This is a genomic window from Mycolicibacterium brisbanense, assembly GCF_001570425.1.
Classification (GTDB): Bacteria; Actinomycetota; Actinomycetes; order Mycobacteriales; family Mycobacteriaceae; genus Mycobacterium; species Mycobacterium brisbanense.
Window position 1 is genome coordinate 1 of record NZ_BCSX01000017.1, and the last position, 47,249, is coordinate 47,249.

The 47,249-nt window shown below is 67.9% G+C and carries 44 protein-coding genes and 1 riboswitch; of the genes, 24 read left to right on the forward strand and 20 right to left on the reverse strand.

Annotated elements, in window-relative coordinates:
- Positions 1-206: 206 nt before the first annotated feature.
- From RMCB_RS06360 to lysA, 3 genes are all read right to left on the reverse strand, one after another.
- Positions 207-638 (reverse strand): hypothetical protein, encoded by a 432-nt coding sequence (locus RMCB_RS06360; protein ID WP_029366193.1) that lies wholly within the window; start codon positions 636-638, stop codon positions 207-209.
- Between the two features lie 81 nt (positions 639-719).
- Entirely contained in the window at positions 720-2,849 is a 2,130-nt protein-coding gene (malQ, locus tag RMCB_RS06365; protein WP_062828116.1) for a 4-alpha-glucanotransferase, read from the reverse strand.
- A 33-nt stretch (positions 2,850-2,882) separates the two neighbouring features.
- Positions 2,883-4,166 (reverse strand): diaminopimelate decarboxylase, encoded by a 1,284-nt coding sequence (lysA, locus tag RMCB_RS06370; RefSeq protein ID WP_062828117.1) that lies wholly within the window; start codon positions 4,164-4,166, stop codon positions 2,883-2,885.
- Between the two features lie 124 nt (positions 4,167-4,290).
- Between lysA and RMCB_RS06375 the strand changes: the two genes are divergently transcribed.
- From RMCB_RS06375 to RMCB_RS06385, 3 genes are read left to right on the forward strand one after another with little or no spacing between them, the layout of a single operon-like run.
- Positions 4,291-4,899 carry a TetR/AcrR family transcriptional regulator gene (locus RMCB_RS06375; protein WP_062828118.1) on the forward strand — a complete coding sequence of 203 codons (609 nt, stop codon included), beginning with the start codon at positions 4,291-4,293 and terminating at the stop codon, positions 4,897-4,899.
- Positions 4,896-5,807 carry an SDR family NAD(P)-dependent oxidoreductase gene (locus RMCB_RS06380; protein ID WP_062828119.1) on the forward strand — a complete coding sequence of 304 codons (912 nt, stop codon included), beginning with the start codon at positions 4,896-4,898 and terminating at the stop codon, positions 5,805-5,807. Before RMCB_RS06375 ends, RMCB_RS06380 begins: the two co-directional genes overlap by 4 nt.
- 28 nt (positions 5,808-5,835) lie before the next feature.
- Positions 5,836-7,050: an MFS transporter gene (locus RMCB_RS06385; RefSeq protein ID WP_234792020.1), complete on the forward strand. Its 1,215-nt coding sequence runs from the start codon at positions 5,836-5,838 to the stop codon at positions 7,048-7,050.
- Here the strand turns inward: RMCB_RS06385 and RMCB_RS06390 are convergent.
- From RMCB_RS06390 to RMCB_RS06400, 3 genes are read right to left on the reverse strand one after another with little or no spacing between them, the layout of a single operon-like run.
- Positions 7,019-7,342 (reverse strand): DMT family transporter, encoded by a 324-nt coding sequence (locus RMCB_RS06390; protein ID WP_036422118.1) that lies wholly within the window; start codon positions 7,340-7,342, stop codon positions 7,019-7,021. The genes RMCB_RS06385 and RMCB_RS06390 overlap by 32 nt on opposite strands.
- Positions 7,342-7,677: a DMT family transporter gene (locus RMCB_RS06395; RefSeq protein WP_029366188.1), complete on the reverse strand. Its 336-nt coding sequence runs from the start codon at positions 7,675-7,677 to the stop codon at positions 7,342-7,344. Before RMCB_RS06395 ends, RMCB_RS06390 begins: the two co-directional genes overlap by 1 nt.
- 28 nt (positions 7,678-7,705) lie before the next feature.
- Positions 7,706-8,986: an acyl-CoA dehydrogenase family protein gene (locus tag RMCB_RS06400; protein ID WP_062828121.1), complete on the reverse strand. Its 1,281-nt coding sequence runs from the start codon at positions 8,984-8,986 to the stop codon at positions 7,706-7,708.
- Between the two features lie 148 nt (positions 8,987-9,134).
- On the opposite strand from RMCB_RS06400, the gene RMCB_RS06405 reads away from it, so the two are divergent.
- From RMCB_RS06405 to RMCB_RS06420, 4 genes are all read left to right on the forward strand, one after another.
- Positions 9,135-10,697 (forward strand): carboxylesterase/lipase family protein, encoded by a 1,563-nt coding sequence (locus RMCB_RS06405; protein WP_062828122.1) that lies wholly within the window; start codon positions 9,135-9,137, stop codon positions 10,695-10,697.
- Positions 10,698-10,709: 12 nt separating this feature from the next.
- Entirely contained in the window at positions 10,710-11,729 is a 1,020-nt protein-coding gene (locus RMCB_RS06410; protein ID WP_084388385.1) for a sterol desaturase family protein, read from the forward strand.
- Complete coding sequence (locus RMCB_RS06415; RefSeq protein ID WP_062828123.1) at positions 11,730-12,347, forward strand: LysM peptidoglycan-binding domain-containing protein; 618 nt, start codon at positions 11,730-11,732, stop codon at positions 12,345-12,347.
- Positions 12,348-12,494: 147 nt separating this feature from the next.
- A complete protein-coding gene (locus RMCB_RS06420; RefSeq protein WP_407662111.1) occupies positions 12,495-13,133 on the forward strand; it encodes an Rv1815 family serine proteinase in 639 nt (212 codons plus the stop codon).
- Positions 13,134-13,148: 15 nt separating this feature from the next.
- Here RMCB_RS06420 and RMCB_RS06425 read toward each other — a convergent pair whose 3' ends face one another.
- Positions 13,149-13,589: a nitroreductase/quinone reductase family protein gene (locus RMCB_RS06425; RefSeq protein ID WP_062828124.1), complete on the reverse strand. Its 441-nt coding sequence runs from the start codon at positions 13,587-13,589 to the stop codon at positions 13,149-13,151.
- A 109-nt stretch (positions 13,590-13,698) separates the two neighbouring features.
- On the opposite strand from RMCB_RS06425, the gene RMCB_RS06430 reads away from it, so the two are divergent.
- The 5 genes from RMCB_RS06430 to RMCB_RS06450 are packed head-to-tail and all read left to right on the forward strand — an operon-like array spanning position 13,699 to position 17,454.
- The gene (locus RMCB_RS06430; RefSeq protein ID WP_062828125.1) at positions 13,699-14,385 is read left to right on the forward strand and encodes a TetR/AcrR family transcriptional regulator; all 687 of its coding nucleotides are present in this window, start codon (positions 13,699-13,701) and stop codon (positions 14,383-14,385) included.
- Between the two features lie 47 nt (positions 14,386-14,432).
- The gene (locus tag RMCB_RS06435; protein ID WP_062828126.1) at positions 14,433-14,780 is read left to right on the forward strand and encodes an ArsR/SmtB family transcription factor; all 348 of its coding nucleotides are present in this window, start codon (positions 14,433-14,435) and stop codon (positions 14,778-14,780) included.
- Complete coding sequence (locus RMCB_RS06440; protein ID WP_062828127.1) at positions 14,773-15,411, forward strand: SRPBCC family protein; 639 nt, start codon at positions 14,773-14,775, stop codon at positions 15,409-15,411. Before RMCB_RS06435 ends, RMCB_RS06440 begins: the two co-directional genes overlap by 8 nt.
- Positions 15,412-15,458: 47 nt before the next feature.
- Positions 15,459-15,947 (forward strand): VOC family protein, encoded by a 489-nt coding sequence (locus RMCB_RS06445; RefSeq protein WP_062828145.1) that lies wholly within the window; start codon positions 15,459-15,461, stop codon positions 15,945-15,947.
- A gap of 28 nt (positions 15,948-15,975) precedes the next feature.
- Positions 15,976-17,454, forward strand: a complete 1,479-nt coding sequence (locus RMCB_RS06450; protein ID WP_062828128.1) for an FAD-binding protein — start codon at positions 15,976-15,978, stop codon at positions 17,452-17,454.
- Here RMCB_RS06450 and RMCB_RS06455 read toward each other — a convergent pair whose 3' ends face one another.
- Together RMCB_RS06455 and RMCB_RS06460 are read right to left on the reverse strand one after the other, a co-directional pair.
- On the reverse strand, positions 17,455-19,368 hold the full coding sequence (locus RMCB_RS06455) for an ABC transporter ATP-binding protein/permease (protein WP_062828129.1): 1,914 nt from the start codon (positions 19,366-19,368) through the stop codon (positions 17,455-17,457).
- 25 nt (positions 19,369-19,393) lie between these two features.
- Positions 19,394-21,328 (reverse strand): ABC transporter ATP-binding protein/permease, encoded by a 1,935-nt coding sequence (locus tag RMCB_RS06460; RefSeq protein WP_029366171.1) that lies wholly within the window; start codon positions 21,326-21,328, stop codon positions 19,394-19,396.
- 71 nt (positions 21,329-21,399) lie between these two features.
- Here RMCB_RS06460 and secA2 point away from each other — a divergent pair, with 71 nt between their 5' ends.
- The 11 genes from secA2 to gcvP all read left to right on the forward strand — a co-directional run bounded on the left by secA2 (position 21,400) and on the right by gcvP (position 33,240).
- A complete protein-coding gene (gene secA2 / locus RMCB_RS06465) occupies positions 21,400-23,745 on the forward strand; it encodes an accessory Sec system translocase SecA2 (protein ID WP_062828130.1) in 2,346 nt (781 codons plus the stop codon).
- Positions 23,746-23,754: 9 nt separating this feature from the next.
- The gene (locus RMCB_RS06470; protein WP_029366169.1) at positions 23,755-24,384 is read left to right on the forward strand and encodes a CDP-alcohol phosphatidyltransferase family protein; all 630 of its coding nucleotides are present in this window, start codon (positions 23,755-23,757) and stop codon (positions 24,382-24,384) included.
- On the forward strand, positions 24,381-25,304 hold the full coding sequence (locus tag RMCB_RS06475; RefSeq protein ID WP_062828131.1) for a DUF881 domain-containing protein: 924 nt from the start codon (positions 24,381-24,383) through the stop codon (positions 25,302-25,304). Before RMCB_RS06470 ends, RMCB_RS06475 begins: the two co-directional genes overlap by 4 nt.
- Before the next feature lie 23 nt (positions 25,305-25,327).
- A complete protein-coding gene (locus RMCB_RS06480) occupies positions 25,328-25,660 on the forward strand; it encodes a small basic family protein (RefSeq protein ID WP_029366167.1) in 333 nt (110 codons plus the stop codon).
- Between the two features lie 73 nt (positions 25,661-25,733).
- Positions 25,734-26,621, forward strand: a complete 888-nt coding sequence (locus RMCB_RS06485) for a DUF881 domain-containing protein (protein ID WP_234792021.1) — start codon at positions 25,734-25,736, stop codon at positions 26,619-26,621.
- Between the two features lie 35 nt (positions 26,622-26,656).
- Entirely contained in the window at positions 26,657-27,052 is a 396-nt protein-coding gene (gcvH, locus tag RMCB_RS06490) for a glycine cleavage system protein GcvH (RefSeq protein WP_062828132.1), read from the forward strand.
- 177 nt (positions 27,053-27,229) lie between these two features.
- Positions 27,230-27,712 (forward strand): glycogen accumulation regulator GarA, encoded by a 483-nt coding sequence (garA, locus tag RMCB_RS06495; protein WP_029366163.1) that lies wholly within the window; start codon positions 27,230-27,232, stop codon positions 27,710-27,712.
- Between the two features lie 89 nt (positions 27,713-27,801).
- Entirely contained in the window at positions 27,802-28,536 is a 735-nt protein-coding gene (ftsR, locus tag RMCB_RS06500) for a transcriptional regulator FtsR (RefSeq protein ID WP_029366162.1), read from the forward strand.
- A gap of 115 nt (positions 28,537-28,651) precedes the next feature.
- Entirely contained in the window at positions 28,652-29,146 is a 495-nt protein-coding gene (locus tag RMCB_RS06505) for a bifunctional nuclease family protein (protein WP_019972830.1), read from the forward strand.
- Positions 29,147-29,373: 227 nt separating this feature from the next.
- On the forward strand, positions 29,374-29,994 hold the full coding sequence (locus tag RMCB_RS06510) for a MerR family transcriptional regulator (protein WP_029366161.1): 621 nt from the start codon (positions 29,374-29,376) through the stop codon (positions 29,992-29,994).
- An 81-nt stretch (positions 29,995-30,075) separates the two neighbouring features.
- A riboswitch (glycine riboswitch) is annotated at positions 30,076-30,174 on the forward strand.
- A gap of 168 nt (positions 30,175-30,342) precedes the next feature.
- Entirely contained in the window at positions 30,343-33,240 is a 2,898-nt protein-coding gene (gcvP, locus tag RMCB_RS06515; protein ID WP_062828133.1) for an aminomethyl-transferring glycine dehydrogenase, read from the forward strand.
- A gap of 21 nt (positions 33,241-33,261) precedes the next feature.
- Here the strand turns inward: gcvP and RMCB_RS06520 are convergent, their stop codons facing one another.
- Together RMCB_RS06520 and RMCB_RS06525 are read right to left on the reverse strand one after the other, a co-directional pair.
- Positions 33,262-33,825 (reverse strand): hypothetical protein, encoded by a 564-nt coding sequence (locus tag RMCB_RS06520; RefSeq protein WP_062828134.1) that lies wholly within the window; start codon positions 33,823-33,825, stop codon positions 33,262-33,264.
- On the reverse strand, positions 33,822-34,703 hold the full coding sequence (locus RMCB_RS06525) for a glycoside hydrolase family 19 protein (protein WP_029366157.1): 882 nt from the start codon (positions 34,701-34,703) through the stop codon (positions 33,822-33,824). Before RMCB_RS06525 ends, RMCB_RS06520 begins: the two co-directional genes overlap by 4 nt.
- Positions 34,704-34,882: 179 nt before the next feature.
- Between RMCB_RS06525 and RMCB_RS06530 the strand changes: the two genes are divergently transcribed.
- Positions 34,883-35,197, forward strand: coding sequence for a hypothetical protein (locus tag RMCB_RS06530; RefSeq protein WP_131805498.1), 315 nt, complete (start codon positions 34,883-34,885; stop codon positions 35,195-35,197).
- A 15-nt stretch (positions 35,198-35,212) separates the two neighbouring features.
- Here RMCB_RS06530 and RMCB_RS06535 read toward each other — a convergent pair whose 3' ends face one another.
- From RMCB_RS06535 to gndA, 9 genes are all read right to left on the reverse strand, one after another.
- Complete coding sequence (locus tag RMCB_RS06535; RefSeq protein ID WP_062828136.1) at positions 35,213-36,211, reverse strand: WXG100 family type VII secretion target; 999 nt, start codon at positions 36,209-36,211, stop codon at positions 35,213-35,215.
- Between the two features lie 73 nt (positions 36,212-36,284).
- Positions 36,285-38,369, reverse strand: coding sequence for a substrate-binding domain-containing protein (locus tag RMCB_RS06540; RefSeq protein WP_062828137.1), 2,085 nt, complete (start codon positions 38,367-38,369; stop codon positions 36,285-36,287).
- A gap of 58 nt (positions 38,370-38,427) precedes the next feature.
- Entirely contained in the window at positions 38,428-40,626 is a 2,199-nt protein-coding gene (locus RMCB_RS06545) for a malate synthase G (RefSeq protein WP_062828138.1), read from the reverse strand.
- 126 nt (positions 40,627-40,752) lie between these two features.
- The gene (locus RMCB_RS06550; RefSeq protein ID WP_062828139.1) at positions 40,753-41,211 is read right to left on the reverse strand and encodes a hypothetical protein; all 459 of its coding nucleotides are present in this window, start codon (positions 41,209-41,211) and stop codon (positions 40,753-40,755) included.
- A 46-nt stretch (positions 41,212-41,257) separates the two neighbouring features.
- Complete coding sequence (locus tag RMCB_RS06555) at positions 41,258-42,154, reverse strand: hypothetical protein (protein WP_062828140.1); 897 nt, start codon at positions 42,152-42,154, stop codon at positions 41,258-41,260.
- Positions 42,147-43,205 carry a hemolysin family protein gene (locus tag RMCB_RS06560; RefSeq protein ID WP_029366151.1) on the reverse strand — a complete coding sequence of 353 codons (1,059 nt, stop codon included), beginning with the start codon at positions 43,203-43,205 and terminating at the stop codon, positions 42,147-42,149. The genes RMCB_RS06555 and RMCB_RS06560 overlap by 8 nt, the downstream gene beginning before the upstream one ends.
- The gene (locus tag RMCB_RS06565; protein ID WP_062828141.1) at positions 43,198-44,571 is read right to left on the reverse strand and encodes a hemolysin family protein; all 1,374 of its coding nucleotides are present in this window, start codon (positions 44,569-44,571) and stop codon (positions 43,198-43,200) included. The genes RMCB_RS06560 and RMCB_RS06565 overlap by 8 nt, the downstream gene beginning before the upstream one ends.
- A gap of 233 nt (positions 44,572-44,804) precedes the next feature.
- The gene (locus RMCB_RS06570; RefSeq protein ID WP_062828142.1) at positions 44,805-46,241 is read right to left on the reverse strand and encodes a GuaB1 family IMP dehydrogenase-related protein; all 1,437 of its coding nucleotides are present in this window, start codon (positions 46,239-46,241) and stop codon (positions 44,805-44,807) included.
- A gap of 14 nt (positions 46,242-46,255) precedes the next feature.
- Positions 46,256-47,249, reverse strand: a 994-nt coding sequence (gndA, locus tag RMCB_RS06575) for an NADP-dependent phosphogluconate dehydrogenase (protein WP_062828143.1), incomplete at its 5' end; no start/stop codon positions are given.

Genomic DNA, 47,249 nt, shown 5'->3' on the forward strand with positions numbered 1-47,249 from the left:
CCCGGTCAAACAACTCCCGCCGCGTCGCCTTCGAATGCCGATAACCAGTTGGCACGACAACCTCCCAAATCACCGATGTTGTCGTAACCGTATGAATCTGCCGGCCCATTTTTCGCAGACGATTCACGCTCGCGAGGGCAGGGCCGATTGCCAGTCAACCGCACAGCATCGGTGACCGTCCGGGGGTGAGCCGAGTGGCATCTCGCTTAGCCCGGCGCAGGGGTGCCCGCGCCCGGCGCACCCGGCACCGGAACGACCGGTGTGGGCGTCACCGTCGTCACGCCGTTGGAGCCCACGTGCGGACCGCCGGGAGCACCGCCGCCACCGGCGCTCTGGGTCTGCTGCTCCTGCTCCAGCGCGGCCTGGCTGCAGTCCAGCATCAGCAGCATGCGGCCCTGCGAAGTCACCTTCTGGGAGTCGACGAGGCACTGGGCCTGGGGCAGCGCACTGCCGAACGAGCCGCCGAAGTAGGCCTTGACGCCCTGGCTCTTGAGAATCTGCAGGGCCTTCATGTAGGGCTCGCCGACGACATTGATCGCCGACGCATTGGGCTGCGAGGTCGCGATGCCCGCGCCGAACAGGGCGATCGAGCCGGCAGCGACCACACCACCGCCGAGCACTACAAGCTGCTTCTTCACGTCAAGTCTCCGAACGTCCGGGTGAGCTGCGAACATATCGCAGCTGTGACGATTGTGAAACCGTTGCACAGCCACCGCGTGTTACATCACCGGTCTCACCAGGGCTGCCATCGCGTCGCACAGCGCATTCGCCCGGGCATCGTCGAACACATTTTCCACCAGTAGGCGATGCCCGTCTGGACCGCCGAGCGGCACCCGCCAGTTCGGGTATTCGTCGGTGGTGCCCGGCTGGTTCTGGGTCCGCAACTCACCGACCGCATCGGCCAGGGACAACGTGAGCAACTTCGATGGGGTCCGCCCGAGGTAGCGGTACAGCGCCGTCACGATCTCCTCTGGACCGTCGTCAGGCTCGAGCAGGCCGACGCGGCGCAGCTCAGCCAGCCACGCGTCCTGAGCGGCCCGGTCCTCGGCCAGCTCGACCTCGACGGGGCGGGTGAGCAGGCCCAGTTCCTGCCGCAGCCGGACGTGCTCGCCGGCCAGATACCCGGCCGTGGGCGGCAGATCGTGCGTGGTGACGGACGACAGGCAGTACTCGCGCCAGCGTTCGGCGGGCAGCGGCGCGCCGCTGCCGTCGGCCTCGAACCACAGAATGGAGGTGCCGAAGAGGCCGCGGTCGCGCAGATAGTCGCGGACCCACGGCTCGACTGTGCCGAGATCCTCGCCCACGATGACCGCCCCGGCGCGGTGCGCCTCCAGCGCGATGATTCCGATCATCGCGTCGTGGTGATAACGCACGTACGTGCCCTCGGTGGGGGCCGCACCCTTGGGGATCCACCACAGCCGGAACATGCCGATGATGTGGTCGATGCGCAGGCCGCCCGCATGCCGCAGCGCCATCGAGACCAGTGCCCGGAACGGTTCATAGGCCTGCTCGGCGAGCCGGTCCGGGCGCCACGGCGGTTGCGACCAGTCCTGGCCCAGCTGATTGAACTCGTCGGGCGGGGCGCCCGCGGTCACGCCGAGCGCCAGCACGTCCTGCAGCGCCCACGCGTCGGCGCCGTCCGGGTCGACGCCGACCGCCAGGTCTCCCAGGATGCCCAGCGCCATCCCGGCCTGCACAGCCGTGGCCTGCGCGGCGGTCAGCTGGTCATCGAGCTGCCACTGCAGCCAGCGGTGGAAATCGACGGCCTCGGGATTGGCGGCCGCGAACGCGGCGACCTCCGGACTGTGCGGATGCTGCAGTTCCAGCGGCCAGTTGTGCCAATCGGCGCCGTGGATCTCGGTCAGCGCGCACCAGATCGCGAAATCCTCAAGGGCGGCGCCCTCACGGGCCCGGTAGGCGGTGTAGGCGAGCTCCCGGCCGGCGGATCGAGGCACGCGGTACACCTGTTTGAGTGCGGCGGATTTGGCCGCCCACACGTTGTCGCGATCGATCAGTTCGCTGCGCTGGGCCCGCTCGTGGACGGTCGTCCGCAATTTGCGGATCCGGCCGCGGTGGCGCGCGGCGGCGTATTCGGGGATCGCCTCGACGCGCAGGTACAGCGGGTTGACGAAGCGCCGCGAGGTGGGCAGGTATGGCGACGGTTCCATCGGCGCGATGGGGGCAGCCGCGTGCAACGGGTTGACCAGGATGAAGTCGGCGTGATGAGCCGCGGCCGACCACACCGCGAGATCGGTGAGATCGGTGAGATCGCCGACGCCCCAGGAGTTTTGCGATGCGATGCTGTACAGCTGCACCGACAGCCCCCAGCCCCGCCGGTCGCCGAGCCGCGCCGGCAGGGTCAGGCTTGCCGGCGACACCACGACGGGCGTCTCGGTGTGGAACTCACCGACGCGCAGCATCAGCCGGTGGTAACCCAGCGGCAGCTCGGCGGGCAGCTCGAAGGTGGCCTCGCCGACGAGGCGGTCGCCGACGTCGAACGGTGGCCGGTTGTTCTCCAGCTGGCGCAGCCCGGTTCGTACGCTGCCGTCCTCGAATCGCAGCGTGACGTCGACAGGGTCACCGTGGGTGACGTGCACCCAGAACGCCGTCGGTTGCCCCGCCCGGCCGATCACGATGGGCGGCAGCGAACGCTGCCAGTACTCGCGCTCGTGCGCAGTCAGCGCAGCGGCCCGGTCAGCTTCGGTGCCTGCCGCCACGCCGAGTGCTTCCAGCACCGCCACCAAGGTCGTTTCGGGCACCGTCGTGCGGTGACCCGTCCAGTCGTCGTACTCGGTGGCGACGCCGTAGCGCTGAGCCAGCTCCACGAGGGTCTGGGGTAATCCCGTCATGGTCCCAATCTTGGTGCCCAAACCCCGATCGCGTCAGTCGACGTCGCGGATCAGCAGGTCGTCCCAGGTGTCGCGGCGCACGACGAGACGGGCTTCACCGTTGCGCGTGAACACCACGGGTACGCGGCGGGCGCCGTTGTACTGATTCGACATCGTGTAGGTGTAGGCGCCCGTGACCGGAACCGCCACCAGATCGCCCACCTTGGGGTCCTGAAGTTCGACGCGGTCGATGAGCTGGTCGCCGGACTCGCAATGCCTGCCGACGAGACTGACCACCTCGCCGCCGCCGACCCGGTTGACGATCGTCGCCTCGAACCGTTGCCCGGTCAGCGATACGTCGAGGTTGTCGCCCATTCCGCCGTCGACCGCGACATGGGTGACCACCGGGCCGCGTTTGAGCGTGGTGACCCGGTACACCGTGCATGCGTTGCTGCCCACCATGCTGCGGCCGGGTTCGACGATGATGCGGCTGCCTTCGGGCAGCAGGGCACGGGCCTGGGTCACCATCGCCTCGGCGTAGTCGTCGAGATTGGGTGCGTGATCCTCGTAGGTGTAGCGCACCCCGAGCCCGCCGCCCAGGTCGTACACCTCGAAGGTGCCGAGTTTGGCGATGGGTGCGACGGCCTCGGCCAGTTGCTCGACGTTGAGCAACTGGGAGCCGACGTGGGTGTGCACGCCGTCGAGCCGCAGCCGCGGGCTGGCCTCGATGCGGGCAATGGCGTCGCGGGCCGCGTCGGGCATCAACCCGAACTTCGAGCCGGCGTGCCCGGTGGCCTGCGAGGCGTGGGTCTCGGCCTGCACGCCCGGGATGACCCGCACCAGGCACCCCTGGACGCGCCCTGCCGGCACCAGGCGCTCGAGGCGATCGATGTCGTCGAAGTTGTCGACGACCACCAGCCCGACGCCGTGTTCGACGGCCAGGGTCAGCTCTTCGTCGGTCTTGGCGTTGCCGTGCATGACGAGCCGGGCCGGGTCGGCGCCGGCCTTGACCGCGGTGACGATCTCCCCGCCGCCCGCGACGTCGAGGTGCAGGCCCTCTTCGGCCATCACCCGCTGAACTGCCGTGCACGGGAACGACTTCGACGCGAAGGCGACATCCGCGCGCGGCCACCGGCTGCGGAACGCCGTGAGGTAGTCGCGCGCCCGCCTGCGCAGCGCCTCTTCGTCCACCACGATGGCGGGCGTGCCGAACTGCTCTGCGAGGTCGTCGAGCCGGCAGCCGCCGACCATCAGGGTGCCATCGGTATCTGGACGGGTCCCGGGTGGGAACAGGCCGATGAGGTCTTCAGCGGTATGGGTGATCACGTCGGTTGACACCGCATCAGCGTGCCACTCGCGCGGCGCCGCGTGAGCGGGTTGACCAAACGCGACGAAATCCGTGGTGGCATCGCGGACACCGCTCGTCTAGTCTGTCTGTAACGATCCTTACAGACGGGTGAGCATGGACGCTCCGGCCACGAGAAGGCAACAGCAGGGCGCGAATTCGCGCGAACAGATCCTCGACGCCACCGAGCGCCTGATGGCCACGCGTGGCTACGCCGCGACCGCGATCAGCGACATCCGCAAGGCGTCCGGGCTTCCGGCCAGTTCGATCTACTGGCACTTCGGCTCCAAGGACGGTGTGCTCGCCGCGGTCATGGAACGGGGCATCGACCGCTTCTTCGCCGCGATCCCGCGCGACGGCACCATCGACGAACAACTGACCGTCACCTCCGGGCTGCAGGAGCAGCATCCGGACTTCCTGCGGCTCTTCTACCTGCTGTCCATGGAGCGCACCGACGATCCCGCGGTCGCGGCGGTAGTCCGCCGGGCGCGGGACACCGCGATCGCGAGGTTCGGCGCCGCGGTGCGACAGCAACTGCCCGCCGACGTCGACCCCGACCGGGCTGAGCGGGTGGTGGCCGAACTCACGGCGTTCGCCGTCGCGCAGTCCGACGGCATCTTCTACGCCAGACACCTCGAACCCGACACCACCGATGTGGCCCTCATGTACCGCAGGCTGTGGCAGGCCGTGACGGCGCTCATCCCGATCCTGCTGGAGGAACCGTGACGACCACCAGGACCGCCGTCATCACCGGGGCCAACACCGGCCTCGGCTTCGAATGCGCCCGCGCGCTGTTGCATTCCGATCCCAGCTGGCATGTGCTGCTGGCGGTTCGTGACACAGGCCGGGGCATGGCCGCCGCCGCGGCGCTCGGGCATCCGGAACGGACGGCCGTTGCCGAGCTCGATCTCGCGTCGCTCTGCTCCGTCGACCAATTCGCTTGCACCATAACCCAACTCGACGTACCGCCGGTGCACGCCCTGGTGTGCAATGCCGGCGTGCAACTGGTCTCGGGTTCGCACACCACGCGCGACGGGTACGAGATGACCTTCGGCGTCAACCATCTCGGGCATTTCGCGCTCGTTCGGCGGCTGCTCGGCCAACTGGTCGCCCCGGCGCGAATCGTCGTGGTCAGCAGCGGCACCCACGATCCGGACAAGTACACCGGGATGCCCGCGCCGCGATACACCTCGGCAGAAGAACTCAGTACCCCCGAGGTGAGCGAGTACTCGGCGGAGGAAGGTCGCAGGCGCTACACCACGTCGAAACTGTGCAACGTGCTGTTCAGCTACGAGCTGGACCGCCGGCTGGGCCACGGCGCCGAAGGCATCACGGTGAACGCGTTCGATCCCGGCATGATGCCCGGCTCGGGCCTGGCGCGCGACTACCCGCCCGCGCAACGGCTGGCGTGGCGCTTCGTGCTGCCCCTGCTGCGGGTGCTGCCCGGCGTCCGTAGCACCAGGCGGTCGGGCGCCGACCTCGCCGCGCTGGTCGCCGATCCGCGGTACGACGGCGTCACCGGCGCCTACTTCGCCGGGGCGCGCCAGATCCGCTCATCACGCGATTCCTACGACGAATCCATGGCCGCCGACCTGTGGCGCGTCAGCGATCGGCTGGTGTCCACCTCCGGTTGACGCCGGTATCGTCGCCGAAGTGGTTTCGGTGCAGCTTGATTCGACCGTGGTCCAGCGGGCCCGGCTGGCTGTGGCGGCGCTGTTCCTGACCAACGGCGCGATCTTCGCCAATCTGGTGCCGCACTATCCGCAGATCAAGTCCGACCTGCAGCTGAGCAACGCCGCCTACGGCGCCGCGGTCGCCGCATTCTCGGCCGGTGCGCTGGTCGCCGGTCTGACCGCGGGCCTGCTGATCCGGCGCTACCGGTCGGCCAGGGTTGCGGTGGTCGCGACGATCGGGCTGGCCGGGCTCGTCGTGGTCGCGGCGATCACCGGCAGCGCCGTCGTACTGACCGCGGCACTGTTCTTGGCCGGCGCCTGCGATGCGATCACCGATGTGGCCCAGAACGCGCACGGCCTGCGCGTGCAGCGCACCTACGGCCGGTCCATCATCAACTCGTTCCACGCGGTGTGGGCCGTCGGCGCCATCCTCGGCGGGTTGACCGGCGCGGCCGTGATCGCCGCCGGGGTGCCGCGCGGCGCGCATCTCGGGGTGGTTGCGGCGCTGGTCTGCGCGGCGGTGCTGGTCGCGGACCGCTTCCTGCTCGCCGGGCCCGATCACGAGGATCATCCGGCCTCGCGCACCCGGGCCGTGGCCCAGCCGCGCCGCGCCGTCTACTTCACGCTGGCCGCGCTGGTGGTGATCGCCATCGCCGGGGCCACTGTCGAGGATTCCGGAAGCTCCTGGGCCACGCTGTACCTGCGGGACACCCTGCACGCGCCCCCGGCCATCGCGACGTTCGGCTACATCGCGGTCGTCGGATTCATGTTCGTGGGCAGACTGTTCGGTGACCGGCTGGTGGACCGGTTCGGCCAGCGTTGGGTGGTGCGCGTCGGCGGGCTGATCACCGCCGCGGGTATGGGCGCCGCACTGGCGTACCCGAGCGTGCTCGGAACGGTCGGCGGCTTCGCGGCCGCGGGGCTCGGCGTGGCCACCCTGATCCCGGCGGCCATGCACGGCGCCGACCAATTGCCAGGGCTGCGGCCCGGGACGGGGCTGACGGTCGTGACGTGGCTGATGCGGGTGGGATTCTTCGGCGCGCCGCTGCTGGTCGGATTCGTCGCCGACGCCGCCGGGCTACGCGTCGGGCTGATGATCGTGCCCGTGGCCGGAGTGCTGGTGATGGCCCTGGCCGGGGCGCTGGAGCGCACCCACGGACCGAGCGATGCGGTCAGTGCGCCATCCCGGCCAGCTCGATCGTGAACACGCCCGACACGATCAACGCGATCCCGATCATCATCACCGGCGTCAGCACCTCCTGGAACAGGAACCGGGCCGCGATTGCGACCAGCGCCACGCCGCACGCGGTCCAGATGCCGTAGGCGATGCCGACCGGTATGCCCAACGACAATGCGAACCACAGCAGCGTGAAGGACACCACATAGCCGAGCGTCACCGGCACGATCCAGGCCTTACGCCGGAATCCGTCCGAGGCCCGCAGCGCCAGGGTCGCCAACACTTCGCACAGGATCGCGCAGGTCAGCACGATCCACATCATCGCGGCGCATCCTCTGCCGGAGAACCCAGCTCGACCAGCAGCACCCCGGCGATGATCAGGCCGATACCCGCCGCGATCGGCCAGGTGAACGCGTCACCGAACAGCACTGCCGCGAGCACCGCAGTCGAGGCCGTGCCCATGGCTCCCCAGATGCCGTAGGCCACGCCCACCGCCATGCCCGCCCGCAGCACCAGGGTCAACAGCACGAACGCACCGAGGTAGCCGACGACCACCACAACCAGCCACGCCGAATGCTCCTGGGAGGCGCGCAATGACAGGGTGGCCGCAACTTCGGTGGCGATCGCCGCGATCAGCAACGCCCACTTCCGCACCGCACCAACCTAGCGAAAAGGCAGCGAGCTACAGGACGAGCCCCAGCCGCGGGGGCCGGGTACCGCGCAAGGTGTGGTTGCCCAGATGCACGTACTTCCATCGCGCCGGATCGTGCAGCGAGTGGGTGCGCACGTTGCGCCAGTGCCGGTCGAGGTTGACTGCCGAATCGGTGCCAGACGTGCCGGTCAATTCGAAGATGCCGCCGGCGATCTCGACGGCGAATTCCTGGGCCAGCGCCTTGGCGGCGGCCACCTGCAGTGATGCGCGGGCGGCGGTGTCGCGGGACAGTTCCGGCTCGGCCAGCCCGGCGTCGATCACCGCGCTGCCGTGGGCCAGCAGAGCCTCCAGCGCATACAGCCGGGCGGTGAGCTCGCCGAACCGGCGCACCACATGGGGCTCCTCGTCAGCGCGGCGAACCCCGGCCAGCACCGCCTCCTTCCACGGCCGGGACCGGGTGCGGACGAATTCGGCACCGTCTTCCAGTGCGGCCCGCGCGATGCCGATGTCGATCGCGGCGTGCAGCGCCTGGTCGTAGGCGCCGAGCAAACTGGGCGGCGCGTCAGCCGGGTCGGGTGCCACGCCCTCCTCGATGACCAGATCGTCGTCGACCACGACGTCGACCAGGCGGACCTCTCCGCTGGCCGTACCGCGCTGCCCGAATGCGGACCACTGATCGAGGTCGAGGGTCACACCGTCCTGATCGGGCCGGACGAACACGGTCGCGGTTCGGACGCCGGCCGTGCCCGACGGTCGCTCGGCGAGCCCCGCATCGTCAGCCACGACGGCGGCCACGGCGATCCAGGTGGCGCCCAGGGCGCCGGTGGCGTAGTACTTGGTGCCGTTGAGCAACCAGGTTCCGTCGGCGCGGCGGGTCACCGTGGTGTGCCGGTCCAGTGCGGTGGCCGTCCCACGTTCGGCGGAGGCGTTGCCGAGTTGGGCGCCTGCCAGGATGTCGGCGTAGATGCGCGGCGCAGGAGCTTGGTCGCCGAGGCCTGAGATTGCTTGTGCGACAACGAAATGTGCGAGCAGCAGCTGTGCTACGGCGCTGTCGCCGCGGGACAGCCGGCGCAGCACCTCCACCTTGGTCGACGCGGACAGCCCTGGGCCGCCGTGTTCGGCGGGGACGACGATGCCGAGCAGTCCCGATTCGGCGACCCGGCGCAACTGCGGTACCAGCGAGGCACCCGACCGTTCGCGTTCGGCGCTGTCGACGGCCAGTTCGGTGGCCAGTGCGTCGGCGGAGGCGAGTGCGGCCTGTGCCGAAGCCGGTGGCGGGGTGGTGATCACGGGGGCGGTGTCGACGCTCATGGGCGGCGACGCTACGGCCGGGACCCGGCCCTGCCGAGGTTTGTGACCACGGAGAATGTTTGTCCGAAACCCGCGCACCGACGATGTGACCGGACGGTCTGCGTAACGTGGGGGAGTTCGTGAAAGTTGCGTCACCGAGGAGTCAGTCATGTCCGAACCCACCGTTGTCGCCGACGGCCCGGTGGTCGACACCGCCTACGGGCCGGTCCGCGGAACCGACGACGGAACGGTCAAGGCGTGGCGGGGAATTCGCTACGCCGCCGCGCCGGTGGCCGAGTTGCGTTGGCGTGCACCGCAACCCCCGCGGCCGTGGCAGGACATCGCGGATGCCACGGTGGTCGGGCCGGTGTGCCCGCAGCCCGTCGACCCGCGGATCCCGATCGACCTCGGTGCCCGGCAGTCCGAGGACAGCCTGCGGCTCAACGTATGGGCGCCCACCGGCACCGAACCGGGTGCCGCCAAACCCGTGATGGTGTGGGTTCACGGCGGCGCCTACGTGCTCGGATCGGCCAGCCAGCCGCTGTACCGGGGACGAGTGCTCGCCGCCGAGGGCGATGTCGTCGTCGTCACCGTCAACTACCGGCTGGGCGCGTTCGGGTTCCTCGACTTGTCCGAATTGAGCACGCCCGCAATGCGTTTCGATACCAATCTGGGTTTGCGCGATGTGCTGTGCGCGCTGCGCTGGGTGCGGGACAACATCGCCGCGTTCGGTGGGGACCCGCAGCGCGTCACCTTGTTCGGGGAATCGGCGGGCGGTGGCATCGTCACCACGCTGCTGGCCAGCCCCGAGGCCGAGGGCCTGTTCGGCGCGGCCATCGCACAGAGTTCGCCCGGCACCTCGATCTACGACGCCGAACGGTCCCGGCGCGTCGCGCGCCAGGTGCTCGACGAGCTGGGGGTGGCAGCGGGCGATGCCGAGCAGCTCGCGCGGCTGCCGGTGTCGGCAGTGCTGTCGGCGTCCCAGCGGGTGTTCAACGCGGTGCCCCAGCAGACGCCGGGCACCCTGGCATTCGCCCCCATCGTCGACGGGGACGTGGTGCCGGACTATCCGGTGAACTGTTCCCGCGCCGGCCGCACCCACCCGGTTCCGTTGATCATCGGGACCAACAAGCACGAGGCCGCGTTGTTCCGGTGGATGAAGTCGCCGCTGATGCCGATCACACCGGAGGCCATCCGCGCGATGTTCGAGGGCATCGCTGCCGAACAGCCCGAACTGCTGCTGCCGTCAGAAGCCCAGATCGCCGCCGCGTACCCGGGGCTGCGGACCAAGGCCCGCGGGATGGGTGTGGCCCGCGACATCGGGTTCCGGATGCCGTCACTGTGGTTCGCCGACGGGCACAGCGCCGCGGCGCCCGTCTACTTCTACCGGTTCGACTTCGCCACCCCGATGCTGCGGTTGCTGCGCCTGGGAGCGGCCCATGCCACCGAGCTGCCGTTCATGTGGGGCAACCTGGTCGCCGGTCCCAAGGACCCGACGTTCAAGCTGGGTGGGCTCAAGCACGGCAAGGCGGTGTCGCAGCGCATGCGCCGCCGCTGGACCAACTTCGCGACCACCGGGACGCCCGCCGGTGCGCCAGGGGAGCCGGTGTGGCGCCCGTATCGCCGCGATGACCGTGCTGTGCTGTTGATCGACAAGCAGGACAAGACCGTGACCGATCTGGACCGCGAGCTGCGCACGGCCTGGGGCGACGAGGTGCTCAACTTCCGCTAGGAGTGGTGTGCGATGGAGCCGATTCGGGCGTTGCTGGAAGCGCTGCCACCGGCTATGCGGGACCCGGTACTGTTCGCGGTGCCGTTCTTCTTGCTGTTGTTGGTCCTGGAATGGGCCGCGGCAAAAAAGCTCGAAGCCGTCGAAGGCGCCGCCCGCGCGCCGCACGGCGCCTACCAGGCGCGCGATGCGTGGGCGAGCATCTCGATGGGCCTGGTATCCGTCGCAACCACAGCAGGCTGGAAGTTGTTGGCGCTGTTGGGCTATGCCGCGTTGTACAGCTACGTCGCACCGTGGCACCTGCCCGCCGACCGCTGGTACACCTGGGTGATAGCCATCGTCGGCGTGGACCTGCTGTTCTACTCGTATCACCGTGTGGCGCACCGGGTCCGGGTGATCTGGGCGACACACCAGTCCCACCATTCGAGCGAGTACTTCAATTTTGCGACAGCTCTGCGACAGAAGTGGAACAACAGCGGCGAGATCGTGGCGTGGATTCCGCTACCCCTGCTGGGTATCCCGCCCTGGCTGGTGTTCGCGAGCTTCTCGATCAACCTGGTGTACCAGTTCTGGGTGCACACCGAGCGGATCGAGAGGCTTTGGCGGCCAATCGAATACATCTTCAACACGCCGTCGCATCACCGGGTGCACCACGGCCGCGACCCGCAGTATCTCGACCGCAACTACGGCGGCATCCTGATCATCTGGGACCGGCTGTTCGGCACCTTCGAGCCCGAACTGTTCCGGCCGCACTACGGGCTGACCAAACCGGTGGACACCTTCAACATCTGGACGCTGCAGACGCACGAATACCGCGCGATCGTGCGCGACGTACGGCGGGCGGCCCGCTGGAGAGACCGGTTCGGTTACGTGTTCGGACCGCCCGGCTGGGAGCCTGCCGATGATGTCACTGGGAGTTTGCCTGCCGTTTCGAATTGCGCCGAGCATAACGCCCCACAATCGAGACCAAGATCAGTAGGCTCGACCGGAGCCGGGCTCGATCCGGCAGGCCGTCCAGAGAGTAAGGGGATCTGAGTGGGAGACACACTGACCGAAGGACAGAAGCTCGAGAAGGGGGGGTCGCTCACTTCCAACAACGGCGCCTACACGCTGACGCTGCAGGATGACGGCAACCTGGTGCTGTACGCACGCGACCAAGCGGTGTGGTCGACCGAGACCAACGGGCAGGACGTTCAGCGCGCCGAGGTGCAAACCGACGGCAATTTCGTGCTGTACACATCGGAGAAGCCGGTGTGGCATACCGACACCAAGGGCAAGAAGGACGTGAAGCTCGTTCTTCAGGACGACCGCAACTTGGTGCTCTACGCCGCCGACGGGCCGGCCTGGTCGTCGAAGACCGACACCACCGAGCCGCCGCCACCGGCCCCCGAGGCTGCCGCGCCCGAGCCCGTGGTCGAGCCGGCCGCTGTCGAAGAGCCGGCACCCGCCCCCGAACCTGAGGCCGAGCCCGCGCCGCCGCCACCGCCGCCCGCCCCCGAGCCGCGCACCTACACCGTGGAGCCGGGCGACACGCTGTGGGCGATCGCCGAGCGCTTCTACGGCGACGGCAACCGCTACCAGGAGATCGCAAACGCCAGCGGTATCCCGAACCCGGACCTCATCAATCCCGGCCAGGTTCTGACGATTCCCTGACCTGCGGATAAGGACGGCCCGGGCCATTCGGTCCGGGCCGTCTTCGTTCGCCGCTAAACTCGGCGCATACCAGACCAGATCGGAGGCACCGCCGTGCTCCAGCCGTGGTTGCTCATGTCGCGGGTTCTGCTCGCGGCGGCGACGCCGATGGCGGCCCTGGCCGTGACATCGGCCCCTGCCTCTGCCACCCCGGGAGTGCTCGTCTACCCCGGCATGGAGATCCGCCAGGACACCAACGTGTGCACGTTGGGGTTTGTCGACCCGGTGGCCCGCGTGGCCTACACCGCGGGGCATTGTCGGGGCAGCGGCGCCGTCGGTGACCGCGACGGCAACTTCATCGGCCAGCAGATGTCGTTCCAGGACAACACGCCCGACGGTGCGACCATCGACACCGATCACGTGATCGCGGACTGGGAGACCATCCAGCTGGCCGGCGATGTCGCGGTCAACAACATCCTGCCGGGCGGCCGGATGCTCGTCGACGATCCGGGCGCGGTGGCCACCCCGGGCCTGCCCGTATGCCATTTCGGCGTGATCACCGGTGAGACGTGCGGAACCGTCGAGGCGGTCAACAACGGGTGGTTCACCATGGCCCACGGTGTGGTCAGCCAGAAGGGTGACTCGGGCGGTCCGGTGTACGTCATCACGCCCGACGGACGAGCTGCCATCGTGGGCGTGTTCAACAGCACGTGGGGGCAGTTCCCCGCCGCGGTGTCATGGCAGAACGCCAGCGGCCAGGCCCGCGGCATGGTGCAGGCCTCCAGCCAGATCGACGGTCACCAATAGGCCTGCGGCACAGCCTCAGTCGAGCAGTTCGAAAACCGGGATGGACGGGGCCGCGGCCCTCAGTTCGGCGTCCGACGACTGCGGCGTCAAACCGGCGATGTGCCCCTTGACCTCCCAGTACCAGCGCGCGAGATAGCGCTGCAGCAGCGCGGGTTTGGCGTCGTCGGGCAGCTCCGCCAGCCGTCGGGTCGAACGCCGCCAGCGTGGGCCGGTCTCGACCACTCCGGCGGCTCGGGCGTTGCGCACCCACTGGGTCTCGCCGCGAGGGGACACCAGATAGTCCTTGCCGTCCAACGTCATCAGGTTCACCACCACCGATCGGATCTGCCCGGTGCGCCGGCCCCGGATGCGCAGTGCGGTGGTGCCGGCGATGCTCACACCGGCTTCGGCGAGCCGCCGGATCAGATCGTTGCCTGCACGGGCCAACGGGCCGGGAGCGTCGTATCGCGTGGTCATGGTGAACCTCCTGAGGTCTCGAAACGAGAGCGGCGCTCTCGATTCATAGCGTGACACGGCTGCGGTGAAAATTCAAGAGCACTGATCTCGGTTGTGTCAGACTGCTGTCGTGGGTAAGCGTCAAGAAGGCCGCGAGCGGATCGAGGCCGCGATCATAGAAATCGGGCGCAGGCATCTGCTCACCGAGGGTGCCGCCGGGCTGTCGCTGCGCGCGATCGCCCGCGAACTCGGCATGGTGTCCTCGGCGGTCTATCGATACGTCGCCAACCGCGATGACCTGCTCACCTTGCTGGTGGTCGACGCGTACAGCGAACTGGCCGATGCCGTGGACCGGGCCGCCGCCGATGTGCCCGCCGAATCGGACTGGCGGGCCCGGATTGCCGCGATGGCGCGGGCCGTGCGCCGGTGGGCGATCGATCAGCCTGCGCGCTGGGCGCTGCTGTACGGCAGCCCGGTGCCCGGCTATCACGCGCCGGCCGAACGTACCGTCGGGCCGGGTACTCGCGTCGTCGGTGCGCTCTTCTCGGCGGTGGCTGCCGCGATGGTCACGGGCGAGTTGACGGACTCGGGTGTCGTTGTGGGACAACCGCTCTCGGCGGACTTCGAGCGCCTGCGCGCCGAGTTCGACTTCCCCGGAAGCGACGGCATTCTGGCGAAGTGTTTCCTGCTGTGGGCCGCGCTGGTCGGCGCCGTGAGCCTGGAGGTGTTCGGCCAATACGGTCCCGACACGCTGACGGACCCGGGCCTGGCGTTCGACGTCCAGATCGGATTGCTGGTCGAGATGTTGGCGGCCTGATATAACAGCGTTGACTTATATAAGTTGAGCCTTTTATATTGGCGGGTGTGCACGCCTTCGACGTCCTGGGGGACCCGGTACGGCGGCGGATACTCGAACTGCTCGCCGACGGCGAGCTGACGGCCGGTGCGATCGGCGCCACCATTCAGGCCGAGTTCGCGATCAGCCAGCCGGCCGTGTCGCAACACCTGAAGGTGTTGCGCGACAACGGTTTCACCTCGGTGCGCCCAGACGGTCAACGTCGGCTGTACTCGGTCGACACCGCCCCGCTGCGCGATATCGACCAGTGGCTGGGCACCTTCCGGCGGTTCTGGACCCCGCACCTGGACGCCTTGGCGACCGAACTTGCGCGCGGCAAACGACAGCGGAGAACGGGAGAGGTACAACATGATTGACGTCAGCCATCAGATGAACAGGACGCGCCGCAACGTGGGTGGGCGCGTGCTGGAGGCGGGCGAGGCGCACGTCGTCACGATCGGTCAGACGTATCCGACGGACGCCGAGGACCTCTGGGATGCGTTGACCAACCCCGAACGCATCCCGCGCTGGTTCCTGCCGATCAGCGGCGACCTGGAGGTGGGTGGCCGCTATCAGCTGGAGGGCAACGCCGGTGGCACGGTGCTGAGCTGCGACCCGCCGCGGGAATTCACCGCAACCTGGGAGTTCAACGGCGCCATCAGCTGGATCGAGGTCCGGGTGTTCGACGACGGCGCGGAGCGGTCCCGTTTCGAACTCGCCCATATCGCGCGCGCCGACGACCCGATCTGGCAGCAATACGGCCCGGGAGCGGTCGGCATCGGCTGGGAGCTCGGCATGTGCGGCTTGACCATTCACCTGAGCACCGGCGAGCGCGTGGACCCCGCGGCGTTCGAGCAGTGGTCCATGGGCGAGGATGGCCGCACGTTCGTGACCGAGGCTGCCGAGGGCTGGCACCGCGCCGCTGTGGACGGTGGGCTGGATCCGCAGTGGGCGCGTGCGGCGGCCGACCGCTGCCGCGGCTTCTACCTGGGCGAGTCGCAAAACTAGAACACGTTCTCGCCATGCCGTCCGTGCGGCGCTATCCTCTGAGCAACATGCTCAATCAGACACCTGTCCAGATCGCGTGGGTCGCCGCGGACCTGGACGCCACGGAGGCGGCTCTGACCACGATGCTGGGTGCGCGCCGGTGGATTCGCCTGCCCGCCGTGCACTTTGCGCCCGACACCTGCACCTATCGCGGCCGGCCTGCCGATTTCGTCGCCGACATCTCGCTGAGCTACGCGGGTGATACGCAACTGGAGCTCATCGCCCCGATCCGCGGCGACAGCATCTACACCGAGTTCCTCGACGCCCACGGGCCGGGGCTGCATCACGTGTGCGTCGAGGAACCCGACGCCGAATCGTTCGACGCCAGGCTGCGTGCCGCCGAGCGCGACGACACCCCCGCCGTCTGCGAAGGCACCATGCCCGGCGGCATGCGCTTCGCCTACCTCGCCGCGCCCGGCGTGCCCTACCTGGAAATCGCCTACATCCCGCCCGAGATCCGGGCGTTCTTCGATTATGTGAAGGAGGAGCAGCTATGACCGACGAGCGCTTGCGCGAGGAGCCGAAATGACGCAGATTCCCGACGTCCTCGACGCCGCGGAGGTCACGTCAGCCGCCGACGAGGTCGATGTCGTGGTGATCGGCTTCGGCATTGCGGGAGGTTGTGCCGCGGTCAGCGCCGCCGCCGCGGGGGCGCGGGTGTTGGTGCTGGAGAAGGCCGGCGGCGCCGGTGGCACCACCTCGATGGCCGGTGGGCACTTCTACCTCGGTGGTGGTACGGCCGTGCAGGAAGCCACCGGGCATTCCGACAGCGCCGAGGAGATGTACAAGTATCTCGTCGCGGTGTCCGAGCACCCGGATCTGGAGAAGATCCGCGCGTATTGCGAAGGCAGCGTCGAGCACTTCAATTGGCTTGAGGGGCTGGGCTTTCAGTTCGAACGCAGCTTCTATCCCGGCAAGATCGTGGTGCCGCCCGGTACCGAGGGCCTTTCCTACACCGGCAACGAGAAGGTGTGGCCGTTCATCGAGCAGGCCAAGCCGGCCCCGCGCGGTCACTCGGTGCCCGTTCCCGGCGAGGTCGGCGGCGCCGCGATGGTCATCGAGTTGCTGCTCAAGCGTGCCGAGCAACTCGGGGTCGAGATCCGCTACGAGACCGGCGCCACCAACCTCGTCGTGGCCAAGGACGGCACCGTCGTCGGCGTCAAGTGGAAGCACTTCGCCGAAACCGGTGTGGTCAAGGCGAAGTCGGTGATCATCGCCGCCGGTGGATTTGCGATGAATCCCGAGATGGTCGCCGAACACACGCCCGCCCTGGGTCAGCCGCGCCGGACCAAGCATCACGGGCTGGTCGCGCCGTACATTCTCGGCAACCCCAACGACGACGGGCTGGGCATCCGGATGGGCGTGTCTGCAGGCGGTGTCGCGCTCAACATGGACCAGCTGTTCATCACTGCCGCGGCGTACCCGCCCGAGATTCTGCTCACCGGCATCATCGTCAACAACCAGGGCGAGCGGTTCGTCGCCGAAGACTCCTACCACTCCCGGACTTCGGCGTTCGTGCTCGAACAACCCGATCAGGTGGCGTATCTCATCGTCGACGAGGCGCACATGGAGATGCCCGGACTACCGCTGATCAAGTTCATCGACGGCTACGAGACCATTTCGGAGATGGCGAGTGCACTCGGCCTGCCCGAGGACAAGCTCACCGCCACGCTGCAGCGCTACAACGCCAACGCCGCCAATGGCGAAGACCCGGACTTCCACAAGCAGCCCGAATATGTTGCGGTGCAGGACAAAGCGCCGTGGGCGGTATTCGATCTGTCGTTGGGCCGCGCGATGTACTCGGGCTTCACGATGGGTGGACTCTCGGTCTCCATCGACGGCGAGGTGCTGCGGGCGGACGGCAGTCCCATCCCCGGGCTGTACGCCGCGGGCGCGTGCGCGTGCAACATCGCCCACGACGGCAAGGGCTACGCCAGCGGCACGCAGTTGGGGGAGGGCTCGTTCTTCGGTCGCCGGGCCGGGGCACACGCGGCGGCCCGCTGATCAGGCAGGGGTGCGCAGCTCGGTGAGCTGCCAACGGCCGGCGCCCAGCAATTCGAGGCGCCGGTCGTGATGCTGTTCGACGGTGTCGCGGTGGCTGACGCTCACCACGATCGTGTCGGGCAGCCGGGTGCGCAGCGCGGTGTACATCGCGAACTCCTGCCCGGCGTCGAGCGCCGAGGTCGATTCGTCGAGGAACACAGCGTGCGGCTCGGCCAGCAAGACCCGGGCGAATGCGATGCGCTGCTGTTCGCCGGGGGAGAGCACCTTCGACCAGTCCGACTCCTCGTCGAGTCGGGATGTCAAGTGCCCCAACGAGACCGTCGCCAGCACATCGGTGATGGCGTCGTCGCCGAAGGTGCCGGCCGCCGACGGATAGCTGACCACCGCACGCAGGTCACCGAGCGGGGCGTACGGCAACTGGGCCACGAACATCACGTCGCGCTCGTCGGGAAACCGGACAGTGCCGGAGCCGAACGGCCACAGCTGTGCGAGGCTGCGCAATAGCGTGGTCTTACCCGTCCCCGACGGGCCGGTGATCAGCAACGCCTCACCGCTGCCCAGGCGCAGATCGAGGTGCTCCAGCAGCAGCTGGCCGCTCGGTGAACGCACCTCGACGGCGTCGACGGCAAGGCCGTCGTCAACGGTCGGCCCGCTCGCCAATCTCGGTAGCGCCCTTGCCTGTTCGTTCGCGGTGACGAGCCCGTCGAGCCGGATGATCGCGGCGCGATATCCGGCGAACGCGTCGTACACCGCGCGGAAGAAACTCAGCGAGTTCTGCACCGATCCGAACGCACCCGCCGACTGCATGACATCGCCCAGTTTCAGCTCACCGGCGAACAACCGCGGCGCCTGCACCATCAGCGGCAGCGGCGAGATGATCTGGCTGATCGACCGGTTCCAGCCGAGGAACGCCACCCCGCGGCGCACCAGCCTGCGGTAGTTGGCGATGATCCGGGCGAAACGCAGTGCCAGAGTGCCGCGTTCGGTGTGCTCGCCGCGGTAGAAGCTCACCGATTCGGCGGCGTCGCGGATGCGCACCAGCGCGTAGCGGAACGCGGCGTTGGTGAGCTCGTTGCGGAAGGTGAGCCTGATGATGGGACGACCGATCCAGAACGCGACCACGGTCGTCACCGCCACCCACAACAGCGCGATCCAGAACAACGCCTTGGGCACGGTGACACCGAAAAGCGTCAGCGGCCCAGCGAGATTCCACAGGATCGGGGTGAATGCCACGACCGAGACGATCGAGTTCACCGAACCGAACACCAGGGTCTGCGCGGTGCCCACGGTAGGGGTGTTGGTCTCGGGGCCGGTACCGGTGGTGAACACGTCGATGTCCTGCTGGATGCGCTGATCCGGGTTGTCGACGGGCTCGCCGCCGAACGACGGCAGAAACCGGGCGCGGTAGTAGGCCCGGTCGCCGAACCAGTCGCCGGTGAGGTGGTCGGTGAGCCACACCCGCCACCGAATGATGAAGTACTGCATGAGATACACGTCGAGCAATGTGCGGGTGATGTCGGCGGCCACCAGCAGCGCGAAGATGAGGATCGAGCGCCAGAAGCCCGCGATACCGGAATTGCGGACCGCCTCGTTACCCGCCCCCGCCCCTTCGAAGGCGACCTGCAGAGCCGAGGACTGATCGTTGGCGTAATAGCTGAACAGTACGTCCATCCGCACCGAGACCAGCACCGACAGCAGCAGCACCGCCAGCAGGACCCACGCCGTGATGCTCTGGCGCCCGGTGAAATACCCGCCGGTGATCCGCCAGAACTGGCGGCCCCACGTGGTGATGCGCGCCAACGCGGCCAGTATTGCCAGCATCACCACCGCGCTGATGGCCCACGCCTTGGCCACCCACAGCAACGACGCGAGGATCTCGTTGCCCCAGTCCAGCGCCGGGGTGAACATCTCCATGCCGGGAACCTACCCGGCACCGCGGCTACTGCTGGTCCACCAACGCGGGGTCGGTCTTGCACTCCGGGTCGATCTCGCCGAGCCGCCAACGCCCTTCGCCGAGCAGCTCCAGGTGCTGTTCGTGATGCTGGCCGACGGTTCTGCGGTGCGTGACGCTGACCAGGATGGTGTCGGGCAGGTGTTTGCGCACCAGGGCGTACAGCATGTATTCGAGGCCCTCGTCGAGCGCCGAGGTGGACTCGTCCATGAAGACGGCCTTGGGTTTGGTCAGCAGCACCCGGGCGAAGGCGATGCGCTGCTGCTCGCCCGGGGACAGCACCTTGGCCCAGTCGGCGACCTCGGACAGTCGCTTGCTGCACTGCGGCAGCGAGACCTGCTCGAACGCCCAGAAGAGAGTTTCGTCGGGAATCTCGCCCGGCTTCTTCGGATAGGACACGACAGCACGCAGATCGCCGAGCGGGACATACGGCATCTGCGAGAGGAACATGGTCTCCTCGACGCCCTGCGGGCAGCGGAACGTGCCCGTGGCGTACGGCCACAGCTGAGCCAGCGAACGCAGCAGGGTGGTCTTGCCCGCGCCGGAGCGGCCCGTGACGATCAGGGTGTCGCCGGTGTTCAGGCGCAGGTCCAGGTTCTCGATCAGCGGCTCGCCGGTGGGCGTGTTGATGCAGACGTTCTCGAGTTCGACGAGGCAGTCGTCGCCCACCTCGACGGTCAGCTCGGGCAACTGCCTGCCTTCTTCGTTGGCGACCACCAGCCCGTGCAGACGCAGGATGGACGCGCGCCAGCCGGCGAACGCGTCGTAGGAGTTACGGAAGAACGACAGCGACGTCTGGATGTTGGTGAACGCCGACGAGGTCTGCGACACGTCGCCCAGCTTGATCTCTCCGGCGAACAACCGCGGCGCCTGCAGCAGCCACGGCAGCGGAACGATGATCTGGGAGATGGAGAGGTTCCAGCCGTAGAACTTCACCGACCGGTTGATGAACCGGCGGTAGTTGGCGACCACGGGGGCGAACCTCTGCTGCAGCTGCAGCCGTTCGGCGGCCTCGCCGCGGTAGAAGGCCACGGCCTCGGCGGCGTCGCGCAACCGGACCAGGGCGTACCGGAAAGCCGCGTTGTACTTCTCGTTGTTGAAGGTGAGCCGGATCAGCGGATGGCCGATCCAGAACGCCACGATGCTCGCGATGATCACGTAGAGGAAGCCGATCCAGAACATGGCCCGCGGCATCGTGATTCCGAACAGGGTGAGTTCGCCGGACAGGTTCCACAGGATCACGGTGAACGAAATGACCGATGCCACGGCGTCGATGGCGCCGAACAACAGCGTGCTCTTGCTGAAGTTGTTCGGATTGTTCGGCAGTGGTCCGACTCCGGCGGTGAAGATGTCGATGTCGGACTGGATGCGCTGATCGGGGTTGTCGATGGTGTCGTCGATGAAGCGGCTGCGGTAGTAGGCCCTGCCGTCGAGCCAGTCGCCGGTGAGTCTGCCGGTCAGCCATGTCCGCCAGGCCAGCATGAACCGCTGCATGACGAACAGATCGAGCATGATCCGGGCGACGTAGATGACCGCGAGGATGCAGAAGATGCCCAGCGCCGTCCAGAAGCCATGCACACCGGACTGTTTGACCGCGTCATTGCCGGCCGCCAGGCCCTGACCGGCGACCTGGACACCGGTCATCAGATCGTTGCCCTGATAACTGAAAAGCACCTCGAGGCGCACGCCGACGATCACCGACAGCAGGATCCCTGCCAGCCACAGCCAGACCTTCACAGCTCCGGGGCCGACGAAATACGCGCCCGTGATGCGCCAGAACTGTCGGCCCCAGGTGGTGAGGGCACCGACCGCGGTCACCACCACAAGCGTGCTGACCGCCGCGATGAGCCACGCGATGGCTATCCACCTGAGCGAGGCGACGAGTTCGCCGCCCCAGTCGAGTGTGGGGCTGAACATCTCCATGCGGGCAAGGTACTCCGCAATGCTGCCACGGGCGTGGCCGAGGCGAATCCACCTCCGCGTAACGTGAACATGTGCCGAAGACGTCCAGCGCCAAACCGGGGCGCTTGAGCAGCAAGTTCTGGAAGCTACTGGGTGCCACCACCGAGCGCAACGAGGCCCGTTCGCTCTCGGAGGTCAAAGGCGCTGCCAAGTTCGAACAGAAGGCCGCCGACCTCGACGACGAGCAGCTGACCAAGGCCGCGAAGCTGCTGCAGCTGGAGGACCTGGCCGAGGCCGCCGACATCCCGCAGTTCCTGGCGATCGCCCGCGAGGCTGCCGAGCGGACGACCTCTCTGCGGCCGTTCGACGTGCAGCTGCTCGGAGCGCTGCGCATGCTGGCCGGTGACGTCGTCGAGATGGCGACCGGCGAGGGCAAGACGCTGTCCGGCGCGATCGCGGCCGCGGGTTACGCGATCGGCGGGCGCAGCGTGCACGTCATCACCATCAACGACTACCTCGCCAAACGCGACGCCGAATGGATGGGCCCGCTGCTCGAGGCGCTCGGCCTGACCGTCGGCTGGATCACCGAGGATTCGACGGCCGAGGAGCGACGCGCGGCCTACGAGTGCGACGTCACGTATGCGTCGGTCAACGAGATCGGCTTCGACGTGCTACGCGATCAGCTGGTGACCGATGTCGCCGACCTGGTGTCACCCAACCCCGATGTCGCGCTCATCGACGAGGCCGATTCGGTGCTGGTCGACGAGGCGCTGGTGCCGCTCGTGCTGGCCGGAACCAGCCACCGCGAACAGCCGCGTGTCGAGATCATCCGGCTCGTCGGCGAACTCACCCCGGGCACTGACTACGACACCGACGACGACAACCGCAACGTGCATCTCACCGATGCGGGCGCGCGCAAGCTCGAAGCCCGGCTGGGCAACATCGACCTGTACTCCGAGGAGCACGTCGGCACCACGCTCACCGAGGTCAACGTCGCGCTGCATGCGCATGTGCTGTTGCAGCGCGATGTGCACTACATCGTGCGGGACGACGCCGTGCACCTGATCAACTCCTCGCGTGGCCGCATCGCGTCGCTGCAGCGCTGGCCCGACGGCCTGCAGGCCGCGGTGGAAGCCAAGGAGGGCATCGAGACCACCGAGACCGGCGAGGTCCTCGACACCATCACCGTCCAGGCGCTGATCAACCGGTATCCGACCGTGTGCGGCATGACCGGCACCGCGCTGGCCGCCGGTGAGCAGCTGCGCCAGTTCTACAAGCTCGGCGTGTCGCCGATCCCGCCGAACACGCCCAACATCCGCGAGGACGAAACCGACCGGGTGTACATCACCGCCGCGGCCAAGAACGACGCCATCGTCGAGCACATCGCGGAGGTGCACGAGACCGGACAGCCGGTCCTCGTCGGCACCCACGATGTCGCCGAATCCGAAGCGCTGCACGAGAAGCTGGTCAAGGCCGGGGTGCCCGCCGTGGTGCTCAACGCCAAGAATGACGCCGAAGAGGCGGCGGTGATCGCCGAGGCAGGCAAGCTCGGCTCGGTCACGGTGTCCACCCAGATGGCCGGCCGCGGCACCGACATCCGCCTGGGCGGCTCGGAAGTGGGCGACGACGCCGCCGAGAAGGAGAAAGTGGCGGAGCTCGGGGGCCTGCACGTCGTCGGCACCGGCAGGCACCACACCGAGCGACTCGACAATCAGCTGCGCGGCCGGGCAGGCCGCCAGGGCGACCCCGGCTCGTCGGTGTTCTTCTCCAGCTGGGAGGACGAGGTGGTGGCGGCCCACCTGGACCGCGGCAAGCTGCCTATGGAAACCGACGACGACGGCCGGATCATCAGCCCCAAGGCCGCCGGGTTGCTCGACCATGCGCAACGGGTCGCCGAAGGCAGGCTGCTCGACGTGCACGCCAACACCTGGCGCTACAACCAGCTGATCGCCCAGCAGCGCGCCATCATCGTGGACCGCCGCGACACCCTGCTGCGCACCGAGACCGCACGCGACGAACTCAAGGAACGCTCACCGGAACGCTATGACAGCCTCGTCGAGCAATTGGGGGAGGACGGCGAGGAGAAGCTGGTCAAGATCTGCCGGCTGATCATGCTGTACCACCTGGACCGCGGCTGGTGCGAGCACCTCGCGTACCTGGCCGACATCCGCGAGAGCATCCATCTGCGGGCACTGGGCCGGCAGAACCCGCTCGATGAGTTCCACCGGATGGCGGTCGACGCGTTCGCCTCTCTGGCCGCCGACGCCATCGAAGCGGCCCAGCAGACCTTCGACACCGCCGACTCGATCGAGGACGAACCGGGCATCGACCTGTCGAAGCTGGCCCGCCCCACCTCGACGTGGACGTACATGGTCCACGACAACCCGCTCAATGACGACACCATGTCTGCACTGAGCCTGCCCGGGGTGTTCCGCTAAGTTTTAGCCATGGACAACGCGCCTGCTCCCGAGGGCAGGAGCGCACCCCCGGACGTGACCGCGGCGCCGGACCGGATACTCACCGTGCCCAATGTCCTGAGTGCACTGCGCCTGGTGCTGGTGCCGGTCTTCCTGTGGTTGCTGTTCGGCGTGCACGCCAACGGCTGGGCGGTGGCCGTGCTGATGTTCAGCGGGTTCTCCGACTGGGCCGACGGCAAGATCGCCCGGTTGATGGCCAACCAGTCCTCCCGGCTGGGCGAGCTGCTGGACCCCCTGGTGGACCGGATCTACATGGTGACCACGCCGGTAGCGCTGGCGTTCTACGGCGTGGTGCCGTGGTGGTTCGTGGCCACGCTGATCGGACGCGACGTGGTGCTGGCGGCCACCCTGCCGGTGCTGCGCAGCCGCGGGCTGACCGCACTGCCGGTGACCTACATCGGCAAGGCGGCGACCTTCGCGCTGATGTCCGGGTTCCCCCTGGTTCTGCTCGGACAGTGGGATGCGTTGTGGAGCAGGGTGATTCTGTACTGCGGCTGGGCCTTCCTGATCTGGGGCATGGCGCTGTACCTGTGGTCGGCCGTGCTCTACCTGATTCAGGTGGTTTTGGTGGTGCGCCGCCTGCCGAGGCAGGCGCGATGAGCGTGAGCGCCGAGGGCAGCTCGCTCGGGGGCTACGCCTCGGGCGCAGGTCTCAACAGCCACAAGAGACAGGCGCCGACCCGTATACCGGTGCCGTCGCTGCTGCGGTCGCTGCTCTCCGAGCACCTCGATCCCGGGTACGCGGCCGCGCACGCCGCCCGCGAGGCAGGCGCCAAACCGCGGCCCCGGCTCCGAGAGTGGGCTTGGCAGGTGCTGGCCGCCCTGGCGATCACCACGGTCTTCGCGGTGGCGGCCGCGCAGGCCGACATCGCCGCGCCCGCCGCCCGGCAGGCGCAGCACACGCTGGCAGGCCGCGTGCGGGCCGCCGAGGCCAGCACCCGACACGCCGGGGCGATGCGCGACCAGCTGGCCGATCAGGTGGACGCCGAGCGACGCGCCAAGCTGGGTATGGACGAGAACGGTCAACAGTTGCTGGGCAACCTCGACACGGCCAACATCGCCGCCGCCGCGACGCCGATGATCGGTCCGGGCCTCACCGTCACGGTGACCGATCCCGGCATGTCGAAGGATCTCAGCGACGTGTCCAAGCAACGCGTGGCGGGCAGTCAGCAGGTGATCCTCGACCGGGATCTGCAACTCGTGGTCAATTCGCTGTGGGTCAGTGGCGCCGAAGCGATCTCGGTCGGCGGGGTGCGCGTCGGGCCGGGGGTCACCATCCGGCAGGCGGGGGGCGGCATTCTGGTCGACAATCAGCCGATCACCAGTCCGTATGCCATCGTGGCCATCGGACCGCCACACGGCATGGCCGACGTCTTCAACCGCAGCCCCGGTCTGCAACGGCTACGGCTGTTGGAGACCTCATACGGTGTCGGGGTCAGCGTCAGTGCCGGTGACGGCCTGAGCGTACCGGCGGTCTCGGTACGAGATGTGAACTTCGCCAAGCAGATTGGACCACCTTGAGAGACACAGGATTGACCAGGTAGATGATCGGAATCGCCGCACTTGTCGTCGGGATCGTGCTGGGGCTGGTGTTTCACCCCAGCGTGCCTGAATTCGTCGAGCCCTACCTGCCGATCGCCGTCGTCGCGGCGCTCGACGCGGTGTTCGGCGGCCTGCGGGCCTACCTGGAACGCATCTTCGACTCCAAGGTGTTCGTCATCTCGTTCGTCTTCAACGTGCTGGTCGCCGCGTTGATCGTGTACGTCGGTGATCAGCTGGGTGTCGGCACCCAGCTGTCGACGGCCATCATCGTGGTGCTCGGTATCCGGATCTTCGGCAACGCTGCTGCGTTGCGACGCAGGCTGTTCGGCGCCTGATATGAGCGACGCCGAGCGCCCGCAGGACGCCGAACTGCCCGACCCGCCGGGAGAGCCAGCCGGGGAGGCCGACGTGAAGGAGACGCCGCCCGAGAAGGCCCCCGAGGCCGACAGCGGCACCGACGCGGCGGTCGAGAAGGGCACCGACGCGGCGGAGGCGCCCGCGCACGAGCAACCCGGGGACCATCACGGGCGGCACGAAATGCCCGACGGCACACCGCGGACCCGGTGGAAGAGCCTGGCCGTCGCGCAACAAGGCCGGTCGCAGCTGATCTTCGGCGCGCTGGGCCTGCTGCTGTGTGTACTGCTCGGAGCGGCGATCGTCACGCAGGTCCGCCAGAACGATTCCGGCGATTCGCTGGAAACCGCTCGACCGGCCGACCTGCTGATCCTGCTGGATTCCCTGCAGCAGCGCGAGGCCTCGCTGAGCACCGAGGTGGCCGACCTGCAGCGCACCCTGCAACAGCTGCAGGCGTCGGGCAGCAGCGACCAGACCGCGATCGAGAACGCCCAGGCCCGGTTGGCTGCGCTGTCGATCCAGATCGGGACGGTCGCCGCCACCGGACCGGGTGTCACGCTGACCATCGAGGACAACGCACCCGGGGTGGCGGCCGAGACCATGCTCGACGTGATCAACGAACTGCGGGCGGCAGGGGCCGAGGCCATCGAGATCCGCGGTGGCGGGGCCGATCAGCAAACCGCCGTCCGTGTCGGCGTCGACACCTGGGTGGTCGGCACGCCCGGTCAGCTCATCATCGACAACGTCGCCGTGGGGCCGCCGTATTCGGTTCTGGCCATTGGCGATCCACCTACTCTCGCAGCGGCGATGAACATTCCCGGCGGTGCGATGGACAGTATCAAGCGGGTCGGCGGGACGATGGTGGTACAACAAGCCCAGCGGGTCGACGTAACCGCCTTGCGGCAACCGAAACCACGCCAATACGCTCAGCCCGTCAAGTGAGTCCGACCGATCCGACCTGACAATCAAGGAGCGCCGTGAGCGATATCCCAGCCGACCTGTACTACACGTCCGAGCACGAGTGGGTGCAGCGCACCGGTGATGACACGGTACGCGTGGGTATCACCGACTATGCCCAGTCGGCGCTGGGCGACGTGGTGTTCGTGCAGCTGCCGGACGTCGGCACCGACCTGAGCGCTGGTGACTCGTTCGGGGAAGTGGAATCGACCAAGTCGGTTTCCGACCTGTATGCGCCGGTCACGGCGAAAGTTGTTGCTGTCAATGGTGATCTGGAGGGCAACCCACAGCTGGTCAACTCCGACCCGTACGGTGAGGGATGGCTGGTGGACCTGCAGCTGGAGTCGGGCGTCCTCGCGGACGTGCTGACCGACCTGCTCGATGCGGACGGCTACCGCGCCGTCGCGTCGGAGTAACGAGTTGTTAGGGTTTGCAGCGACCTGTTCGACCGTACGCAGCGCACAGATTTCCACCGCATCAGATCCGGCAGTGGTGGACACAACAAGGCCCGTTGCGCGGTACGGTCAACGTGAGACCGACGACGGCTGGGGGCCCCGCCGGGCAACGCCACAGCAGCCAGTGAGGAGCAGCGGGTGACGGACAAAAACAGCAATGTGGGGGCCGACCAGACGTCTGACGAAGTCACGGTGGAGACGACATCCGTCTTCCGTGCGGACTTCCTCAACGAGCTGGACGCGCCCGCGACGACGAGTGCCGAGGGCACCGTCTCGGGGGTTGAGGGACTTCCCTCGGGTTCGGCGTTGCTTGTCGTCAAACGCGGGCCGAATGCGGGCTCGCGGTTCCTTCTGGACCAGCCGACCACGTCGGCAGGCCGGCACCCGGACAGCGACATCTTCCTCGATGACGTGACCGTGAGCCGTCGCCATGCCGAGTTCCGCCTGGAGGGCGCCGAGTTCCAGGTTGTCGACGTCGGCAGCCTCAACGGCACCTACGTCAACCGTGAGCCGGTTGACTCCGCGGTGCTGTCCAACGGCGACGAGGTCCAGATCGGCAAGTTCCGCCTGGTGTTCCTGACCGGCCCCAGGTCCGACGACGACAGCAGCTCGTCCAGCTAGCGATGAGCGCTCGCGGGACAAGCCGATGACTGCGATGAGCGCTGGCGGGACAAGCCGATGACTGCGATGAGCGCTCGCGCGAAGAGCCGATGAGTCAGCCTGACCGACCTGCACTGGCCGGAATGTCGATCGGTGCTGTCCTGGATCTGCTCCGCGGTGACTTTCCGGATGTGACCATCTCGAAAATCCGGTTCCTGGAAGCCGAGGGGTTGGTCACACCGGAACGCACCGCGTCGGGTTATCGGCGTTTCACCGCGTACGACTGTGCGCGGCTGCGGTTCATCCTCACCGCCCAGCGGGATCAGTACCTGCCGTTGAAGGTGATCAAGGCGCAGTTGGACGCCCAACCCGACGGTGAGCTGCCACAGAGCGGATCCGCCTACGGTGTACCGCGTTTGGTGGCCGTGGAACAGGCCGACGGAGCTGCCGCGGCATCCGCGGTGGCACCGACTCAGGTGCGGCTGTCCCGGGAGGACGTACTGGCCCGGTCAGGCGTCGAGGACGCGATGCTGAGCGCGTTGGTCAAGTACGGCGTGATCACCACCGGGCCGGGCGGATTCTTCGACGAACATTCGGTTGTCATCGCGCAGTGCGCCGGGGCGCTCGCCGATTACGGCGTAGAGCCCCGGCATCTGCGCGCATTCCGATCAGCCGCCGACCGGCAGTCGGACCTGATCGCCCAGATCGCCGGACCGGTGGTCAAGGCCGACAAGGCCGGGGCCAGGGACCGCGCCGACGACCTTGCGCGGGAGGTGGCCGCGCTCGCGATCACCCTGCACACGTCGTTGATCAAGTCGGCGGTGCGGGACGTTCTCGACCGCTGAGGATTAGACTTGGCGTTGAGGCCATTTCGCTTCCGGGTCGATGCACCTGGAGACGAGTCGGCTACAGACGGTTATGAACGACGTGGCAGCACAGCGGTGCGGAGGGTAGGCACAGATGGCTGAGGTTCGGGTAGTCGGCATTCGCGTGGAACAGCCGCAGAACCAGCCGGTGTTGCTGCTCCGCGAGTCCAACGGCGACCGCTACCTGCCGATCTGGATCGGGCAGTCGGAAGCCGCCGCCATCGTGCTGGAGCAGCAAGGGGTCGAGCCGGCCCGCCCGCTGACACATGATCTGATCCGAGATCTCATTGCCGCGCTTGGGCATTCACTCAAAGAGGTGCGGATCGTCGACCTGCAGGAAGGCACCTTCTACGCCGACCTGATCTTCGACCGCGACATCACGGTGTCAGCTCGGCCGTCTGATTCGGTGGCCATTGCCCTGCGGGTCGGGGTTCCGATCTACGTGGAGGAAGCGGTGCTGGCCGAGGCCGGGCTGTTGATCCCCGATGAGAACGACGAGGAAGCCGCAGGCACCGTCCGTGAGGACGAGGTGGAGAAATTCAAAGAGTTCCTCGACAGCGTGTCGCCCGACGATTTCAAGGCCACGTGACCGGCTGCCGCAGGTCACGGATGCGTCTCAACTGACGCACCAGGTGTCGACACGCGGTGTGGGTGTCATCCAAGTCCGTTTTGGGCAGCCATACTTTGAGGGCGACGAGCAGTCAGGGCTCGGCGGGAAGCGTATGCTCGACACATTCGGGCTCGCAGCAAACCCGCTGCGGTGCAGGTCACGGCAGCGGATGAGGTAGGCGGGTTCGATCGGCGAGAGGATTCACAGTGGGTGACACGCCACGACAGGGAGAGTTGGATCTGACCACGGGAAGCGGGGTTGAACCGCCCGTTCGGCCGGCCAGCGAGCCCGTTCAGGGTGGGTTGTTCCCCGACGATTCTGTACCGGACGAACTGGTCGGTTACCGCGGTCCGAGTGCGTGCCAGATCGCAGGCATCACCTATCGGCAGCTGGACTACTGGGCCCGCACCTCGCTGGTGGTGCCCTCCATCCGCGGCGCGGCCGGTTCCGGCAGCCAGCGGTTGTACTCGTTCAAGGACATCCTGGTCCTCAAGATCGTCAAGCGACTGCTCGACACGGGCATCTCGTTGCACAACATCCGGGTGGCCGTGGACCACTTGCGCCAGCGCGGCGTTCAGGATCTGGCCAACATCACGCTGTTCTCCGACGGCACCACCGTCTACGAGTGCACCTCGGCCGAAGAGGTGGTCGACCTGCTGCAGGGCGGTCAGGGCGTGTTCGGTATCGCGGTGTCGGGCGCCATGCGCGAACTCACCGGTGCCATCGCCGACTTCCCGGGTGAGCGTGCCGACGGCGGTGAGTCCATCGCCGCACCCGAGGACGAACTGGCCTCGCGCCGCAAGAGCCGCGACCGCAAGATCGGCTGACGCGCCTCGTCGCCGCCGCCCGCCGAGTGCGCGCGGCGTGTTCGCCGGTGCCGATAGCGGCCGGTAGAATCGGCTGCGCATCGCCCTTGTGCGGGAGAGTTTCGTGGCCGCCAGCTACGGACGCCGAAGGAGCAACACCTCTCCGTCAACCTCTCAGGCACCCAGGACCGCACGGGCCCCGATGCCTCTGGAAAGCGGCGCTCCGCGCGAGCGCCCGCCCATGGGGAAAGACGCCCGTTGGCGTCGAATCTCTCAGGCGCCCGGGACCGGGTTGACGACAGAGGGAGAGGGGAGCGCAGCACGTCTTTCGACGGGGCTGCCACCTCGACCCACCGTGGCGGGGCCGCAATGAGGGAGCCTTGGGTGTCCGATCAGCAGCAAGCACGTTTCGTCGACCGGCACATCGGGCCGGACTCCGCCGCCGTCAGCACGATGCTCGACGTGATCGGTGTCGCGTCGCTCGACGACCTCGCTGCCAAGGCACTGCCCGCAGGCATTCTCGACGGACTCGCCGCCGACGGCCGTGCACCCGGCCTGGACCGCCTGCCCCCCGCCGCCACCGAGGATGAGGCGCTGGCCGAGCTGCGGGCGCTGGCCGACACCAACACTGTCGCGACATCGATGATCGGGCAGGGTTACTTCGACACGCTGACCCCACCGGTCTTGCGGCGCAACATTCTTGAGAATCCGGCGTGGTACACGGCCTACACGCCCTACCAGCCCGAGATCAGCCAGGGTCGCCTGGAGGCGCTGCTGAACTTCCAGACCATGATCTGCGATCTCACCGGACTCGAGGTGGCCAACGCCTCCATGCTCGATGAGGCCACCGCGGCCGCCGAGGCGATGACGCTCATGCACCGCGCCGTCAGAGGGCCGGCCAACCGGCTGGCCGTCGACACCGACATCTACGCGCAGACGGCGGCGGTGCTGGCGACCCGTGCGGAGCCACTCGGCATCGAGATCGTCCGTGCCGACCTGACCCAGGGTCTGCCCGACGGCGACTTCTTCGGGGCGATCGTGCAGATGCCGGCTGCCAGCGGCCGGATCGTGGATTGGACCAGCCTGGTGTCGCAGTGCCACGAGCGTGGGGCACTGGTCGCGGTCGGAGCCGATCTGCTGGCGCTGACCCTCATCACCTCGCCCGGCGACGTCGGTGCTGACGTGGCCTTCGGGACCAGCCAACGGTTCGGCGTGCCAATGGGATTCGGCGGCCCGCACGCCGGATACCTGGCGGTGCACGCCAAGCACGCCCGCCAGCTGCCGGGCCGCCTGGTCGGGGTCTCCGTCGACGCCGATGGGGCACCGGCGTACCGGCTGGCACTGCAGACCCGTGAACAGCACATCCGCCGCGACAAGGCCACCAGCAACATCTGCACCGCTCAGGTGCTGCTGGCCGTGATGGCGGCCATGTACGCCAGCTATCACGGTGCCGACGGGCTGACCGCCATTGCGCGCCGCGTGCACGGCCACGCCGACGCGATCGCTGCGGCGCTCGGCGACGCGCTGGTGCACGACACATACTTCGACACCGTGCTGGCCCGCGTGCCGGGCCGCGCCGACGACGTCGTCGCCGCAGCCAAGGCCAGGGGAATCAACCTGTGGCGGGTCGACGCCGACCACGTCTCGGTGTCCTGCGACGAGGCCACCACCGACGCCCACGTGGCCGCGGTGCTCGAGGCGTTCGGTGTTCGCGCCGCCGAGCCGAGCTCGACAGAACCCGATGTGCTCCTCGCGTCCGCAGATATCGCCACGCGCACCTCCGAGTTCCTCACCCACCCCGCATTCAGCCGGTACCGCACCGAGACCGAGATGATGCGCTACCTGCGGTCGTTGGCCGACAAGGACCTGGCTTTGGACCGCACGATGATCCCGCTGGGTTCGTGCACCATGAAGCTCAACGCCGCGGCTGAGATGGAGCCGATCACCTGGCCGGAGTTCGCCCGCCAGCATCCCTTCGCGCCCGCGTCGGACACTCCGGGACTGCGCAGGCTCATCGCCGATCTGCAGGACTGGCTGACCGCGATCACGGGCTACGACGAGGTGTCGCTGCAACCCAACGCGGGTTCGCAGGGGGAGTACGCCGGCCTGTTGGCGATCAAGGCCTACCACGTGGCACACGGTCAGGCCGCCCGTGACATCTGCCTGATCCCATCGAGCGCACACGGCACCAACGCCGCGTCGGCCGCGCTCGCCGGCATGCGGGTGGTCGTGGTGGCGTGCCGGCCCAACGGTGACGTCGATCTGGACGATCTGCGCGCCAAGGTCGCCGAGCACGCCGATCGCATTGCGGCACTGATGATCACCTACCCCTCCACCCATGGGGTGTACGAGCACGACATCGCCGAGATCTGCGCCGCCGTGCACGACAACGGCGGTCAGGTCTACGTCGACGGGGCCAACCTCAACGCCCTGGTCGGGCTGGCCCGGCCGGGCCGGTTCGGCGGCGACGTCAGCCATCTGAACCTGCACAAGACGTTCTGCATCCCGCACGGTGGTGGCGGCCCGGGCGTCGGGCCGGTCGCGGTGCGGTCGCACCTGGCGCCCTACCTGCCGGGGCACCCGCTCGCCGACGAATTGGCCGACGACGCTCAGGCCGATGGGGCCGCGCGGCCCGTCGTGTCGGCGGCACCGTACGGCTCGGCCTCGATCCTGCCGATCACCTGGGCCTACATCCGGATGATGGGCGCAGACGGGCTGCGCGCGGCATCGCTCACGGCCATCGCGTCGGCCAACTACATCGCACGCCGGCTCGACGAGTATTACCCGGTGCTCTACACCGGTGAGAACGGCATGGTCGCCCACGAGTGCATCCTGGATCTGCGCGCGATCACCAAGGACACCGGTGTCACGGTCGACGATGTGGCAAAACGCTTGGCCGACTACGGGTTCCACGCTCCGACCATGAGCTTCCCGGTGGCGGGCACGCTGATGGTGGAGCCTACCGAAAGCGAGAGCCTGGCCGAGGTCGATGCGTTCTGCGACGCGATGATCGCCATCCGCGCCGAGATCGACCGCGTCGGCTCGGGCGAGTGGTCGGTGGACGACAACCCGCTGCGGGGTGCGCCGCACACGGCCGAATGCCTGCTGGTGGCCGAGTGGGACCATCCGTACACGCGCGAGCAGGCCGCCTACCCGCTGGGCAAGGGTTTCCGGCCGAAGGTCTGGCCGCCGGTGCGCCGCATCGACGGCGCGTACGGCGACCGCAACCTCGTGTGCTCGTGCCCGCCGGTAGAGGCGTTCGCCTAGGCGACGGGGACCGCTGCGCAGTTACTGCGCAGCGGTGCGCTGCCAGTCGATGGTGTTGCCGCGGCCGACGTAGCTCAGTTGGATGCTGGTGTCGGTGACCTTGAGCGGCACGTAGACCAGATCGAGATTGCCGGAGTCGGCGATCCAATGCAGCCACAGCACACAGGAATTCGGCGCAGAGGACGGCCTGCTGGGCTTGGCGGGCGTGGCGTCCCACGGCGTGAACTGCCAGGTGCCGAATTCCTTCTTACCGTCGGTATTCGATTCCAGCGATCCGTGCGGGGACAGGGTCGTGACGGTGGGGTCGCCCGATTCCTGCCACGATCCGATGAACTGCTCGACCTTGAACTCCGCGCCCGGGCATTCCTCGTCGGGTGACACGTCGGGACGCACCGTGGTGGTCGCGACGGCCGTCGCCTCCGGAGCGGACTGCACCACCACCGTGCGGGGCGCCGTCGACACCGCCTCGGTGGTGGCCGAGGCCGCCGGTTGCGACTGCTGCGACGTCGAGGTGCCGCATGCGGCGACACCGACGGCCAGAGCCGGAACAGCGCACAGCACAGCAAGTTTCGAAGAGATCGTCATCCGCCAAGCACCTGCAATCCTCGGTTGTAGTAGTCGGTCCGTTCGGCCAGGTTGTGAGTGCCGCCGTTGACCATTCGGGTGATGGCGGTGATGTCTCCGCCGTCGGCGATGGCGTTGCCGTCGCGCGAATTCCAATACCACACAGCACTTTTGAACGCATACTCCGGCGTGGCCGCGAGTTCGGGATGGTTGACGAAGTCGACGCCGAGGTCCTTGCTCATCTGCGTGTAATTGGACCGCCCGGTGATCTGGATGACGCCGCGGCCCTTGTACTTCTTGCCGTCGCCGGGCTGGGTGTTGCCCAGATCCGTGCGGCCCTCGTACTGGCTGCCGTCGGCGTACTCCTCGTAGGTGCGGAACCGGTCCGATTCCACCGCGATCTGCGAGATGAACGCCGCTTGGCGCTGCGGCGTGTTCATACCGCCCTGCTTCATCGCGTCGTTCAACGGGCCGATCATCTCCTCGGCCTTCGCCTGGCTGAGTTCGGGGACGATCTTGCGCAGCTGCTCGACGGTGATCGGGCGATAGTTGCCGTTGTCGGTGGGTGGTGGCGCCGGGGTGTCGCCCGGCTTGTCCTCGGGTTTGTCGCCGGGTTCGAACTTGACCCGCTCGGCGGCCTCGCGGTCGCCTTTCTCATAGGCGCCGGCGGCGGACGTGAGATTGTCGGCGAACTTGGTCACCTTGGTACCCAGTGATTGGGCCTGGCGGTCGATGGCATCGGCGACCTGGCTGCACGCGGACGCGACATCAAGGCCGGAAAGTGGGCCCGCCGCGGCGGTCAGCGCGTTGCCGGGTCCACGGAAACTGGTGACCGCCTCGCTCAGACCGCTGGCGGCCTCGCGCAGTGCCGCAGGGTTGACGTTGAGTGTTTCGGTCACGGCACGGCAACCCCCGCCTGTCGATCGTCCCCAGCGGCGGCGACTGCCGCCCGAAGATGATCGTAATAGGCCCATACCGTCGGTCCGCGCACCAAAATCGGGTTTTGCTGAGGCGTTGTCGGCATCTACCCTGGCGGGCGGGTTCCGGTTCCGCGGAAGGGGGCGTTGTGCATCCGGTGGTGGCTGATCTGAGGGCTCAGCTCGGCGTGCCCGCCGAGTTCGAGGAGAAGACCGTCAATATCGAAGACGGCTGGGCGTTCGTGTACGGCAAGATTGTGGGCGCCGACGGTCTCCCGTTCGACTACGGCGGCACGCCGTTTGCCGAAGCTGCCGCCAACGGCGGTAGGTCACGCACCTACGCGGGCCTGTTCCGCGACAACGGCGCCGCATGGACGAGGGTCGACAGTGCCGTCGGTCCGACCGACCTGGCATGGGACGGTTGGGCCGAACGCTACGGGGCGCCCGCGGCGATCTTCCGGATCCCGACGGATTGAACCGCCCCTGTCAGATCAGGGCGGTGACAGGTACATCACCTGGCCGTACGGGTTTCCGTAGCTGACCACTTGGCTGCCGTCGGCATTCTTGTTGTTCGAACCGATCAGCGTGATCCGGCCGCCGTCGTTGCTGGCGACGAGTTCGGTGTGCTGGCTGCCGTTGATCACCGCGACGTCACCGGGTTTGGCCTCCGATGCGGGCACCATGTGCCAGCCCTGGGCCTGGAGCCGTTGTGACATGTCGGCGACGCCGTTGCTGTGCCAATCGATCAGCCCGGCCTTCTGCAGCGTCGCGGTGACGAAGTTGGCGCAGCACACGTCGTTGGGCACGCTGGGATCCATCGGCAGGTCGCCGCTGCGCTTGAGGTCTGAGGCATTGCGGCCGAGGAATTCCTTGGCGATGTCGGCCGGGTTCTGACCTGTCGGCGGGGGTTTCGGCGTTTCGGGTTTGTCCTCGGGCTTGGTGTCGCCGTCTTTCTTGTCGTCTTTGCCGTCGTCCTTGGGATCGTCGGCGAACTTGCGCAGTGCGTCCGCGGTGGACTTGTCGGCCTGCTCGAATTCGGCGAGCATCTTCTTGACCGCGGTCTCCATCTCAAGCGCCTTGAGCTTGATCTGCATGCCAAGCACCGGAAAGAGGCTGGCGTACTGCTGCAGCAGCGGTCCGGGGGTCACCGAACCGTTGTCGCCCACCTTCCAGAACTGGCTTGCCCCGCCGTTGACCATGCTGTCCAAGGCCGATTTGATACCGGTCAGCTGCTGGCCACCAGAGGACATCACCTGCTGCATGGCGCGCAGCTTGTCGCGGTAGCTCTCCTGCCCGACGAGCATGTCGGCGCCCTGTTTCTGCGCAGCGGTCGACGCCCCACCGGTCCAGCTGCCCGCCAGCCGGCTCAGATGTGAGCGCTGCGACGAGATCTGCGCGTCGAGGCGGTTGGCAGAGCCGGCCACCTCCTCTGCGGCGTTGAGCAGTGATTGGGGTTGGGTTCCCAATATCTGCGACACCGTCAGTGTCATCGCACCCCCTGAAAAGTCGGTGTGTGTATTCTCTCCCGTTCGCCGGGAGGCACGACGCACCTCTTTTGCCGGGTCAGCTCAACATCGTGGCAACAGCAGCGGCCAGCTCGGGCGAGGCCGAACTGGTCAGGTGCTGATACTTGCCGCCGGTGGTCTGCGCGACCGCCTCCCAGGTGGCCCGGTCGGTGTCACCGCCGAAGTCGATGACGTTCACCGCGACCGGGTGGGCCGGGTCGAACGCTCCGTGGATGTAATCCTGCAGGCCCTGCCCGCCGAGGCTCTGGTCGGTGTGCGGACCGGTGGTGATCACCAGGATCGAATTTTCTTTGCCATCACGGTAATTCGACGTCGCGTCGGTGTAGATGAGGCGCAGCGTGGTAAACGAGACCGCACCACCGCCCGAGGCCGTCTGCTCGTCGAGAGTCGAGCTGATTGCCTGCGAGCGCGGTTCGCCGCCGACCTGGTCGGACAACGGGCCCCTCGACACCGCAGAGCGGCCCTCGGTGCCGTCGAACGTCCACAGGCCCACCTCGGAGGTCGAAGGCAGTGCCTTGAGCCGCGAGTTCAGTGCCGCAGCCACATTCACCAGCCGAGACTTGCCGCCCTCCTCGGTGGGCATCGACTGGTCCAGCATGATCGTCACGGCGGGGCTCGTCGACGGTGCCGTCATCGCGTTGGCGAGGGTGACCCGCATTGTGTTGTCGCCGACCGACAGTGGTGCGCTGACGGGCGCGAACTTGGTCACGTCGCTGGACGGCGCCGACGTGCCTTCGGCTCGGAAACCGGCCTTGGCGAGCTCGCCGAGCTGCTCGGGTTTACGCATGAAACGCGCGAATTCACTGGCGGCCGTGACTTGTTCCTGAGACAACCAGTCTCCGGTCAGCAACACCGTCGGGTAATCCGCCATCGCCGTGGGGCCCGGTGGCACCCAACCGGCGAGATCGCTCTTGGCGTCGCTGAGCGAGCCGGCGCGCTGGAAAAGTTGTTGCTCGGTGGTGACGACCGCATGCACGGGCGCACCGGCCGGATCCGATGCCTTGAGCATGGCGTCGAAAGCCGTTCCCAGTTCAGGATTGTCGAGCTTGGGCGCTCCGCCGAGCAGCGTGTTGACGGCGCCCAGTCCGGCGCTGGCCGGCGCACCCGACGGTGCCGACGCCGCCGCCACCGCCTCGCCGGCCAGGTAGGCGGCGTCACCGTTGTTGCGAGTGGGCAGAGCCAATTTCAGCGGGCCCCAGCCGTTGAGCTTCAGATCGTTCAAGGCGGTCGGATTGCTCTGCAGGTTCGGCAGCGTCGACCAGTTCTGCTGTGCCAAGGCGTCTTTGAGTTGCGGCGGCACCGCGAGCAGCACGGGCGAGGTGACCAGCGAGCGGCTGTCGGTGACCGTCTTGGCGCCCGCGGTGGCCTCGAGCCGTGCCTCGGAGACCCCGCTGGCCGGGATCCACAACGCGGGCCTGTCACCGAGGTCCTTGGGCCACGCATTGGCGAATCCGCTGACCACCTGGTCGGATTCGGCCGACTTCACCTGCACCTTGACGCAGCGGTCACCGATCGGGTTGGCCGACCCGTTGTATTTGTCGGCCAGCGTCTCGACGGTCGGGGAGATCGTGGGGTCGGCGATGACGGCCACCGCGAGGTCCCCGTCGACGCAGCGGGCCGCCGCGGCGTCCTTGCGGCTGGAGAGCACATCGCCGAAGAACCGCCACAGGATGACAACAGCGACGATCGCGACGACGCCGACGAGCGCAGCGATCACCCCGACGCTGACACCGCGCCGACCGGTCGAGACCGCGCGGTGGCTGCCCGTCCATTCCCCGCCGTCCCAGTCGCCGCCGTGTTGGCGGCCATTGGGCTGACGCCGGCCGACGGCACTGAACTGCGTCGTCGGCGCATCGCGGTCGACGTCGTCGTCGGCGTAATCGTCGTCATCGGGGTAGCCCGCGTAGCCCGCGTCGTCATACTCGGCGTCCCCATAGGGATCCTCGTACTCCGCGTCGCGGTAATCGGGATCACGCGGGCCGGGCCGCCGCCCGTAGTCGGGCCTGTCGTAATCGTCCGAGCCGTACCCGCCCGAGCCGTACCGACCAGACCGGTGACCCGGTTCGTGCTCGGGTTCGTCGGCTGAGTCCTCGGGGTCGTCGGGAATGCTGTGCCTACCCATCCCTAGCCTCTGTACTCGTCGCGTCGACCAAACGTCCGGTTCCGCCGCCGAAGTCTAGTCACTGCGCAGCAGCGCTCGCTTTGAACTCGCGGCGGCGGCGGTGCAGGATCGGCTCGGTGTAGCCATTGGGCTGCGCCGCGCCCGACAGGATGAGTTCCTGGGCAGCCTGGAATGCGATGCTGGCGTCCGGGTTGGGGGCCATGGGCAGGTAGTCGGGATCGCCCGCGTTCTGCTCGTCGACCACGGCGGCCATGCGGCGCAGGCTGGTCTTGACGTCGTCGGCGGTGATCACGCCGTGGCGCAGCCAGTTGGCCAGCAGCTGGCTGGAGATCCGCAGCGTGGCCCGGTCCTCCATGAGGGCGACGTTGTGGATGTCGGGCACCTTCGAGCAGCCGACACCGGCGTCGATCCACCGGACCACGTAGCCGAGGATCGACTGGCAGTTGTTGTCGACCTCCTCGTGGATCTCCTCCGACGACCAGGTCAGCGACGAGTCGGCCAGCGGGATGGTCAGCATATCGTCGATCGACGCGCGTTCGCGGCCTGCCAATTCCTTCTGCACCTCGAACACGTCGACGGCGTGGTAGTGCATGGCGTGCAGGGTCGCGGCGGTCGGGGACGGCACCCACGCAGTGGTGGCGCCGGCCTTCGGCTGGCCGATCTTCTGTTCGACCATGTCGGCCATCAGCTCGGTCATGGCCCACATGCCCTTGCCGATCTGGGCCTTGCCGGACAGACCGGTGGCCAGGCCCACGTCGACGTTGTTGTCCTCGTAGGCCTTGATCCACGGCTGGCTCTTCATCGCGCCCTTGCGGATCATCGGGCCGGCCTCCATCGAGGTGTGGATCTCGTCGCCGGTGCGGTCCAGGAAGCCGGTGTTGATGAACACCACGCGGTCGGCGGCGGCCTTGATGGCTGCCTTGAGGTTCACCGTGGTGCGGCGCTCCTCGTCCATGATGCCGACCTTGAGGGTGGCTTCGGGCAGGCCCAGCACGTCCTCGACGCGGCTGAACAGTTCACACGTGAACGCGACCTCGTCGGGCCCGTGCATCTTGGGCTTCACGATGTACACCGAGCCGGTGCGGCTGTTCTGCAGCGGGCCGTTGGCGTCGCCGCTCTTCAATCCGTGCATGGCGATCAGGCCGGTGAACAGCGCGTCCTGGATGCCTTCGGGGATTTCCTTGCCCTCGGCGTCGGTGATGGCGTCGTTGGTCATCAGATGCCCGACGTTGCGGACGAACAGCAGGCTGCGTCCGGGCAGCGTCAGCTCACCCTCGCCGTCAGGTGTGGTGAACGTGCGGTCGGGGTTGAGCACCCGCGTGAAGGTCTTGCCGCCCTTGCTGACCTCTTCGGTCAGGTCTCCCTTGTTGAGGCCCAGCCAGTTGCGGTAGCCCAGCACCTTGTCGTCGGCGTCGACGGCGGCCACGGAGTCCTCGAAGTCCATGATCGTGGTGATCGCGGATTCCAGGACGACGTCCTTGATGCCTGCGGCGTCGGTGGAGCCGATGGGGGAGTCGGGGTCGATGAGGATCTCGATGTGCAGCCCGTGGTGCTTGAGCAGCACCGACCACTGCGGCTGGCCGAGCTCACCGGTGTAGCCGACGAATTCCTCGGGTGCGGCCAATCCCGTGGACAACCCGTCGCCGTACTCGACCAGCAGCTGGCCGTCGTCGATCTTGAGCCCGGTGGCGTCGGCCCACGAACCGGCGGCCAGCGGCACGGAATCGTCGAGGAACTTGCGCGCGTACGCGATCACTTTGTCGCCGCGGACCTTGTTGTAGCCCGACCCCTTCTCGGCGCCGTCATCTTCCGGGATGACGTCGGTGCCGTACAGGGCGTCGTAGAGCGAACCCCACCGCGCGTTGGCGGCGTTGAGCGCGAACCGCGCGTTGAGGATCGGCACCACGAGCTGCGGGCCCGCCGTGGTGGTGATCTCGTCGTCCACCCCCGCGGCGGTGACGCTGAAATCGGCAGGCTCGGGCTGCAGGTAGCCGATCTCGGTGAGGAACTGCTTGTAGTCGGCCAGGTCGAAGGGCTCGATGACATGGGCCCGGTGGTACTTGTCGATCTGCGCCTGCAGTTCGTCACGACGGGCGAGCAGCTCTTCGTTCTTGGGGGTGAGGTCGGCGACGACCTTGTCCACACCCGACCAGAAGGTGTCGGGATCAACCCCGGTGCCGGGCAGCGCCTCATTGGTGATGAAGTCGTGCAGCACCTTGGCGACCCCTAGGTTGCCCACCTTCACGCGATCGGTCATCAGTTCTCAGTCCTTATTCCGGGATAGCGGCAATTTGCTCATCGTACCGGTCAGTAATTGCGGCGATTACGGGTGCGGCGCTGTTCGGGGCCTTCTGTGCACGTGTGTCGTTCGCTGGGAGTGCACCTACGGGGCCACGGGCTGAATGGACGACATGGCGCATGCAGCACCGGGCGGGTCGCCCTGCCAATAGTGGACGACCAGAGTGTTTGCCGGGAACGAGACGGCGAGATCGTTCAACGACCGCGACGCGAAGGCCCGGCTCTTGGCGCGGCCGTACCAGTTGGGGTCGTCGGGTGCGATGGGGACGTTCACCTGGTCGAGCGTGTCGTCCCACTGCTTGACCGCCGGAGGCGGGTTGTCCCCGAACCCTTCCGATTTCTGGTAGGCCTCGAGCGGACCGCTCAGGGTGATCGGTGCCCCGCCACCGACCGGGGAGCCCGTGATGGTGCCCTGCGTGGCGTCGGTGCTCACGGCCGTGAGCCTGACGGTGCCCGGCTGGCATTCCGGGGCGGCGTGAGCCGGCGCCGGGCCGACGGTGCCGAGCAACAGCGACGCCGACGCGATCACGGTCGTTGCGCGCATGGATGACCTCCTTGGCTCGACGCGGGTCTGCGCTCGTACATCTTGCTTATCGCGCGCGGGGCGCCGATGTTTCGGTGTCCAGCACGTCGAGCAGGGTGTCGCATTCGGCGAGCAGCCGGGCCCGCAACGGAGCTGCCCGCCCGGCGATGTCCTGCTGGGCACGCACATATTCGGCCCGCCCGCCCGCCGTTTCGATCGCGATCGGTGCGAAGCCGTAATCACCGAGGTCATACGGGCTGGCCCGCATGTCGACGGCCCGCGCGTCGGCGGCCAGCTCGAGAGCGTCCACGACCAGCTCGGAGGCCACCAGCGGGCCCAGCTTGTATGCCCACTTGTAGCAGTCCATGGCGGCGTGGATGCAGCCCGGTTGCTCGGTGCGTATCTGCGTCTCGCGGCTCAGCCGCTGCTCGTTGCGGGGGACGGCCGGTTCGGTGAAGAACCGGAACGCGTCGAAGTGGCTGCAGCGCAGCGGCAGCGACTCCACGACCGCGTCGGTTCCGGCGGCGCCGAGCCGCAGCGGAACCTGGCCGTGCCGCTTCTCGGGCGTGCGGTACACCATCGCCCACTCGTGCAGGCCGAAGCAGTTCAGCCGGGGCGGGCGGGTCGCCGTCGCCCGCAGCAGCTGCGCGATGAACCGGACCGTGTCGGCGCGCGAGCTCAGATGCGCCGGCGTCACCCCGACCCCGTCACCATGGCTGCCGTAGCCGCTCGCACCGAGATAGCGCCGGGCCGCCGGACCACCCAGCACCACGCCGAACCCCGGATGCCAGCGACGCAGCTGGCGCGGCCGCAGGCTGTAGTAGGTGAACAGGAAGTCCCACACCGGGTGCGCCTGGCCGCGTTCCTGGCGGTGCAGGTGCGGCGTCAGGAAATGGTTGACCCGGGTGCGGTGACGCTGCTCCCGTTCGGTCCAGTCCGCCTCGTCGAGCACCAGCTCAGACACGGTGGGTCCCGTCGCGCACGGTCCCCACCAGGTCCTCGACCAGATCCTCCAGCGCCACCATCGCGGTGACCGCGCCGCCGGCCCCGTCATCGGTGACCAGTGCCAGGTGGCTGTTGCTGCGCCGCAGCCGCGACAACGCGTCGGGCACCGGGAGCGACGCAGGCACCTGCGGCAGTGGCCGAACCATCGACACGTCGAGGACGGCCTCGGGATCGTCGACCTCCGGCAGCACGTCCTTGATGTGCAGATATCCGATGAACTCGCCGAACGAATCGGCCACCGGGAAGCGGGAGTAGCCGGTCTCGGTGAGGGCCCGTTCGACGTCGCCGACCATCGGGCCCGAGCCGGGGGCGGCGACGCGGATGGCATGCATCTCCGACAGCGGCATCGCGACATCGGCCACCTTGCGGGTCCGGGTCTGCAGCGCCCGGGTCAACCGCAGGTGCTCCTCGGCGTCGAGCAGGCCTTCCGACAGAGATTCGGCGATCATCTCCGAGAGCTCGACGGTCGAGACCGCGGACTCGAGCTCGTCGCGGGTCTCGACCCGGAACAGCCGCAGTGTGGCGTTGGCGCACCAGTTGTAGAACGCGATGAACGGCCGGGCCGCGCGGATGTAGACCAGATACGTCGGGATCAGCAGCATGGCCGCCGACTCCGGGCCTGCGATGGCGATGTTCTTCGGCACCATCTCGCCGAGCAAAACGTGCAGTGTCACGACGATCGCCAGCGACACCACGAACGACACCGTGTGCAGTATCGCGTCGGAGACCCCGACGAGCTCGAACGGTTTCGACAGCAGATGGGCCACCGCGGGCTCGCCCACGCGACCCAGCAGGATCGAGCAGATCGTGATGCCCAGCTGCGACCCGGCCAGCATGAGCGACAGGTTCTCGCCCGCGCGGATGACGGTCACCGCACTGTGCTTGCCCTGCTCGGCCAACGCCTGCAGCCGGTCGCGGCGGGCCGATATGAGCGCGAACTCCGAGGCCACGAAGAATGCGTTGGCTGCCAGCAGCACGATGGTGAGCAGCACACCGAAGACGTCACCCATGGTTGTCGGCTCCCTGTTCTGAGCGCCGGCCCAGTTCGGTCAGCTCCAGCAGATCGATGCGCCGCCCGTCCATCCGCACCACAGTGGCCAGCCAGCGGGCGGGTTCGTCGCTCGGTTGGTCCGGGTCGAACGCGACCAGCTCGACGGCCTCGCCCCGTTCGGGGATGTGGCCGAGTTGCTGCAGCACCAGCCCGCCGATCGTCTCGTATTCGCCCTCCGGGGCGCGGAAGCCCGTCTCGGTGGCGACCTCGTCGATACGCAGCAGACCCGAGACCTGCCAGCCGCGGCCTGCCGGCACGACGTCCGGGGTGGCGTCGTCGTGTTCGTCGCGGACGTCGCCGACGATCTCCTCGATCAGGTCCTCGACCGTCACCATGCCCGCGGTGCCGCCGTACTCGTCGACCACCAGCGCGGTCTGCAGCCCGTTGGCGCGGATCTGGGCCATCACCGCATCGCCGTCGAGTGCGGACGGCACCCGTGCGACGGGCAAGGCCAGCGCGGCCAGCCGGGTGCGGGCGCGTTCTTCGCGGGGGACCGTGAAGATCTGTTTGACGTGCACCACGCCGATGGTCTCGTCGAGGTCACCCTCGACGATGGGGAAGCGCGAATACCCCGTCCTGATCGCGACCTCCAGCAGGTCGGTGACCGTGTCGTGGGCTTCGAGCGCCTCGATCTTCGACCGCGGTGTCATGAGTTCCTCGGCGGTCCGCTCGCCGAACTGCAGTGACCGGTCGACGAGCAGCGCCGTCGTCGGGTCCAGGGAGCCGCTGCGCGCCGAATTGCGCACGAGCGACGCCAGCTCCTGGCCCGAGCGGGCCGAACGCAATTCCTCGGCAGGCTCGATGTCCAGCCTGCGCAGGATCCAGTTCGCGGTGCCGTTGGTCATCCGGATGACCGGGGTGAACAACGTCGAGAACAGCAGCTGGAACGGGGCCGCGGCGCGGGCTGTCGGGACCGGGCGGGCCACCGCCAGGTTCTTGGGCACCAGCTCGCCGAACACCATCGACAACGACGTGGCGATCACCACAGCGAAGAACAGCGACAGGCCACCGGAGAGGTTGGCGGGGATGCCCAGTGCGTCCAGGCCCGGCCGGACCAGCCGGCCGACGACGGGCTCGGCGAGGTAACCGGTGGCCAGCGTGGTGATCGAAATGCCGACCTGGGCGCCGGACAGCTGGAAGGACAAGGTGCGATGGGCGCGCCGGACCATCTGGTCGCGGCGGTCACCGGTGCGGGCGTTGGCCTCGACCGTGCTGCGTTCCAGCGCGGTGAGCGCGAACTCGGCCGCGACGAAGATCGCGGTACCCGCGGTGAGCAGAATGATCGCCAGGATCGAGAGCAGCGAGAAGACCAGGTCGGAGTTCATCGGGTCCTCGCCTGCGGGGCGCCGGGCAGCAGGCCCGGCCGACTAGTAGAGGGGTCGCCCGTGTCGGCGTCCGATCCTGTCTGCTGTTCCGCGGAGAAGGCCGGTTCAGAACCGGAGGCCTCAGCGGGTGCCTGCGGCACGTGAACCCTTTCGTTCGGATGGCGCAGCGAAATCTGGCCAGCTCTGAATGCGATGAGCTTCTATCCTATCGCGGCCACGAGCAGCAGGCTGCGTCACCAACCGCTCGGCAGCGGATGCCCTTCGGCGAAACCTGCCGCCGACTGCACGCCGAGCACCACCTTCTCGTGCAGTTCGGGCAGGGTGGCGGCACCCACATAGGTGCACGTGCTGCGCACGCCCGAGGTGATGTGGTCGAGCAGGTCCTCAACGCCGCCCCGCGCCGCGTCCAGCGCCATCCGGGAGGTCGAGATGCCCTCCTCGAACAGTGCCTTGCGGGCCCGGTCGAACGGGCTGTCGCCCGCGGTGCGGGCTGCCACGGCGCGCTTGGAGGCCATGCCGTAGCTCTCCTTGTAGGGCCGGTCGTCGCGGTCGCGCAGCAGATCTCCGGGGGATTCGTAGGTACCGGCGAACCACGAGCCGATCATCACGTTGGAGGCGCCGGCGGCCAGCGCCAGCGCCACGTCCCGCGGATGACGCACTCCGCCGTCTGCCCACACGTGCGCTCCGAGTTGCTTTGCCGCGGAGGCACATTCGACCACGGCGGAGAACTGTGGCCGGCCGACGCCGGTCATCATCCGGGTGGTGCACATGGCGCCGGGGCCGACGCCGACCTTGACGATCGTCGCGCCCGCCTCGATCAGGTCGCGGGTGCCCCCGGCGGAGACCACGTTGCCCGCCGCCAGCGGTACCCCGAGATCCAGCGACGCCACCGCCTTGATGGCGTCGAGCATCTTGAGCTGGTGCCCGTGCGCGGTGTCGACGACGAGCAGATCGGCGCCCGCCTCGACCAGCGCGCGGGCCTTGCCCGCGACATCACCGTTGATGCCGACCGCCGCGGCCACCCGCAGCCGCCCGGAGGCGTCGACCGCGGGTGCGTAGATCCCGGCCCGGATCGCGCCGGTACGGGTCAGGACGCCGGCCAGGGTGCCGTCGGGAGCGGTGAGCACCGCGACATCGACCGGCGCATGCTCGAGCAGATCGAACACCTGGCGTGGTTCGGTGCCTACCGGCGCCGTCACGAAATCGGATAAACCCACGTCGCGGACCCGGGCGAACCGGTCGACGCCGGTGCAGCTGGCCTCGGTGACCAATCCGATCGGCCTGCCCTCGAACGTCACCACCGCGACGCCGTGGGCCCGCTTGTGAATCAGCGCCATCGCATCGGACACCGAATCTTCCGGGCCGAGCACCACCGGGGTGTCGGCCACCAGGTCGCGACTCTTGACGAACTGGACGGTGTCGGCCACCGCGGTGATCGGCAGGTCCTGGGGGAGCACCACGATGCCGCCGCGGCGCGCGATGGTCTCGGCCATCCGCCGGCCTGCCACCGCCGTCATGTTCGCCACGACCACCGGAATGGTCGTCCCGGAGCCGTCGACGGTGGACAGGTCGACATCGAAGCGCGACGCGACGTCCGACCGCCCGGGAACGATGAACACATCGTTGTAGGTCAAGTCGTACGGCGGGGTGTGTCCGTCCAGAAACCTCACGGCAACGAATCTACTCAGGCCTGGATTTCGGTGCGGTCGCCGCTCCAGAGGGTGTGGAATTTTTGGCCGGGTTCGGCGTCGATGCGTCCGTAGGTGTGGGCGCCGAAGAAGTCGCGTAGGCCTTGGGTGAGGGCGGCGGGGAGCCGTTCGGTGCGTAGCGCGTCGTAGTAGGACAGCGCCGAGGAGAAGCCGGGGATGGGGATGCCCAGGGCGGTGGCGGTGATGACGACGCGGCGCCAGCTGTTGATGGCGGCTTCGACCGCGTCGCGGAAGTAGGGGGCGGCGAGCAGGGTGGCCAGCTGCGGGTCGGCGTCGTAGGCGTCTTTGATGCGGTTGAGGAATTTGGCGCGGATGATGCAGCCGCCGCGCCAGATGGTGGCCAGGTCTCCGGGGGTGATGTTCCAGTCGTATTCGGTGCTGCCGGCCTGGATCTGGTTGAACCCTTGGGCGTAGGCGACGATTTTGGAGGCGTAGAGGGCCTGGCGGACGTCGTCGATGAATTGTTTACTGTCGGTGGGTTTGTCGCCGAGGGTGCCGGAGGCCAGTCCGGCGGTGGCTTTGCGTTGGGGTACCGAGCCGGACAGGGCGCGGGCGAATACGGCTTCGGCGATGCCGGTGACGGGCACGCCGAGGTCGAGGGCGGATTTGACGGTCCAGCGGCCGGTGCCTTTTTGTTCGGCTTCGTCGACGATGACGTCGACCAGCGGTTTGCCGGTGGTGGCGTCGACCTGGCGCAGTACTTCGGCGGTGATTTCGACCAGGTAGCTGTCCAGCTCGCCGGTGTTCCAGTCGGCGAAGACGTCGGCGATCTGGGGCGCGGTCAGGCCGAGGGCGTCGCGCAGCAGGTGGTAGGCCTCGCCGATGAGTTGCATGTCGGAGTATTCGATGCCGTTGTGCACCATTTTGACGAAGTGTCCGGCGCCGTCGGGGCCGATGTGGGTGCAGCAGGGGACGCCGTCGACGTGGGCGGAGATTTCTTCGAGCAGCGGCCCGAGGCTGGTGTAGGAC

What these genes read in the sequence shown, in the direction of transcription:
- malQ (WP_062828116.1), bottom strand. Translation starts at nt 2,849, where the DNA reads ATGACGGGATTACCCCAGACCCTCGTGGAGCTGGCTCAGCGCTACGGC.
- RMCB_RS06520 (WP_062828134.1), bottom strand. Translation starts at nt 33,825, where the DNA reads ATGACGATCTCTTCGAAACTTGCTGTGCTGTGCGCTGTTCCGGCTCTG.
- RMCB_RS06375 (WP_062828118.1), top strand. Translation starts at nt 4,291, where the DNA reads ATGGACGCTCCGGCCACGAGAAGGCAACAGCAGGGCGCGAATTCGCGC.
- RMCB_RS06445 (WP_062828145.1), top strand. Translation starts at nt 15,459, where the DNA reads ATGCTCAATCAGACACCTGTCCAGATCGCGTGGGTCGCCGCGGACCTG.
- RMCB_RS06480 (WP_029366167.1), top strand. Translation starts at nt 25,328, where the DNA reads ATGATCGGAATCGCCGCACTTGTCGTCGGGATCGTGCTGGGGCTGGTG.
- RMCB_RS06505 (WP_019972830.1), top strand. Translation starts at nt 28,652, where the DNA reads ATGGCTGAGGTTCGGGTAGTCGGCATTCGCGTGGAACAGCCGCAGAAC.
- RMCB_RS06400 (WP_062828121.1), bottom strand. Translation starts at nt 8,986, where the DNA reads ATGAGCGTCGACACCGCCCCCGTGATCACCACCCCGCCACCGGCTTCG.
- RMCB_RS06390 (WP_036422118.1), bottom strand. Translation starts at nt 7,342, where the DNA reads ATGTGGATCGTGCTGACCTGCGCGATCCTGTGCGAAGTGTTGGCGACC.
- RMCB_RS06560 (WP_029366151.1), bottom strand. Translation starts at nt 43,205, where the DNA reads ATGGGTGACGTCTTCGGTGTGCTGCTCACCATCGTGCTGCTGGCAGCC.
- RMCB_RS06410 (WP_084388385.1), top strand. Translation starts at nt 10,710, where the DNA reads ATGGAGCCGATTCGGGCGTTGCTGGAAGCGCTGCCACCGGCTATGCGG.
- RMCB_RS06455 (WP_062828129.1), bottom strand. Translation starts at nt 19,368, where the DNA reads ATGGAGATGTTCACCCCGGCGCTGGACTGGGGCAACGAGATCCTCGCG.
- RMCB_RS06535 (WP_062828136.1), bottom strand. Translation starts at nt 36,211, where the DNA reads ATGACACTGACGGTGTCGCAGATATTGGGAACCCAACCCCAATCACTG.
- RMCB_RS06425 (WP_062828124.1), bottom strand. Translation starts at nt 13,589, where the DNA reads ATGACCACGCGATACGACGCTCCCGGCCCGTTGGCCCGTGCAGGCAAC.
- ftsR (WP_029366162.1), top strand. Translation starts at nt 27,802, where the DNA reads ATGAGTCAGCCTGACCGACCTGCACTGGCCGGAATGTCGATCGGTGCT.
- RMCB_RS06420 (WP_407662111.1), top strand. Translation starts at nt 12,495, where the DNA reads ATGGCGGCCCTGGCCGTGACATCGGCCCCTGCCTCTGCCACCCCGGGA.
- RMCB_RS06450 (WP_062828128.1), top strand. Translation starts at nt 15,976, where the DNA reads ATGACGCAGATTCCCGACGTCCTCGACGCCGCGGAGGTCACGTCAGCC.
- RMCB_RS06440 (WP_062828127.1), top strand. Translation starts at nt 14,773, where the DNA reads ATGATTGACGTCAGCCATCAGATGAACAGGACGCGCCGCAACGTGGGT.
- RMCB_RS06545 (WP_062828138.1), bottom strand. Translation starts at nt 40,626, where the DNA reads ATGACCGATCGCGTGAAGGTGGGCAACCTAGGGGTCGCCAAGGTGCTG.
- RMCB_RS06565 (WP_062828141.1), bottom strand. Translation starts at nt 44,571, where the DNA reads ATGAACTCCGACCTGGTCTTCTCGCTGCTCTCGATCCTGGCGATCATT.
- RMCB_RS06540 (WP_062828137.1), bottom strand. Translation starts at nt 38,369, where the DNA reads ATGGGTAGGCACAGCATTCCCGACGACCCCGAGGACTCAGCCGACGAA.
- RMCB_RS06405 (WP_062828122.1), top strand. Translation starts at nt 9,135, where the DNA reads ATGTCCGAACCCACCGTTGTCGCCGACGGCCCGGTGGTCGACACCGCC.
- RMCB_RS06550 (WP_062828139.1), bottom strand. Translation starts at nt 41,211, where the DNA reads ATGCGCGCAACGACCGTGATCGCGTCGGCGTCGCTGTTGCTCGGCACC.
- RMCB_RS06460 (WP_029366171.1), bottom strand. Translation starts at nt 21,328, where the DNA reads ATGGAGATGTTCAGCCCCACACTCGACTGGGGCGGCGAACTCGTCGCC.
- RMCB_RS06470 (WP_029366169.1), top strand. Translation starts at nt 23,755, where the DNA reads ATGGACAACGCGCCTGCTCCCGAGGGCAGGAGCGCACCCCCGGACGTG.
- RMCB_RS06475 (WP_062828131.1), top strand. Translation starts at nt 24,381, where the DNA reads ATGAGCGTGAGCGCCGAGGGCAGCTCGCTCGGGGGCTACGCCTCGGGC.
- gcvP (WP_062828133.1), top strand. Translation starts at nt 30,343, where the DNA reads ATGAGGGAGCCTTGGGTGTCCGATCAGCAGCAAGCACGTTTCGTCGAC.